The 57,671-nt window shown below is 31.2% G+C and carries 55 protein-coding genes, 1 tRNA gene and 2 pseudogenes; 21 read left to right on the top strand and 37 right to left on the bottom strand.

Annotated elements, in window-relative coordinates:
• The first annotated feature begins 22 nt into the window (after positions 1-22).
• Positions 23-634, top strand: coding sequence for a hypothetical protein (locus tag ACFQ1U_RS04680; protein WP_386105836.1), 612 nt, complete (start codon positions 23-25; stop codon positions 632-634).
• A 242-nt stretch (positions 635-876) separates the two neighbouring features.
• Here ACFQ1U_RS04680 and lepA read toward each other — a convergent pair whose 3' ends face one another.
• Positions 877-2,673 carry a translation elongation factor 4 gene (lepA, locus tag ACFQ1U_RS04675; protein WP_386105834.1) on the bottom strand — a complete coding sequence of 599 codons (1,797 nt, stop codon included), beginning with the start codon at positions 2,671-2,673 and terminating at the stop codon, positions 877-879.
• An 87-nt stretch (positions 2,674-2,760) separates the two neighbouring features.
• Here lepA and dusB point away from each other — a divergent pair, with 87 nt between their 5' ends.
• Entirely contained in the window at positions 2,761-3,762 is a 1,002-nt protein-coding gene (dusB, locus tag ACFQ1U_RS04670; protein WP_386105832.1) for a tRNA dihydrouridine synthase DusB, read from the top strand.
• A 263-nt stretch (positions 3,763-4,025) separates the two neighbouring features.
• Here the strand turns inward: dusB and ACFQ1U_RS04665 are convergent, their stop codons facing one another.
• The 6 genes from ACFQ1U_RS04665 to ACFQ1U_RS04640 form a co-directional block, all read right to left on the bottom strand.
• The gene (locus ACFQ1U_RS04665; RefSeq protein ID WP_386105830.1) at positions 4,026-5,234 is read right to left on the bottom strand and encodes an ABC transporter permease; all 1,209 of its coding nucleotides are present in this window, start codon (positions 5,232-5,234) and stop codon (positions 4,026-4,028) included.
• A gap of 13 nt (positions 5,235-5,247) precedes the next feature.
• Complete coding sequence (gene rbfA / locus ACFQ1U_RS04660; protein WP_386105828.1) at positions 5,248-5,643, bottom strand: 30S ribosome-binding factor RbfA; 396 nt, start codon at positions 5,641-5,643, stop codon at positions 5,248-5,250.
• A gap of 61 nt (positions 5,644-5,704) precedes the next feature.
• Positions 5,705-6,349 carry a response regulator transcription factor gene (locus tag ACFQ1U_RS04655; protein WP_386105826.1) on the bottom strand — a complete coding sequence of 215 codons (645 nt, stop codon included), beginning with the start codon at positions 6,347-6,349 and terminating at the stop codon, positions 5,705-5,707.
• A 29-nt stretch (positions 6,350-6,378) separates the two neighbouring features.
• Entirely contained in the window at positions 6,379-7,158 is a 780-nt protein-coding gene (locus ACFQ1U_RS04650) for a sensor histidine kinase (RefSeq protein ID WP_386105824.1), read from the bottom strand.
• Complete coding sequence (locus ACFQ1U_RS04645) at positions 7,128-7,739, bottom strand: hypothetical protein (RefSeq protein ID WP_386105822.1); 612 nt, start codon at positions 7,737-7,739, stop codon at positions 7,128-7,130. Before ACFQ1U_RS04645 ends, ACFQ1U_RS04650 begins: the two co-directional genes overlap by 31 nt.
• 18 nt (positions 7,740-7,757) lie before the next feature.
• Complete coding sequence (locus tag ACFQ1U_RS04640; RefSeq protein ID WP_386105820.1) at positions 7,758-8,321, bottom strand: hypothetical protein; 564 nt, start codon at positions 8,319-8,321, stop codon at positions 7,758-7,760.
• A 479-nt stretch (positions 8,322-8,800) separates the two neighbouring features.
• Here ACFQ1U_RS04640 and mce point away from each other — a divergent pair, with 479 nt between their 5' ends.
• From mce to truB, 5 genes are all read left to right on the top strand, one after another.
• Complete coding sequence (gene mce / locus ACFQ1U_RS04635; RefSeq protein WP_386105818.1) at positions 8,801-9,202, top strand: methylmalonyl-CoA epimerase; 402 nt, start codon at positions 8,801-8,803, stop codon at positions 9,200-9,202.
• Positions 9,203-9,263: 61 nt separating this feature from the next.
• The gene (locus ACFQ1U_RS04630; protein WP_386105816.1) at positions 9,264-10,142 is read left to right on the top strand and encodes a cell division protein FtsX; all 879 of its coding nucleotides are present in this window, start codon (positions 9,264-9,266) and stop codon (positions 10,140-10,142) included.
• Position 10,143: 1 nt separating this feature from the next.
• Positions 10,144-10,386, top strand: a complete 243-nt coding sequence (locus ACFQ1U_RS04625) for a DUF3098 domain-containing protein (RefSeq protein WP_386105814.1) — start codon at positions 10,144-10,146, stop codon at positions 10,384-10,386.
• Positions 10,387-10,391: 5 nt separating this feature from the next.
• On the top strand, positions 10,392-11,186 hold the full coding sequence (locus tag ACFQ1U_RS04620; RefSeq protein ID WP_386105812.1) for an undecaprenyl-diphosphate phosphatase: 795 nt from the start codon (positions 10,392-10,394) through the stop codon (positions 11,184-11,186).
• A 3-nt stretch (positions 11,187-11,189) separates the two neighbouring features.
• Positions 11,190-11,879 (top strand): tRNA pseudouridine(55) synthase TruB, encoded by a 690-nt coding sequence (gene truB, locus ACFQ1U_RS04615; protein ID WP_386105810.1) that lies wholly within the window; start codon positions 11,190-11,192, stop codon positions 11,877-11,879.
• A 4-nt stretch (positions 11,880-11,883) separates the two neighbouring features.
• Here the strand turns inward: truB and ACFQ1U_RS04610 are convergent, their stop codons facing one another.
• From ACFQ1U_RS04610 to ACFQ1U_RS04600, 3 genes are all read right to left on the bottom strand, one after another.
• Positions 11,884-12,363 (bottom strand): ABC transporter ATPase, encoded by a 480-nt coding sequence (locus tag ACFQ1U_RS04610; protein WP_386105808.1) that lies wholly within the window; start codon positions 12,361-12,363, stop codon positions 11,884-11,886.
• Positions 12,364-12,436: 73 nt separating this feature from the next.
• The gene (locus ACFQ1U_RS04605) at positions 12,437-13,024 is read right to left on the bottom strand and encodes a thioredoxin family protein (protein ID WP_386105806.1); all 588 of its coding nucleotides are present in this window, start codon (positions 13,022-13,024) and stop codon (positions 12,437-12,439) included.
• A gap of 47 nt (positions 13,025-13,071) precedes the next feature.
• Complete coding sequence (locus ACFQ1U_RS04600; RefSeq protein WP_386105804.1) at positions 13,072-14,040, bottom strand: NAD-dependent epimerase/dehydratase family protein; 969 nt, start codon at positions 14,038-14,040, stop codon at positions 13,072-13,074.
• A 181-nt stretch (positions 14,041-14,221) separates the two neighbouring features.
• Here ACFQ1U_RS04600 and ACFQ1U_RS04595 point away from each other — a divergent pair, with 181 nt between their 5' ends.
• Both ACFQ1U_RS04595 and ACFQ1U_RS04590 read left to right on the top strand, forming a co-directional pair.
• On the top strand, positions 14,222-14,890 hold the full coding sequence (locus tag ACFQ1U_RS04595; protein ID WP_386105802.1) for a hypothetical protein: 669 nt from the start codon (positions 14,222-14,224) through the stop codon (positions 14,888-14,890).
• Positions 14,880-15,413, top strand: a complete 534-nt coding sequence (locus ACFQ1U_RS04590; protein WP_386105800.1) for a nuclear transport factor 2 family protein — start codon at positions 14,880-14,882, stop codon at positions 15,411-15,413. Before ACFQ1U_RS04595 ends, ACFQ1U_RS04590 begins: the two co-directional genes overlap by 11 nt.
• A gap of 10 nt (positions 15,414-15,423) precedes the next feature.
• Here the strand turns inward: ACFQ1U_RS04590 and ACFQ1U_RS04585 are convergent, their stop codons facing one another.
• From ACFQ1U_RS04585 to ACFQ1U_RS04565, 5 genes are all read right to left on the bottom strand, one after another.
• Positions 15,424-15,894: a regulatory protein RecX gene (locus tag ACFQ1U_RS04585; protein WP_386105798.1), complete on the bottom strand. Its 471-nt coding sequence runs from the start codon at positions 15,892-15,894 to the stop codon at positions 15,424-15,426.
• Between the two features lie 83 nt (positions 15,895-15,977).
• Complete coding sequence (locus ACFQ1U_RS04580) at positions 15,978-19,442, bottom strand: efflux RND transporter permease subunit (RefSeq protein ID WP_386105796.1); 3,465 nt, start codon at positions 19,440-19,442, stop codon at positions 15,978-15,980.
• Between the two features lie 26 nt (positions 19,443-19,468).
• Positions 19,469-20,647, bottom strand: a complete 1,179-nt coding sequence (locus ACFQ1U_RS04575) for an efflux RND transporter periplasmic adaptor subunit (protein WP_386105794.1) — start codon at positions 20,645-20,647, stop codon at positions 19,469-19,471.
• Positions 20,648-20,655: 8 nt separating this feature from the next.
• Complete coding sequence (locus ACFQ1U_RS04570) at positions 20,656-21,996, bottom strand: TolC family protein (RefSeq protein WP_386105792.1); 1,341 nt, start codon at positions 21,994-21,996, stop codon at positions 20,656-20,658.
• Positions 21,997-22,599 carry a TetR/AcrR family transcriptional regulator gene (locus ACFQ1U_RS04565; protein ID WP_386105790.1) on the bottom strand — a complete coding sequence of 201 codons (603 nt, stop codon included), beginning with the start codon at positions 22,597-22,599 and terminating at the stop codon, positions 21,997-21,999. It abuts the gene before it with no gap.
• 128 nt (positions 22,600-22,727) lie between these two features.
• On the opposite strand from ACFQ1U_RS04565, the gene ACFQ1U_RS04560 reads away from it, so the two are divergent.
• Together ACFQ1U_RS04560 and ACFQ1U_RS04555 are read left to right on the top strand one after the other, a co-directional pair.
• A complete protein-coding gene (locus ACFQ1U_RS04560; RefSeq protein ID WP_386105788.1) occupies positions 22,728-23,699 on the top strand; it encodes a polyprenyl synthetase family protein in 972 nt (323 codons plus the stop codon).
• A gap of 52 nt (positions 23,700-23,751) precedes the next feature.
• Positions 23,752-23,825 (top strand) — tRNA-Ile (locus tag ACFQ1U_RS04555).
• A 116-nt stretch (positions 23,826-23,941) separates the two neighbouring features.
• On the opposite strand, the gene ACFQ1U_RS04550 is transcribed toward ACFQ1U_RS04555, so the two are convergent.
• The 9 genes and pseudogenes from ACFQ1U_RS04550 to ACFQ1U_RS04510 all read right to left on the bottom strand — a co-directional run bounded on the left by ACFQ1U_RS04550 (position 23,942) and on the right by ACFQ1U_RS04510 (position 36,001).
• Entirely contained in the window at positions 23,942-24,130 is a 189-nt protein-coding gene (locus ACFQ1U_RS04550) for a YgaP family membrane protein (RefSeq protein ID WP_386105786.1), read from the bottom strand.
• On the bottom strand, positions 24,120-27,338 hold the full coding sequence (locus ACFQ1U_RS04545) for an efflux RND transporter permease subunit (RefSeq protein ID WP_386105784.1): 3,219 nt from the start codon (positions 27,336-27,338) through the stop codon (positions 24,120-24,122). The genes ACFQ1U_RS04550 and ACFQ1U_RS04545 overlap by 11 nt, the downstream gene beginning before the upstream one ends.
• Before the next feature lie 84 nt (positions 27,339-27,422).
• On the bottom strand, positions 27,423-28,463 hold the full coding sequence (locus ACFQ1U_RS04540; RefSeq protein WP_386105782.1) for an efflux RND transporter periplasmic adaptor subunit: 1,041 nt from the start codon (positions 28,461-28,463) through the stop codon (positions 27,423-27,425).
• 34 nt (positions 28,464-28,497) lie between these two features.
• On the bottom strand, positions 28,498-29,802 hold the full coding sequence (locus ACFQ1U_RS04535; RefSeq protein ID WP_386105780.1) for a TolC family protein: 1,305 nt from the start codon (positions 29,800-29,802) through the stop codon (positions 28,498-28,500).
• A gap of 111 nt (positions 29,803-29,913) precedes the next feature.
• A pseudogene (locus tag ACFQ1U_RS04530) lies at positions 29,914-30,477 on the bottom strand (TolC family protein); the annotation flags it as partial.
• A gap of 15 nt (positions 30,478-30,492) precedes the next feature.
• Positions 30,493-31,233, bottom strand: coding sequence for a TolC family protein (locus ACFQ1U_RS04525; protein ID WP_386105778.1), 741 nt, complete (start codon positions 31,231-31,233; stop codon positions 30,493-30,495).
• Positions 31,220-34,413: pseudogene (locus ACFQ1U_RS04520) on the bottom strand (efflux RND transporter permease subunit). Before ACFQ1U_RS04520 ends, ACFQ1U_RS04525 begins: the two are co-directional and overlap by 14 nt.
• Positions 34,414-34,418: 5 nt before the next feature.
• Positions 34,419-35,531 carry an efflux RND transporter periplasmic adaptor subunit gene (locus ACFQ1U_RS04515; RefSeq protein WP_386105776.1) on the bottom strand — a complete coding sequence of 371 codons (1,113 nt, stop codon included), beginning with the start codon at positions 35,529-35,531 and terminating at the stop codon, positions 34,419-34,421.
• Positions 35,532-35,533: 2 nt separating this feature from the next.
• Entirely contained in the window at positions 35,534-36,001 is a 468-nt protein-coding gene (locus ACFQ1U_RS04510) for a MarR family transcriptional regulator (protein ID WP_386105774.1), read from the bottom strand.
• Positions 36,002-36,184: 183 nt separating this feature from the next.
• On the opposite strand from ACFQ1U_RS04510, the gene ACFQ1U_RS04505 reads away from it, so the two are divergent.
• Positions 36,185-36,802 (top strand): hypothetical protein, encoded by a 618-nt coding sequence (locus ACFQ1U_RS04505; protein ID WP_386105772.1) that lies wholly within the window; start codon positions 36,185-36,187, stop codon positions 36,800-36,802.
• Here ACFQ1U_RS04505 and ACFQ1U_RS04500 read toward each other — a convergent pair.
• The 5 genes from ACFQ1U_RS04500 to ACFQ1U_RS04480 form a co-directional block, all read right to left on the bottom strand.
• Entirely contained in the window at positions 36,799-37,380 is a 582-nt protein-coding gene (locus tag ACFQ1U_RS04500; protein WP_386105770.1) for a methyltransferase domain-containing protein, read from the bottom strand. The genes ACFQ1U_RS04505 and ACFQ1U_RS04500 overlap by 4 nt on opposite strands.
• 3 nt (positions 37,381-37,383) lie before the next feature.
• Complete coding sequence (gene trxA, locus ACFQ1U_RS04495; protein WP_386105768.1) at positions 37,384-37,683, bottom strand: thioredoxin; 300 nt, start codon at positions 37,681-37,683, stop codon at positions 37,384-37,386.
• 3 nt (positions 37,684-37,686) lie between these two features.
• Positions 37,687-38,028 (bottom strand): rhodanese-like domain-containing protein, encoded by a 342-nt coding sequence (locus ACFQ1U_RS04490; RefSeq protein WP_386105766.1) that lies wholly within the window; start codon positions 38,026-38,028, stop codon positions 37,687-37,689.
• A 72-nt stretch (positions 38,029-38,100) separates the two neighbouring features.
• A complete protein-coding gene (locus ACFQ1U_RS04485) occupies positions 38,101-38,733 on the bottom strand; it encodes a Crp/Fnr family transcriptional regulator (protein ID WP_386105932.1) in 633 nt (210 codons plus the stop codon).
• A gap of 8 nt (positions 38,734-38,741) precedes the next feature.
• The gene (locus ACFQ1U_RS04480) at positions 38,742-39,332 is read right to left on the bottom strand and encodes a riboflavin synthase (protein ID WP_386105764.1); all 591 of its coding nucleotides are present in this window, start codon (positions 39,330-39,332) and stop codon (positions 38,742-38,744) included.
• 59 nt (positions 39,333-39,391) lie between these two features.
• Here ACFQ1U_RS04480 and pdxA point away from each other — a divergent pair, with 59 nt between their 5' ends.
• From pdxA to ACFQ1U_RS04435, 9 genes are all read left to right on the top strand, one after another.
• Complete coding sequence (gene pdxA, locus ACFQ1U_RS04475) at positions 39,392-40,426, top strand: 4-hydroxythreonine-4-phosphate dehydrogenase PdxA (RefSeq protein ID WP_386105762.1); 1,035 nt, start codon at positions 39,392-39,394, stop codon at positions 40,424-40,426.
• Between the two features lie 73 nt (positions 40,427-40,499).
• A complete protein-coding gene (locus tag ACFQ1U_RS04470; protein ID WP_386105760.1) occupies positions 40,500-41,042 on the top strand; it encodes a YceD family protein in 543 nt (180 codons plus the stop codon).
• Between the two features lies 1 nt (position 41,043).
• A complete protein-coding gene (gene rpmF / locus ACFQ1U_RS04465) occupies positions 41,044-41,238 on the top strand; it encodes a 50S ribosomal protein L32 (protein WP_386105758.1) in 195 nt (64 codons plus the stop codon).
• A gap of 150 nt (positions 41,239-41,388) precedes the next feature.
• A complete protein-coding gene (locus tag ACFQ1U_RS04460) occupies positions 41,389-42,384 on the top strand; it encodes a beta-ketoacyl-ACP synthase III (protein WP_386105756.1) in 996 nt (331 codons plus the stop codon).
• A 32-nt stretch (positions 42,385-42,416) separates the two neighbouring features.
• Complete coding sequence (gene accB / locus ACFQ1U_RS04455; RefSeq protein WP_386105754.1) at positions 42,417-42,911, top strand: acetyl-CoA carboxylase biotin carboxyl carrier protein; 495 nt, start codon at positions 42,417-42,419, stop codon at positions 42,909-42,911.
• 81 nt (positions 42,912-42,992) lie between these two features.
• Complete coding sequence (gene accC / locus ACFQ1U_RS04450) at positions 42,993-44,330, top strand: acetyl-CoA carboxylase biotin carboxylase subunit (RefSeq protein WP_386105752.1); 1,338 nt, start codon at positions 42,993-42,995, stop codon at positions 44,328-44,330.
• Between the two features lie 68 nt (positions 44,331-44,398).
• Positions 44,399-45,637, top strand: coding sequence for a 3-deoxy-D-manno-octulosonic acid transferase (locus ACFQ1U_RS04445; RefSeq protein ID WP_386105750.1), 1,239 nt, complete (start codon positions 44,399-44,401; stop codon positions 45,635-45,637).
• A gap of 5 nt (positions 45,638-45,642) precedes the next feature.
• On the top strand, positions 45,643-46,200 hold the full coding sequence (locus ACFQ1U_RS04440; protein WP_386105748.1) for a YeeE/YedE family protein: 558 nt from the start codon (positions 45,643-45,645) through the stop codon (positions 46,198-46,200).
• A gap of 4 nt (positions 46,201-46,204) precedes the next feature.
• Positions 46,205-46,618, top strand: a complete 414-nt coding sequence (locus ACFQ1U_RS04435; protein ID WP_386105746.1) for a DUF6691 family protein — start codon at positions 46,205-46,207, stop codon at positions 46,616-46,618.
• Here ACFQ1U_RS04435 and ACFQ1U_RS04430 read toward each other — a convergent pair whose 3' ends face one another.
• The 8 genes from ACFQ1U_RS04430 to ACFQ1U_RS04395 all read right to left on the bottom strand — a co-directional run.
• The gene (locus tag ACFQ1U_RS04430) at positions 46,619-47,221 is read right to left on the bottom strand and encodes a DUF4230 domain-containing protein (protein ID WP_386105744.1); all 603 of its coding nucleotides are present in this window, start codon (positions 47,219-47,221) and stop codon (positions 46,619-46,621) included.
• Between the two features lie 42 nt (positions 47,222-47,263).
• Complete coding sequence (locus ACFQ1U_RS04425; RefSeq protein ID WP_386105742.1) at positions 47,264-47,866, bottom strand: lipoprotein signal peptidase; 603 nt, start codon at positions 47,864-47,866, stop codon at positions 47,264-47,266.
• A 42-nt stretch (positions 47,867-47,908) separates the two neighbouring features.
• On the bottom strand, positions 47,909-48,544 hold the full coding sequence (locus ACFQ1U_RS04420; protein WP_386105740.1) for a hypothetical protein: 636 nt from the start codon (positions 48,542-48,544) through the stop codon (positions 47,909-47,911).
• Between the two features lie 51 nt (positions 48,545-48,595).
• On the bottom strand, positions 48,596-48,976 hold the full coding sequence (locus ACFQ1U_RS04415) for a TraR/DksA family transcriptional regulator (protein WP_386105738.1): 381 nt from the start codon (positions 48,974-48,976) through the stop codon (positions 48,596-48,598).
• Between the two features lie 4 nt (positions 48,977-48,980).
• Complete coding sequence (gene ileS, locus ACFQ1U_RS04410) at positions 48,981-52,385, bottom strand: isoleucine--tRNA ligase (RefSeq protein ID WP_386105736.1); 3,405 nt, start codon at positions 52,383-52,385, stop codon at positions 48,981-48,983.
• Positions 52,386-52,502: 117 nt separating this feature from the next.
• On the bottom strand, positions 52,503-54,449 hold the full coding sequence (locus tag ACFQ1U_RS04405) for an OmpA family protein (protein WP_386105734.1): 1,947 nt from the start codon (positions 54,447-54,449) through the stop codon (positions 52,503-52,505).
• Positions 54,450-54,453: 4 nt separating this feature from the next.
• Positions 54,454-55,374, bottom strand: a complete 921-nt coding sequence (locus tag ACFQ1U_RS04400) for a PorP/SprF family type IX secretion system membrane protein (RefSeq protein ID WP_386105732.1) — start codon at positions 55,372-55,374, stop codon at positions 54,454-54,456.
• A gap of 30 nt (positions 55,375-55,404) precedes the next feature.
• The coding region (locus ACFQ1U_RS04395; RefSeq protein WP_386105730.1) for a T9SS type B sorting domain-containing protein at positions 55,405-57,671 on the bottom strand (2,267 nt) is incomplete at its 5' end.

Below are 57,671 nucleotides of genomic sequence, written 5' to 3'. Positions count from 1 at the left end.
GCTTACACCTAAAACTATCATCATGAAAATACAAGAAACTGGATTTGTAGAATTTGTAACCGACTTAATTAATAGCACTATAGATGGTGTAATTAGCTCTCAACTAGAACAAGAAAAAAAATATATCGAACTAAAAAAAGACCTATTTTTAAATAATAGTGACTTTATAACTAAATATAATTTATTAGAAAAAGCTAAAGCTGTATTGGGGGAAAAAGCAGATGAAAAAGATGTAGAAACATACGTTAACAATTACATTACAGAATATAAAGAAACCCTAAAAGAGTATTTAAACAAGAATGCATTAAAAGTTATTGTTGATAGGGGAAAAGTAAATGCTAAGTTGATATTTTCTTTTTCGGAAACTGAAGAAACTCCAACCACAAAAAAACAAGTTAAAACACTTAAAAAGACAAGACCGAGTACTATTCAAAAACTAAGTTTAGACAAATCTGTATTTAATAATAAAATTGACAAACTAATATTGGCAGATAAAAATTTAATAACTCGAGACCAGTTAAACTTAACACAAAAAGTTATTGTAAAACCCATTGATGTTAATAAAGACATGCTAGATCTTAAAACGGATATTGTTAGTAATGTAGAATTCTCTTTTAGAACAATAGTGCAATAATGGAACAGTTACTACAACAAGAAATACTCAAAATTATACCTGTTTTACAAAAAACTAAACGGCTAAAATCTATTGTTATAGATAACTTCATACTCACCTTAGAAAGCAGTAAAAAACTAGATTTAAAAAAACTAAAACTTATTAAAGGGGTTAGTTATAAAATACAACCCAAAAAAATAACCGTTACTATTGCTATTAATAAGCTTTAGTAACGGTTTAATAATTATCTTTATAACACTGTCCTAATCATTTAACTTTAAAACAGCCATAAATGCTTGTTGTGGTATTTCTACATTTCCAACTTGACGCATTCTCTTTTTTCCTTTTTTCTGCTTCTCTAATAACTTACGTTTACGAGAAATATCTCCACCATAACATTTAGCAGTAACGTCTTTACGTAATGCTTTAACTGTTTCACGAGCAATAATTTTGGCTCCAATAGCAGCCTGTATAGGAATATCAAATTGTTGACGTGGTATTAATTCTTTTAATTTCTCACAAATTCTTTTTCCTATAGAGTATGCGTTACTATCATGTAATAAGGCTGATAAAGCATCTACTGTTTGTCCATTTAAAAGCATATCTACACGCACTAGTTTTGACTTTTGCATTCCTATTGGATGATAATCAAAAGATGCATATCCTTTAGAAACAGTTTTTAATCTATCATAAAAATCAAAAACAATTTCTGCTAACGGCATATCAAAAATCAATTCAACACGCTGTGGAGTTAAATATGTTTGATTTACTATTTGTCCTCTTTTTTCAATACATAAACTCATTACTTGGCCAACAAAATCAGCTTTTGTAATTATTGAAGCCTTGATAAAGGGCTCTTCTACTCTATCTAATTTAGAAGGATCTGGTAAATCTGAAGGATTATTTACAATTACAATTTCATCAGGGTTTTTCTTAGTAAAAGCATGATAACTTACGTTTGGAACCGTAGTAATTACCGTCATATTAAACTCACGCTCTAAACGTTCTTGAATGATTTCCATGTGAAGCATTCCTAAGAAACCACAACGGAAACCAAAGCCTAATGCTGCAGAACTTTCAGGTTGAAAAACCAAAGAAGCATCATTAAGTTGTAACTTTTCCATAGAGGCTCTTAATTCTTCATAATCTTCAGTATCTACAGGATAAATCCCTGCAAATACCATTGGCTTTACATCTTCAAATCCTTCAATTCTATCTGTAGTTGGATTGGCAAAATCTGTAATTGTATCTCCAACTTTTACTTCTTTTGCGGTTTTAATTCCAGTAATTAAATACCCTACGTCTCCTGTTTTGATTTCTTTTTTTACAACTTGGCTTAACTTTAAAGTACCAACTTCATCGGCACCATATTGCTTACCTGTTGCCATAAATTTAATTTGTTGATTCTTTTTAATAGAACCATCAATTACTCTAAAATATGTTTCTATACCTCTGTAAGAATTAAAAACAGAGTCAAAAATTAGCGCTTTCAAGGGCGCGTCTGGATTTCCTTTAGGTGCAGGAATACGATTGATAATTGCTTCTAAAATTTTATCTACTCCAAAGCCTGTTTTCCCACTCGCAGGAATAACATCTTCTGGATCGCATCCTAATAAATCAACAATATCATCTGTAACCTCTTCAGGGTTCGCACTTGGTAAATCTACTTTATTTAAAACAGGAATAATTTCCAAGTCATTTTCTAAAGCTAAATACAAATTAGAAATTGTTTGCGCTTGAATACTTTGTGCTGCATCAACAATTAACAAAGCTCCTTCACAAGCTGCAATAGACCTTGAAACTTCATAAGAGAAATCAACGTGACCTGGAGTATCAATTAAATTTAAAATATAATCTTCCCCCTCGTGTTTGTAATCCATTTGAATTGCATGTGACTTAATGGTAATACCACGTTCACGTTCCAAATCCATGTTATCTAGTAACTGGTCTTGCTTTTCACGCTCCGTAACAGCACCTGTAAAATCTAACAATCTATCTGCCAAGGTACTCTTACCATGGTCTATATGCGCAATAATGCAAAAATTTCTAATATTCTTCATTTGTAAAGCTCAACTAATGACTGGCAAAGATACGTTATTTAAAAATTTTTATTATGAAAAAATGTACCTTTGCAAAAAAATTACATTTTGGTTAAAATAGACAATATTGAGTTACCTGATTTTCCGTTGTTATTAGCTCCAATGGAAGATGTTAGTGATCCACCATTTAGAGCCTTGTGTAAAGAAAATGGTGCAGATGTAGTATACACAGAATTTATTTCTTCAGAAGGTTTAATTCGTGATGCTGCAAAAAGCGTGATGAAGTTAGATATTTATGAAAAGGAACGCCCAGTAGGTATTCAAATATTTGGTGCTAATTTAGATGCTATGCTACGATCTGTAGAAATAGTAGAAAAAACCAATCCAGATATTATTGATATTAACTTTGGTTGTCCTGTTAAAAAAGTAGTTTCTAAAGGTGCTGGTGCTGGTATTTTAAAAGATATTGACTTAATGGTGAAGCTTACAGAAGCTATGGTAAAGCATACTAAATTACCTGTTACAGTAAAAACTCGTTTGGGCTGGGATCATGATTCTATAAGAATAGTTGAAGTTGCTGAACGCTTACAAGATGTTGGTTGTAAAGCTATTTCTATTCACGGTAGAACTAGAGCGCAAATGTATAAAGGTAATGCTGATTGGAAACCTATTGCCGATGTTAAAAACAACCCAAGAATGCACATTCCAGTATTTGGCAATGGTGATGTTGATTCTCCTGAAAAAGCAATGGAAATGCGTGATAAATACGGATTAGATGGCGCTATGATTGGTAGAGCATCTATTGGATATCCATGGTTTTTTAATGAAGTAAAACATTATTTTAAAACGGGTGAACATTTAGCTAAACCAACCATTGCCCAACGTGTACAAATGGCTAGAAGGCACTTAGAAATGTCTATAGACTGGAAAGGTGAACACTTAGGTGTTGTAGAAACAAGAAGACATTACACAAATTATTTTAAAGGAATTCCTCATTTTAAAGAATACCGATTAAAAATGGTTACTTCTGATGACCCAAAAGATGTTTTTGCCACTTTTGATGAAGTTGAAGCTACTTTTGGTGATAAAATGATTCCGAATATCGGTTAAAAACCAATCATCTTAACAAATTGATTTTTAATCGAATGTTTATTTTACTACATCTAAACATCATGATAAATGGTGTTTATTTGTTGTAATTTAGCAGTGATTAATTAATCGATCAGCCTTAAAAAGTTAAGATTAATAAAATCTTTAATACGGAGGTAAATGAAACATAAAGTAAATCTCGATATCAACCCCTTAAAAGAGATCACTAAAAAGAAACATTTATTTCATTGTATTAAAAAATTTAAAACCCTAGCTAGGTATTTTTAAGGTTTATCATTTACAAAACTTTGAGAAATTCTTGAGCTTGCTATTTTAGAAGCAATATAACCTAAAACTGTGATTGTTAAAATTACTGTTATTAAATTACTTAATTTAAGCTCTACAGGATAAGGAACAGTGGATGTTATCATAAAAAAGTTAAACTTTTGTTGAATTAATACTGCTACTAATCCAAGTGTTAACCCAATTATCATTCCTATAATAGATAACAAAGCACCCTGAAAAACAAATATTTTTTTGATATCCTGCAAACTTGCTCCTAAATTAAATAACGTTTTTAAATTCTGTTGTTTATCAATAATCATCATTATAATTGCTCCAATTACGTTAAACAACGCAATAACAATAATTAACGTGAATATTAAATAAGATATAAAGTTTTCTGTATTTACTACTTTATAATAAAGGGCATTTTGCTCAGCTCTAGTTTCAACCTTAAACCCATCACCTAAAACACTTTGTAATTCATTACTAACCTCAACAACATTATCATCATTATTAACTTTTACAGCTATTGATGATAATTCATCTGGTGATAACTTGAGTAATTTTTGTGCTAGACTTAATTCTGAAAATACGTATTTACTTTGATACTCTTCAGAGCCTTCGAATGCGCCAATTATTTGAACATTTTCAGAATTAAAAGCATTATTTACATTTAAATATCCTTTTCCTGGCTTTGGAACAAATATTTGTAATGGTTCTCCAAAATTGAAAACATTTAATGATAGTTTATACGATAAAGTATAACCAATTACTGCGGTGTTTTTAAATTGTGGGTCTATCCAACTACCCACAGTAATAGAGGAATCTATTGGAACTACATCGTTATAATTAACATCTACTCCCTTTATATACGCTATTTGATCCTTATTTTTATACTTTAAGAAAACACGTTCTTCTACAACTCTTGCATAAGATGCAATTTCTGAATTGATTTCTAAAGCATTTTTAATTTCAGGTGAAAAAAGAATCTTTTTCCCTTTTTTTGGCGATATTTTAATATCAGGATCTGACTCATTTAATAATGATAAACTAAATGTTTTTAAACCTGAAAAACCAGATAAAACGATAAATAATGCCATAGTACCAACTGTTATTCCAACCATTGCAATAATGGTTATGATATTAATAGCGTTGGTACTATTTTTAGCAAATAAATATCTTTTGGCTATGTAAAAAGGAAAATTCAATAGCTAAACCAAATTAACGTTTTTGACGACGTGGTAAGATATCTGGATTTTTAATTGGGTTATCGTCTTCTCCTTTTAAAGACTTATCTATATTTTCTATATAATCTAAACTATCATCTCCATAAAACAACAATTCAGGCATTCTTCTTAATTGGTTCTTGGTTCTTTGTGCTAGTTCGTGTCTAATTAAAGGGGTATTGGATTTAATTCCTTCTAAAATTTCATCTCTCTTTTCTGACGGAAAAACACTTAAAAATACCTTAGCTACACCCAAATCGGCTGTAACTGATACTTTTGATACAGATATAATTACACCTCTCATTCCATCTTGAGCTGCTCTTTGCAAAACATCAACTAAATCTTGTTGTAATACACCTGCTATTTTTCGCTGTCTGTTCGTTTCTTCCATAAGTGCAAATCTATTGATAATTTTACTGTAAATACTATAACATTTGTAAAGTTTTAAGGCTTTACGGGGTATAAATTTTATTTTTTATAGCATACATTACTAATCCTACTCTATTTCTTACATCTAACTTGGTAAACAAGCTATCTCTATAACCGTCAATTGTTTTAGGACTTAAAAACATTTTTTCGGCAATTTCTTTATACGTTAACTCAGAGCATGCTAAACGCATAAATTTCAATTCGTTTTCTTTAAATTCCACATTTGATCTTCTGGTTTTACCGGATACGGAGTCTATAAGTAAACTTGTAACATTTTTAGTGTGATAAAATCCGTTATCCATCATTTCTAACAAAGCGGTTTCTAACACATCTTTTTTGGTGTCTTTTAATAAATATCCTACTGCACCTGCTTTTAACATTTTTAAAATAGTACCATCTGCATCTTCAACCGATAGTGCCATTACATGCACTTGTGGGTGATTTTTAACGATCCACTTAGTAGTTTCAATACCATTCATTACAGGCATATTAACATCTACTAAAACTATATCTGGAACATTTTTTGGAGAAGCAGTAAATTTTTCTTCCACTTCTTTACCGTTTTTACACGTGTAAAGCACTTTAAACTTATCAAAGGTATTAACCATACCTTCTATTGCTTGAGACAACAATGTATGATCGTCTACCACAACAACTGAATACTTCATAATTGGTTAAGTTAGGTTAAGTTATCGTTTTACAAGTGAGGGACTAATTCCTTTTCAATATAATAATTAATTTTTAATTCGGTTCCTTTTCCTGGAATAGACACAATTTTTGTAGTTGCATTTATTAATGCTGCTCTAGTTTTTATATTTTGAATACCTATTCCATTAAATTTTAAACTATTAGCATCGAAACCTATACCATTATCTTTGGCAATAATACGAATTTCTTTATCGTTTATAAAATCCAAAACTACCTCTAAATGAGTAGCTTTTGCGTGTTTTATGGTATTTGAAAAAAACTCTTGTAACATTCTAAAAATAATAATGCCGTGTTTTTGATTAATCTCTTTTTTATTCCCAACAATTTTTAAAGAACTTTCAATGTAATTTAATCTATTAAAACGTTCTATCTCTAATGCTAATGCTTCTTGTAAGGTTATATTATTAATAAATTCCGGGTTAATTAATTTAGATAATGATCTTATTTCTACTAAACTTTTACTTATTGTTTCTGAAATATCGTTTAAACTATCATCGTTATACTGCTGTAACTGAATTTTAGCTAAAGTTAGGAGTTGACCAATATTATCATGCAACTCCCAACTTATATTTCTTAATGTTTCTTCTCTTATTTCTATTTGCGTTTCTGCAATCTCACGTTCAAAACGTTTTTTTTGTGCGTCTCTGTCTTGTAATAAGGTGTTTTTTCTTCTTTGAAAAACTGAAAAAAGCACAACAAGAAATACAATAACTACAACTATTACTAGTGTTGATATTATTAAGATATACTCTTCTCCTTGTTGCTCCATATTAAACCATACATAATTAATAAATTCATTAGAATTGTTAAAATGTTCAATATAAAAAATAAACCTCTATCTATCATAAAATTCCTAAGAACAAAAAAAGGTATTGATGGTAGATAAAACGCCAAAAAACCAATTGAAATCCAAAATGGAAGTAATTTTTTATAAATAATTATTTCATCGGATATTAACAATTGTCTTAAATATAAGAAAATATAGAAACTGGTATTTATAGCTCCTACAATAATTGAATTAAAGTAAGAAACACCTTTAAAATAGCCGTAAACAAAAACAGCATTAAATAAAATTACAGGAATATAAATTAATAGTTTATTCACTTGTAACAAATAACTGTACGCTAAAGCTATTAAGTTAAACACCACTAATGTGTAAAAAAAATATATATAATGCGATGATATTTTAAGCTGAATAAAGTAAAAACCTAACAATTCAACACAGGCAGATAATACAACGATAGCTGATACGCTGTAAAAAAATAATGATTGATATTTTTTAAAATAAAAAATCATTAAAATTGCTGTGAGTGCTTGAATTATTAAAACACTTGTAGGGAGTATGTTCATTCGGTTTTCTTTATTTTTTTAACCTAATTCATAAGGTGGTGCAGTGTTATTCCAGTTTCCTATAAGGTCGTCACCATCTTCTGGCATCCCTTTCAAGGTTTGTAATTCAGTTTTTTGCTCACTTGTTTTTTCAAGGGCACCATCTAAATCATACCCATACTGTTTTAGTTTTGATTTAAAACTACTAAGCTCACCTCTTTTAGACGCAGTTAAATCTACCATAACTTCTTTTCCATTATCTAATGCAGAAGGTAAATATACCAAACTCTCATAACCTACTTGTTTTGAATCATGAGCCGTATCTTTAGTATAAACACCTTTAACAAAACATATATTTTTTAACTCGATACCTTTATTCAATGCAACTTCCTCTGCATATTCTAAATAATTTTTTAATTGCTTAAAATCCAAAACATACGTTCTAGAATCTTTCATAAAACTTTTTTCTTGTCTTACCGACTCATCATAAGCTTTAAACATTGTAATAATGTTTTTATAACCTATTAACTTAGTTGGCTTTGTTGGTTCTGGCTTTGGTTCTATACCACATAGTTTACAAAGCTTTAGTAGTATTTTTTTCATGTAAAAATTTTTAATTAGTTGGATAAATATAACATCATTTTATTCTAACTAACAAACCCTACAAATACCAAAACCTCAACAAATCAATGTATTAAACTCATTTTCTTGATAAAATACAGGAAAAACACCCTTAAACCAATAGGTAAACACCTTACTAAATCTTAGGACAACTACTCTTGTAAACCTTAACAGCTAATTTAACTTTGTAATCAAATAAACCAATTATGTTTATTTCGGGGGAAAATTGCGAAACACCATTATCAATTACATAATATGATGGTGTTTTTTTTATTTTCTAAAAAACAGTTATTTACCTAGGCTCTTATGAGACTTTTTTACTGAAATTTGCATAAAACAAGAAATACTTCATTGAAGTATTGTTAATACTGGGTTAGTTTAAATTGTATTTTATAGTAATATTAACAATACTTCTACACCTCAATATTTTTGTATTGAGGTGTTTTTTTTATTTTTACTTTATGAATAAAATAGAACACATTGGTATTGCCGTAAAAAATCTAGAAGAATCTAATCAGTTATTCGCTTCATTATTTGGAAAACCTCATTATAAAATAGAAGAAGTTGCTAGTGAAGGTGTTAAAACCTCTTTTTTTAAATCTGGGCCAAATAAAATTGAATTATTAGAGGCTACTAAAGAAGATAGCCCTATTGCCAAATTTATTGCTAAGAAAGGAGAAGGAATTCATCATATAGCTTTTGCTGTTGATGATATTAAAAGTGAAATCGCAAGATTAAAACAGGAAGGATTTACGGTTTTAAATGAACAACCCAAAAAAGGAGCAGATAATAAATTGGTTGCTTTTTTACATCCAAAAACTACCAATGGTGTTTTGATAGAACTTTGTCAAGACATTAAGTAGTTTTTAACTTAATGCCACTGAAATATTTGTATCTTGCCAACTTTTAAATTGTAATTTAATCATGACCACTTCGTACGATTCTTTTCAAAAACGTCGTTTACGTTCATCTTACGTATCTGTTATTATTAGCATTGCAATTGTTTTATTTATGGTAGGTGTTTTAGGTATCATACTGTTAAAATCTACACAAGTTGCTAATCATTTTAAAGAGGAAGTAGTGATGTCTTTATTTTTAAAAGATGATGTTACTAAAGAAAAAATAGAAGGCTTTAGAAAAGCGTTACTAGAAAAAGAATATACAAAATCTATTTTTTACATTTCAAAAGAAGAGGCGGCACTAGCGTATAAAAAAGACCTAGGCGAAGATTTTTTAGAATTTTTAGGCGATAATCCGTTAAAAAATGGCGTTGATTTATACTTAAAAGCAGCATACGTTACGCCAGAAAAAATGGAAAACTTAGAAAAAGAATTTTTAAACAATGCTTTTATTGCTGATGTTTCCTATGATAAACCTTTGGTTAAACAATTAACAAAAAATATTCAACGTATTAGTTTTTGGTTGTTAATCATCAGTGGTTTCTTTGCTATTATTGCTATAATTCTAATTAACAGCTCCATAAGACTATCAATTTATGCAAAACGTTTTAACATTAAAACAATGCAAATGGTAGGCGCTACAAAAAGTTTTATTCGAAAACCTTTTATTTGGCAAAGTATAAAACTAGGATTTATAGCTGCCTTAATTGCTTTAGCTGGTATTGCAACTGTTGTTTATTACGTTAATAAATATGTACCAACCCTTCAATTAACTCAAGATTATATTACTTTGGGTTATGTTGTAGGAGGCGTAATTATAACTTCGTTTATTATTACATGGATAAGTACTTACTTTGCAACACAACGCTTTTTAAACCTTCAAACTAACGATTTATATTACTAAAATGAAACAAGATAAAAACAATACAAAACCAACATTTTTATTTGGTAAAAGGAATTACCTATTTATGTTAATTGGAATTGCTGTTATTACACTTGGTTTTATTTTAATGTCGGGTGGTGGTAGTGACAACCCTAATGTATTTAATCCAGCTATTTATAACTGGCAACGTATTAGGCTAGCCCCTACTTTAGTATTGATAGGTTTTGCTATTGAGGTGTATGCTATTTTAACCAAACCAAATTAATAAATATGGATATACTAGAAGCAATTATTCTTGGTATTATTCAAGGTCTTACGGAATTTTTACCTGTTTCATCAAGTGGACATTTAGAATTAGCTAAAGCTATTTTGGGCGACACATCTGTTCCTGAAGAAAGTTTAACTTTTACCGTTGTACTTCATTTTGCAACCGCTTTAAGTACATTAGTAATCTTTAGAAAAGAAGTTGCTGAGATTTTTAAAGGATTATTTCAATTCTCATGGAATGAACAATCTAAATTCTCCGTAAAAATTATTCTTTCTATGATTCCAGCTGTTGTGGTCGGGCTTTTATTTGAAGAACAATTAGAATCTTTTTTTGGAGGTAAAATATTTCTAGTTGGTTGTATGTTAATTCTTACAGCGTTACTTTTATTACTAGCTGATAAAGCTAAAAATACAAATAAAGAAGTTTCATTTACTAATGCAGTAATTATAGGTGTTTCTCAAGCTATTGCTATGCTCCCAGGAATCTCAAGATCTGGAGCTACAATATCAACTTCAGTTTTATTAGGAATAGACAGAACAAAATCTGCACGATTTTCATTTTTAATGGTTGTTCCTTTAATTTTTGGTAAAATTGCCAAAGATATCTTAGGTGGTGATCTTAATTTTCAATCATCAGAAATCATTCCAATTTCCGCTGGTTTTATAGCCGCATTTGTGTCTGGTTTATTGGCTTGTAATTGGATGATTGCACTTGTTAAAAAAAGTAAATTATCTTATTTTTCTATTTACTGTGCTGTTGTTGGTACAATTGCCATTGTTTTTACACTACTTAATTAATTTATGAACACTGTAGAAGATTTTAAAGAAGGAAAGGTTTTATTAATTGACAAACCTTTAGAGTGGACATCGTTTCAAGTGGTAAACAAGCTTCGTTGGCATATTAGAAAACGTTTTGACTTAAAAAAAATTAAAGTTGGACATGCTGGAACCTTAGATCCGTTAGCTACTGGTTTACTAATTATTTGCACTGGAAAGCAAACTAAAAGTATTGAACAATACCAAGGTCAAATAAAAGAATACACAGGAACTTTTGTAATAGGTGCAACCACGCCAAGTTACGATCTAGAAACAACTATTAATGAAACATTCCCTACAGATCATATTACTGATGATTTAATTCATCAAACCACTCAGCAATTTATTGGTAAAACTCAACAAAAACCACCTATTTTTTCAGCTATTAAAAAAGATGGAAAAAGGTTATATGAGCTTGCTAGACAAGGTAAAACTACTGAAATAAAATCAAGAGAAATTACTATTGAAGCTTTTGAAGTTACTAAAATAGATTTTCCAAACCTTGAGTTTAGAGTAGTTTGTAGCAAAGGAACTTACATCAGGTCTTTAGCTCATGATTATGGTAAAGCATTAAATTCTGGCGCACATTTATCTGTATTGAGAAGGACCAAAATTGGTGATTTTTCTGTAGATAAAGCACAAAGTATTGATGAATTTGTTGAAACTATTTCTTAATAACTTACAAAAATCTATTGTACCAACTTTCTGTAATCGGAACTTCCCAGAAGTTTTCTAATTCGTATTTAGTTTGTATTAGGTTATCAAACACTATAGTTTTATCATTTACAGACTTACTTTTCAATAGCTTTTTAAAGTCTTTTACTGTTTTATATTGAATAAACTCACCTTGTTTAAAACAAACATTCATTTTATCCAATAATTCAATTTCATAATCTTGTTGTAAAGCTAAAATACAGCCTACTTGTGCATCAATATCTGCATTAGATAATGTAACATTATCTTCGGCATAAAATATTACAAATCGGTTATACTTTATCTCAAAAGAAGCTTTAAAAGCATTTTTATTTACTTTCCATTCAGATATAAATTGATGTAATTTTTCTTTCAAACCATCAATTTCTTGTGGATAGAATTTTCTGCTAGATGGATATACCCAAACTTTAGCATTTTCAGATAAACTATTGTGCGCTACATACATTGCCGCAAATATAAAAAGAAAACCCATTTGACAACATCAAATGGGTTTTACTTGCATTAATAACGGTGTTATTTTACAATAACGAAACAATATCTTCTTGAATATTTTCTCCTTTATTTTTGTTATACCAAACTTGTAGTTCTTGTTTTATATGTGCATCAACTTTACCATGCTCTTCTTTATAATCTGCAATCATTTTTGTAGCTGTTGATGGTCTTGGTCCCCAAGTAAAAAGAACCTCTTTATTTTCACCTAAAGCAACTAATTTCGGAATAGACCTTCCTCCATTGGTTAAAAAAGCATCCATTAGTGGTAAATTTTCATCGCGCAACACTAATTTTAGATCTATTTTATCTGATGCTTCTGCTATTTTATGGAGTACTGGTAAATTTTGAGCCGCGTCACCACACCAACCCTCTGTTAAAACTAACCAAGTTTGTGGTGTAGATAGTTTTGTAACTTTATCTATAGTAGCATTTGTTAGTTTAGATGTTTTATCTAAACGCTTCATTCTTCTATCATTCAACAAACTATAATTGTACAAATCATCAGACTGATTTGGTCCTGTAGACTTTTTCTCTAGTAATAAATTACTAACTAAACCTCTGTATTCTGGATATGATATGGCCTTTGATAAACTTTCGTTAATTATGTCTTTCATGTAAAAAAAATAGATTTTCAAACTAAGTCGAAAATCTATTGTATTTCTTACAGTAAACCTAATAATTCGTTGTTTTTGTGTTTGATGTTTTGCAGCATTTCATTGGTCATACTTGCTAAATCATAATCATGGTTCCAGCCCCAATCTTTTCTCGCCTCTGAATCATCTATAACCTGAGGCCAACTGTTAGCAATAGCTTGCCTAAAATCTGGCTCATAAGATATTTCAAACTCAGGGATATGTTTTTTAATTTCTGAGGCAATTTGATTAGGTGTAAAACTCATAGCCGCTAAATTATAAGCCGTTCTAGTTTTAATATCTTTACTATCCGCCTGCATAATTTGAATTGTTGCATTTACAGCATCATCCATATACATCATTGGCAAACAAGTATCTTCACTTAAAAAACACTCATATTTTCCTTCTTCAATAGCTTTAAAATAAATATCTACAGCATAATCAGTAGTTCCTCCTCCGGGTTTAGTTTTCCAACTAATAATACCTGGGTAACGAATACTTCTAACATCTACACCATATTTTTGATGATAATAGTTACACCAATGTTCACCAGAAATTTTACTAATTCCGTAAACAGTTGTTGGCTCCATTATTGTTTGTTGAGGAGTATTTTGTTTAGGTGAAGTTGGTCCAAATGCAGCAATTGAACTTGGCCAATAAACCTGATTTATAATTTTATCTTTAGCTAAATCTAGTACAAGTAATAAAGACGACATATTTAAATCCCATGCTTTCTGAGGATGCTTTTCAGCTGTTGCAGACAACATGGCTGCCATTAAATATACCTGTGTTACTTTGTATTTGTTTACAACTTTTAAAATAGCTTCCCTATCAGTAGCATCTACAATTTCAAAAGGTCCAGACTCCATTAACTCTTCATTTCCTTCACGAATATCAGAAGCAATTACCGAATTATTTCCGTAAATAGTTCTTAATTTTTGTGTTAGTTCGGTACCTATTTGACCGCATGCTCCTATAATTAAAATGGTCTCACTCATTTTTAAAAGTTCATAATTTTAATAATGCAAAGATATTAAATTTACATATTCGTAATATTAATATCTCTTTTTTTAACTTATCGTAAAATTAATTAGCAAACTCTTGATTTTGAAGCTTTCATATAATATTAACTATTAAACCGAGTAAAAAATGTAATTTTACACTATTAAAACACCTTTTATGTTAAAACCTATTTTTTTTATTATTGGTCTTGTTTTTATTCTTGGAGCCTGTAAAAAAAGTATTCAAACAATTGATAAAACAGAGAAAAAACCAACCATGAGTATTAAAGTTAGTCATAAAACTCCAAGTGGTTTAACAGATGACGCTCAAAAGAAAATAGAAAACTGGAAAGAATATAATGACGTTGTTTTATATTTAGATAGATTTAAAAAAATAACACCTAATGAAGCTTTAAACTTTGCAATAGAGCTAAAAGATTTAACTAAAAAACTTAAGGATAGTATTAAAATAAAAGATTTTAAAACTGCATCCTTTAAAGCTAGAGTGAACGTTTTAGAAAATGAAGCACTTAGATTAGCTGATATGACGTTGATTCCGGCTATTACCGCTAAAGAAGTCAACACTCAAATAGATAAATACTTACTAGTTTTTAGTAGTTTAAACGACAAAATAAATACAATTTATCAAAAGAAAGAATTTGATAAAGAGGTTAATCTTGATAGTTTTTTTGTTTTAGACACTAGTGAAAAAACACTTCCAAAACCTAAAAATAAAAAAATGAAAATCTATGATGAAGCCGAACAAAGGGCAAACCCTATTGATTTAAACTCTAAAAAGGGAAAACTTCTTCAAAAAAAATCTTTACTTAAACCCAATGAAAAATAATTATTCTCTTTACCTAATTTTTCTTTTATTCATAACCATAGGTTGTACTAAGAAAAAAGAAACGCTAACTATTAACCAAAAAGAAATTAATAATAAGGTTTCATCAGCTTTAGATAATTGGCACAAAGCTGCTACCAACGCTAATTTTGATAATTATTTTAATACCATGGATAGTATATCTGTTTTTGTAGGTACTGATGCTGGTGAGGTTTGGACTAAAAAACAATTTAAGGCTTTTAGTAAACCATATTTTGACAAAGGAAAAGCATGGGATTTCACAGCAATAAATAGAAACATTTACATTGATGAAAGTGGAAAAATAGTTTGGTTTGATGAACTTTTAAATACTTGGATGGGCATTTGCAGAGGCTCTGGAGTTCTTAAAAAAATAAATAATCAATGGAAAATTAAACATTATGTGTTATCTGTAACTGTTCCAAATGATGATATAAATAAAGTTATTAAAGCAAAACAAAGGAATGATTCTTTATTCATTTCCAACAAAAAACCTCTAGTGAACTAGAGGTTTTTTGTTATCCTGTAATGTCATTTACAATTTGAAATATGAACGAGCTTTCATAACCCCTATAGTTTAAAAAATCTATTAACTTTTTCTTCTTTTTATATTTATCTTCTTCTTTTATGCTTTCAAACTTTTTATTAGCTATCTGATAGGCAGTAATTTTATAATCTTTCTCATCTATTTCTTGAAGGGCTTTTTTAATGATATAAGATGAAATATCTCTCATTTTTAATTCGCGAGTTATTCTTACTTTACCCCATTTTTTAATTCTAAACTTTCCCCTGGCAAAACTACAAGCAAATCGTTCTTCATTTAAAAAATTATGTTCTAATAAATGAAGCAAAATAGCATCTTTAGCCTCTTTAATTAAGTTATATTCGCTCAGTATCTTTTCAATTTCTTTATGACATCTATCTTGATATATACAATATTGTTCTAGTTTTCTTTTTACTGCTTCTACAGATATCACTGTTTTTTTCATGTTGCTAAAGTACAAATTCAAGAAAATAAAAAAAGACCAAAAGCTAATGCTTTCGGCCTTTCTTACAGTTAACATAATAATTATTAAAATATAGATCGAAGCCACATTTTAAATCTTGTTACCAAGTAAAATAAAATAGGCACTACTATTAAGGTTAAGAATGTTGCCACAATTAATCCGTAGATTACTGTTTTGGCTAATGGACCCCAGAAAATTACGTTATCTCCACCCATATAAAAATGAGCATCAAATTCGCTTACAAGGGTCATAAAATTGATATTTAAACCAGTAGCTAAAGGAATTAAACCTAAAATTGTGGTAATAGCTGTTAATAATACCGGACGTAAACGTGCTTTTCCTCCTTTTATAATTGCAGCATTTAATGTATCAAGATTTACAAAATCATCATCAGCAATATTATTTTCTGCTTTATTTCTATCAATTAATAATTGTGTATAATCTAACAATACAACACCATTATTAACTACAATACCGGCTAATGAAATAATACCCATCATTGTCATCATTATAACAAATGAAGCTCCAGATGCCACGATACCACCAAAAACCCCTATTAAACTTAAGAAAATAGCTATCATAATAATTGTTGGACGAGAAACCGAATTAAATTGGAATATTAGGATTAAAAAGATTAAACCTAAACCTGAGAAAAATGCTCCCATCAAGAAAGCCATTTGTTTATTTTGTTCTTCGATCTGACCTGTATAATCTACTTTAATATCACTAGGCAACTCTGTAAAAGCAACCATTTCTTGTTGAATTTTAGATACAATTGCTCCTGCATCTGTATAACCTGGTGCTAAAGCAGAATAAACAGTTACCACTCTTTTTGCATTTTTATGCTTTATTGCACTAAATCCAGACGTATTTTTTTGAGTTGCTACAGCAGAAACAGGTATTGCTTTAATCTGCCCAGTAGCCATATCTCTAAACGTAATGGTTTGATTAAAAATAGCACTTGTGTTATATCTATTCTCTTCGTTAAAACGAACATAAATATCATAATCTTCACCATCTTCTTTGTAAACACCCGCTTTACTTCCAAATATAGAGTTACGTAATTGCTGACCAACTTGTGCTGCACTAACTCCTAATTCACCAGCCTTTTTTCTATCAACATCAACCAACATAGAAGGCTTGTCTTTATTAACATCAATTTTAATCTCTTCAATACCTGGAATAGATTTTGAATTGATAAAATCACGCATTTTTTCAGCAGTATTAATTAACTGAACATAGTCTTTTCCTTCTAACTCAATATTAATTGGATATCCGGCTGGTGGTCCTACAGGATCTTTTTCTACCGAAATAGACAAACCTGGATATACCCCTTTTAAATCTTCTGTAATTTTAGTTTTTAACTCTTCACTATCAGCTCCTCGTCTATCTTTATACTCACGCATGGTAGCAACTATTTTACCTCTATGAGGCATTTCTGCAGTTGAACCACCATCTGTTTGAGGATTTCCAGAACCTGCACCTACTTGAGCAATAGAACTTTCAACCAAATAATTATAATCACCGTCTACATAAGCATCGTCGTTAATTACTTTAATTACGCGTTGCTCCAAATCTTTCATAATAAGATTTGTTTTTTCTATATCTGTACCTTCTGGATACTCTACGTATACAATAACCTGGTTAGGTGTGTTGTCTGGGAAAAACTCCACTTTAGTTCTTTGACTCGCTACCGAGCCTCCAAACATCATAAAAGCAACAATTAATAGAACAAAAGTTATAATGGTAATAATTCCTGGTCTCCAACCTTTTAAAGATGCTGTAAGCATTCGTTCATAAAAACGTTCCCATCGAGGTAATACAGAATTTTGAAACTTATTCGCTAACGGACGTAACCACAGCCTATACACCCACAACATTACTGCCGTAAATAACATAATAGTACCCAAAGCTCTGTATGAACCACCAACTAAAATAATTAACAAGCCTAAACCACCCATTATAGAGGTTAACATGATTATTTTATTTTTTGGCATGTCTTTATCTTCTAATGTCATGAATTGAGACACCATAACTGAATTGAAGAAAATAGCTACAAATAAAGATGAACCTAATACAACTGATAAGGTGATTGGGAAATACTTCATAAATTGTCCCATTACACCTGGCCACATACCTAAAGGAATAAATGCTGCAACCGTTGTTGCGGTAGATATAATAATAGGAAATGCAATTTCTCCAATACCTTTTTTTGCAGCTTCTATACGAGACATTCCTTCTTCTTCCATTAAACGATAAACGTTTTCTACAACCACAATACCGTTATCCACTAACATACCAAGCCCCATAATTAAACCAAATAAAATCATGGTATTCATTGTATAACCAAAGGCATTCAATATCATTAAAGACATGAACATAGACATTGGGATAGCAAAACCTACAAACAATGCATTCTTAAACCCTAAGAAAAACATTAATACAGTTACCACTAATATTACACCAAAAATGATATTGTTTACCAAATCATCAACCTGACCTATAGTTTTAGAAGATTGATCATTAGCAATTGTTACCTTTAAATTTGATGGTAAAACATCGGCTTTAGCCACCTTTACAATCTCTCTAATTTTGTCAGCTGCCTCTACCATATTTTTACCTGTACGCTTTTTTACATCAAGCATAACAACAGGCTCTCCAAACTCACGCGCGTAAGTAGTTTTATCTTTATCTTTAAATGATACCTGAGCAATATCTTTTAAATAAATTGAGTTTCCTCTTTCAGATTTCACTACAAAATCTTGTAACTCTTGTGGGTCTTCTACCTCTCCTAAAACACGAATAGTTCTTCGTTGGCCACTAGTAATAATATTTCCTGCAGAAACTGTCATATTTCCGTTTCCAATAGCTTGCAATACATCTTGGAAACTTACCTGAGCAGCCATCATTTTGTAAATATCTACAGCAACTTCTACTTCTTTTTCCTCTGCACCACGAATGTCAGCCTTTTTAATTTCGCTTAAATCTTCTATTTCATCTTGTAAATACTCTGCATATTCTTTTAATTGTTGCACAGTATAATCTCCTGAAATGTTAATATTTAAAATAGGAGTTTCTTCAGAAATATTTAATTCAAAAACATTAGGTTCTACCTTTGCTCCATTAAAGGTTGGCCAATCTTCACCGGCTACCTTTTCATCTACTTCGTCTTTTACCTTTTGCTTCGCTTCTTCAATAGTAATATTATCATCAAACTCTAAAATTACCATCGATACATTTTCTTGTGAAGTAGAGGTTAATTTAGTTACATTACTTACTGTTTTTAACTTCTCTTCTAACGGATCTGTAATTAACTTTTCTATATCTTCAGCAGTATTACCTGGATAAATAGAGTTTACATATATCTTAGTATCTTTAATTTCTGGAAAGTTTTCTCTTGGCATGCTTAAAAAAGCAGAAATTCCAGAAAATAAGATAATCACCATCATTACATAGATGGTTGTTTTATTGTTAATTGCCCAGGTTGATAACCCAAACTCTTTATCTACTTTCTTTTGTTGCTCTGTCATTATTATACATTTTAGGTTGGGTTGTATTATTTAGTAGCAACCGTTAAAATTTTAACTTCTTGACCATTTTTAACACTTCGAGCTCCTTCATCAACAATTTTATCTCCGCCTTTTATACCTTCTAAAACCTCAATAAAATCTCCTTGTGTTTTTCCTGTTTTAATTACAACTTGTTTTGCAATACCTACACTATCTTTAACACTTTCAACTACATATACATATTGCTCGCCTTCTGCATTTTCAGAAATAATACCTTGTGGAATTAATACAGCAGCTTTACTTGTATAATCATTAATTTTAAGTTTTGCAGTTAAATTTGGTTTTATAGCACGATCTTTATTAGGTACTCCTACTTCTACTTTAAAAGTTCTGTTAGCTGGATTGATAAAGTTACCAGCTTGTCTAACCTCAGATGCTATCGTTTTATTTAAAATAGGAAATTCAACAGCTACCTTTTTTCCTTTAGTTACAGAAGTAATATAACTTTCTGGCACATCTGTTTCGATATACATATCGGCTAAGTTTACAATTCTGAATACTTCTGCACCAGGACCTGGAGCTACTACAGTACCTTGCTCTTTAATTACATCGTCTATAATTCCAGTAAAAGGCGCTCTAATAGTAAATTTGGCAATGTTCTTTTTTAAATTGGTTACAGCATTTTTTTGTGCTTCAAAATTTGTTTTTGCTTGTAAAAACTGAATTTCTGAACCTATTTTTTGATCCCATAAACGCTTCTGACGTTCGTAAGTGGTTTTTGCTAAAGCAGCATTAGCCTCTAGTTGCGCTAATTGGTTGCTCATACCTACATCATCTATTTTTGCTAAAGCCTGGCCTTTAACTACATTCTGACCTTCTTTAACATAAATACTTACTAACTGACCAGCAACCTCTGGATAAACCAATACATTTTTTTTGGTTTGAACATTACCTTGTAACTCTAAATAATGATTAAACTCTTTGCTTTCTGCATTAATAACAGTAATTAATGGTACTTTTTTATTGGTATCTAATTCGGCAATTTTTTTACTTACTAATTTAATGTTCGTAAGTAATTCTTGCTGTTGTTTATCTAAAGATTCTTTTTTAGCACGTAACTCTTCTAAGTTATTTGAAGCTAATACAGCATCTATTGATTGTTCTTTTTTACCTCCACATGAAGCTAATAAAGCGGCACTTGCTATTAAAATTAAATATTTTCTCATTGGTTAGGTTATTTTACTGGTATGTTTAATGCGGTTTCTAATTGTGCTTTTTTAGCAATTACGTTTAACATAGATTGCACGTAAGTATTTTGCTGTGTATATAATTGATTTTGTGCTTGAAGCAAGTCAAAACTTGACGATAATCCTTCAAAAAACTTTACTTGCTGCTTTTTTTCAATACGTTCTGCTAAGTTTAAATTTTTCTTAGCTGTTTCATAGTTTTCTAAACTAAGCTGATATTCACTTTTTGCTTTTTGCGCTTGAAGATTTAATTTTTGTTTTGTTTCTTCTAATCTGATATCTGAATTTTCTAATTCAATAGCGGCTTGTTTAATTCTAGATCGTAGCCTGAAAGTTCCAAAAATTGGAATATTTAAACTTACTCCTAACAAAGAAGAATCAAACCATTTTTGATCAGAATCAAAAAAAGAAAACTCATCAGAAAAACTAGAATATTGATAATTTATAAAAGCTGATAGTGTTGGTAATTGTCTGTTTTTTTCCAACTTTAGTAACAAACGGTTAGCCTCTCTATCATTTTCAGCTATTTGATAATCAATATGATTATTAATATCAAATGTTTTACTTAGCAATGATAAGTCTGAGTATTGTAATGTTAATGTTTCTAGAGAGTCTGTTAACTCTAAGGTTTTATTAATTTTATTACCTAAAGCTATGTTTAACATTTGATAAGCAATATCTTTTAAACGCTCTGTATTTCTAATATTACTTTCTAAATTACCGAGGGTAATTTGCAACTGTTCTACGTTTTCTTCCTCTGTTAACCCATTTTCAAAAATCTTTTGAGTTTCATTAAGGTTTTTAGTTAATACTTGTTTATTGTTTTCTAAAATCTCTAAGCTTTTCTCTGCAACTAAAACATTACCATAGGCATTTATGATGGCTTCTCTGGTTGCTAACTCAGTTTTTTCTTTCGCTTGTTCAGAAATTTTCAAGTAGGTTTTAGCAGATTGTAACCCTACTAAATAAGTACCATCAAAAATTAACTGCGTTAACGTTACTCCGGCATTTACAGACTGTTTTGTTCCGAAAATAAGCTCATCATCTACACCATCTCCATTAATATCTGCTAATTGAACTTGTTGTTTTAACCAGTGCTGATAATCTACCGTACCACTAATTTGTGGTAAACCTGTAGTAGTTGTTTCCCATTTTTTTTCTTTGGCAGCTTCTATATTTTTAGCTGCAATTTTATTATCATAATTATTTTTTATCGCATAATCTATAGCTTCTTGTAACGACAGTTTTGTTGGAACTGAAGTTGCTTCTTGCGCAAATACTGAACTTACTCCTATACACAATAAGAGTAAGGTGATTAGGTTTTTCATTTATTTAATCTCTTTTAGTTGTTTTTCTATTTCCTCTATCCCTTTTGGAGTACAAATTCCTCGTAAATGATACTCCAAATACTTATCTAATAATTCATTTTTGGTAAACATTGTTACTGGAAATAACTCATGATCTTTAATTGCCACCATACCATAAAAGTATATTCTGGCAATAAACTCTTCATCAATTGTATTTCTAAATAATTGTTGTTCTAAACCTCGTTGCAAATTCTCTTTAATAGAATTTTGCATAAATTCAAATTGTTTGGTTTTAATTTCGTCGTAAATCTTCGGATAATATTTCTGAAGTTGATATTGTGGAGATGATTTTTCATCTTTTAACACACTCATTAAAAACTTCTTAATTTCAAACAACTCAACAATAGGGTTCTTTTCTTGCTCATGAATAAGATCTAATCCACAACACACAGAATCAAACATAAAGTTAGTTACCTCTTTAACTAAAGTGGTTTTGTTTTGAAAGTGTGCATAAATAGTTTTTTTAGAAACTCCCATTTCACTCGCAATATCATCCATTGTAACACTCTTAAATCCAAGACTTAAGAACATATCTGCAGCTTTTTCTAAAATTTTATCTCTCATAATCGGGCGCAAAGATACAACAGGAAACTAAAGAAACAAAAAAAGTTTCCAAAGTTTTAATGTTTTTTTAACATTGCACTTACATACTTTACTTTTATGATGTATTTTTACCTAAAATTTAAATCAATTTGGACTTAACAAAATACTACACAGCTTTTACCACATATTTACAAGCACAAGATTTTAAAAGAGAACCCAAAAACCTTTATGAACCTGTAGATTACATTTTACAATTAGGCGGAAAAAGAATTAGACCTTTATTAACGCTTATGGCTGCCGATGTATTTACAGGTAATTACAAAACTGCTTTACCAGCTGCCATGGCAGTTGAAACGTTTCATAATTTCACATTAGTTCATGATGATATTATGGATGAAGCACCATTACGAAGAGGAAAAGAAACTGTACATCAAAAATGGGATATAAATACCGGAATATTATCAGGAGATGCTATGCTTATTTTAGCATACCAATATTTTGAAAACTATGAACCCATAATTTTTAGAAAATTAGCCCAATTATTCAGTAAAACAGCTCTAGAAGTTTGTGATGGCCAACAATTAGATGTTGATTTTGAAACCAGAAATGATGTTACTATTGATGAGTATATCAATATGATTCGTTTAAAAACATCTGTTTTAGTTGCTGCTGCATTAAAAATGGGAGCCATTGTTGCCAATGTGGATGACACCCAAGCTGATTTATTATACAATTACGGATTACATTTAGGTATCGCTTTTCAATTACAAGATGATTTATTAGACGCCTTTGGAGATCCTAAAACCTTTGGGAAACAAGTTGGCGGTGATATCATTGAAAATAAAAAGACGTTTTTATACCTAAAATGTTTAGAAATTGCAGAAAAAGTAGATGCTGAAAAATTACAATTCTTTTTTAATCAAAAATTAGAAGATAATTCAATTAAAATTGAAGAGGTAAAACGCATTTTTGAACAGAATGATATTCCAAATATCACAACCGAACTAATTGAAAGCTACACCAATAAGGCTTTTGACTTTTTAACAGACCTTAATATAAGTGATGAAGCAAAGCAAGCCTTGGTAGATTTTGGAAATAATTTAATGAACAGAAAAATGTAAAAAATAGCTTTTATTTCAAAAAAGTTTTTATTTTTGCAGTCCAAATTTAACTGGTCCTATAGCTCAGTTGGTTAGAGCACCTGACTCATAATCAGGGGGTCCATGGTTCGAGCCCATGTGGGACCACCTTTAAAGCTTCACTTTTTGTGAAGCTTTTTTGTTTTTATTAACTCATTAACAATAAGTTAATTTTAAAAGAAAAAAACCGAGTAGATTACTCGGTTTCTTTCTTTTAATAATATCTAGTTTTTGATTTTAAATACTTTTTCTAAAATATCTTCTAACAAACACCATTTTGTAATTGACGATTGTAGTAAATTTGCTCCTACAAAGGCTGTAAACCACAACCACTTAATATCTACTTTTATAGCTAAAAGCAAGCTAAGCAACACAAAAGTACCTGCTACAGCTCTTACTATTCTATTTTTCATATTCTGATTTATAATTTTTACGTTCTATTAAATAATACACTAAAGGCACAACCAATAAGGTTAAAATTGTAGCTGTAATTGTTCCTCCCATTAAAGAAATTGCCAAACCTTGAAAGATAGGATCAAATAAAATTACAAAAGCACCAATAACAACTGTACCCGCTGTTAATAAAATTGGCATCGTTCTTACTGCACCAGCCTCAATAACCGCTTGTTTTAAAGGCACTCCTTCAGCCAATCGAAGGTTAACAAAATCTATCAGTAACACAGAGTTTCTTACCATAATTCCCGCTAACGCAATCATTCCTATAAATGAGGTAGCCGTAAAATAAGCATCCAACATCCAATGCCCAAGTACAATACCTACCATAGATAATGGTATGGCTACCATCATTACTACAGGCGCTTTAAAATTTTGAAACCAACCTACTATTAACATGTAAATTATTATAATAACTCCTAAAAAAGCTATTCCTAAATCTCTAAAAACCTCTAAGGTAATTTGCCATTCTCCATCCCATTTTACCGTATAATTATCATCATACAAGGGTTGTCCTAAATATTTTTCTTCTAATGAATATCCTTCAGGTAAAGAAATTTCTTTTAAACGGTCTTCCATTCCCAAAATAGCATACGCAGGACTCTCTAGCGCTCCAGCCATATCAGCCATTACATAAACCACTCTTTTTTGATTTTTACGATAAATACTAATAGGCTTAGTTGTTTTTTTAATACTTACTAAATCTGCTATTGTTACTTTATTTCCATTATTAGCAATCACATGCAATTGAGCAATTTGTTGTAAACTTGACTTTTGATGATCATCTAACGTAAGTACTAATCCTATTTGCTGATAAGCATTTTCATCATAAAAAGAAGTGATTGCTGAATTACTTAACGCTGCATGCATTGTGTGCACTATTTGTTGAGGAGTAACACCATACAACATCGCTTTCTCTTTATGAATTTCAAAATCATATGTTGTTTGTGAATCTTCAACCATCCAATCAATATCAACTACATCATTAGTAGTATGTAAAATATCTTTAACTGAGTTTGCAATAGCTACCTGTGTATTATAATCTGGACCATAAACCTCAGCTACAATAGTTGATAACACAGGTGGACCAGGAGGAACCTCAACCAACTTAACATTTGCATTAAATTGTTGGGCAATGGTTTGAATAGCTGAACGCATAGATTTAGCAATATCATGACTTTGTTCTGACCTTTGATGCTTGTCTACCAAATTCACTTGAATATCTGCCATATTACTACCACCTCTTAAATCATAATGACGTACTAAACCATTAAAAGTAATCGGAGCAGAGGTTCCTACATAACTCTGATAATTTACAACCTCCGGACGTGTACTTAAATATTGTGCAATTTCTTTGGTGACCATTGCTGTTCTTTCTAAAGTTGCGCCTTCAGGCAAATCTATCACTACTTGAAATTCATTTTTATTATCAAAAGGAAGCATTTTAACCGCTACCGACTTCGTAAAAAACAGACTTAAAGACCCTAGCAATAACAAAATAGTTACGCCTAAAAACATCCATCTTTTTGATCTATTTTCTAATAAAGGCTTTTCAAACTTCTCATACATTTTATAAATAAAAGTATGTTGCATTGCTGCTACTTCATCAGAATTTACTTTTCCATCCTCACTTTTATCTTTTTCTCTTAAAAAAAGATATCCTAAATACGGAGTAATAGTTAATGCAACAAATAATGATAATAACATGGCTATAGATGCTCCAATAGGCATTGGACTCATGTATGGTCCCATTAAACCAGACACAAACGCCATAGGTAATACAGAAGCAATTACTGTGAATGTTGCTAAAATAGTTGGGTTACCAACTTCATTTATAGCATAAAGTGCTGCTTCTTTAAAAGGGAGGCGTTTCATTTTAAAATGCCTATGCATATTTTCAGCTATAATTATAGAATCATCAACCACAATACCGGTTACAAAAACCAAGGCAAACAGTGTAATTCTATTAAGCGTATAATCTAACATATAATAACTAAGCAACGTAAGTGCAAATGTTATAGGCACTGATAAAAATACTACCAAACCACCACGCCAGCCCATAGCTAACATTACTACCAACGTAACCGCAATTATGGCCCCAATTAAATGCATTAATAGTTCTGATACCTTTTGTGACGCTGTTTCTCCGTAATTTCTAGTAATTTCTACCTGAACATCATCAGGAATTAACGAACGCTGTAAACGCGCTACTTTTGTAAGAATTACATCTGCTATTTGCATAGCATCTGCACCTTTTCTTTTTGCTACCGATATGGTAACTGCAGGATATTCTGAGGGGTAACCTTTCTGTTTTTTACTCGCTTTTCCAAATCCTAACGATACGTAATTAGCAGGGATTTCTGGCCCATCTATTATATTGGCTACTTGTTTTAAATAAATTGGTTGCTTTTGTTGGGTACCTACTATTAAATTTTCAACATCTTCAACCGATTGTAAAAACTTACCTGTTCTAACAACATATTCGGTATCATTATTAATAATAGCTCCCGCTGTCATCTCATGATTATTAGCTTTAATTAAGTTAGCAACTTGTAAAAAATCCAATCCGTATGCAGCAAGCTTATCTTTATCTAAAACAACACGTAACATTCTGTTTCTACCTCCAATAGTTTTAGTAACGGCAACATCTGTTACTTGTTCAATTTCATTGGTTAACTCTTGGGCAATTTGTTTTAACTGATAATCATCATAATTTTCACTCCATAATGTTAAACCTAACATGGGGACATCGTCTATAGCACGAGTTTTTACCAATGGCATGGTTACACCTTTTGGCATAGCATCCATATGCTTATAAATTTCATTGTACAACTTTACAAATGAACGCTCTATATCTTCTCCTACATAAAACTGAACAATCACCATTGCTTGCTCATTCATAGCAGTGGCGTAAACATATTCCACTCCTTTAATATTCGCTATCGCTTTTTCTAGAGGCTTTACAACCCTAGATTCTACTTCTTTCGGACTTGCTCCTGGATATCCTATAAAAATATCTGCCATCGGAACATCTATTTGCGGCTCTTCTTCTCTTGGAATTAAAAACGAACTATATACACCAATGACCATAAAAACAATCATCAATAAAACAGTAAGTTTAGATCGTATAAAACCTTTGGCAATTTTACCTGCTAAACCTTCTTTCATATTATATTCATTTTGGGCGTTACCACTTTGTGGTCGGGCTATTCGCGCTACAAGGTAGCTAGCTGTTATCCCTAACGCATTTTTTTACTGCACACTTACTGGTACTCCGTTATACAATTTACTTTCAGCGGTTAGTATATAAGTTTCATCAGCCTTTAATCCGGATAATACTTCAACATAAGCATCATTGGTTTTTCCCAAACGTAACCAGCGTAAAATTGCTGTTCCTTGCGAGCTAACTGTATACACGCCTTTTAGTTGACCTTTGGTAACTATTGCTTTGTGTGGTATCAAAATACTATTAGTAACTTCTTCTGTTTTATCACTACTAAAATTTACACTCGCAAACATTCCTGAATACAACTTTGCTTTATTTTCATCTAACAAAACCGTTACCATATATTGCCCACCTGTATATTGAGTAGAAGTACTTATTTCTGTAATAGTCCCGTTTAATTTTGCTCCAATTGCATTAATTTCAACAGTAGCTTTGTTTCCTTTAGTTAATTGACTAATAGCAGATTCTGACACTCTTGTTTTAACTTCATATGTTGCAGGATTTTCCATTGCTATTAATGGTACTCCCGGGTTTGCCATATCACCTTTTTTAATAAATATTTGGGTAATTACTCCTGAAAATGGTGCTTTTAAATTAGAATATAAAAACTGTGCGTTAACTTCTTTTTGCTGTTGTTTTACTGCATCTAAACGAGCTTTAGCCATGTTAAACATTGCTGATATATCATCCATTTCTTTTACAGAAACACTTTTTTCTGCAAATAATTTTCTGTATCGATCATAATCTCTTTTTGCATTGTTATAAGCTACTGTTGCTTCAGAAATACCAGCTTTCACTTGAGCGGCTTTAGCTTCAATATCTGCACTTTGTATACTTATTAACTGCTGACCTTTAACTACCTTATCTCCTACTTTTACAGGAACTTCTCTAACAAACCCCATCATACGCGTACTTAACGTTGCATTATTAACTGCATAAACTTTTCCGCTTGCTTGTATAAAACCTGATGAGTTATTTTGAGCTTTAGCTACGGTAACTTTTACTGGAGGAATGGTATTTTTAGAGTCCGAAGTGGTTTCTTTAGCGCATGAGGCTAGTAAAAACATAATTAATATATAAACCTTGTTCATGATACTTTTATTAATTGCTTAAATATTTTAAATAAAGTTGTGCGTAGTTATATTGGTAAATAGCCTGATAATAAGCTAACTCTTTACTTGCATACTGTGTTTCGGCTTGTAGTAGATCTGTTGTTTTCTCTAACCCTTCTTTAAACCTATTAGTACGTATACGTAACGATTCTTCTGATTGTTGCATAGCTAGCTTGGAAAGCTCTAAGTTATTGGCAGCGTCAATCAACATTCGTTTTGCTTTCTCTAGCTCTAACTTACTTTGAGAGGTGTATTGTTCAAATTCTAACGTAGCTTTTTTAAACGCTGCCTTGGTTTGCTGCTTCTTCCCGAGGCGTTTTGCACCTTCAAATAAATTCCAACGTAATTGAGCTCCAAATATGTATCCGCTTGCATCACCTGTAAAAATCTCATTATCATAAAGCTCATATGATCCAAAAGCATTTAGTTTAGGTAAAAAAGACATATTTACTGCTTTTACCATATGTGCATAGGCTTTAGTTGACAATTCCATCGCTTTTATATCTGCTCTTTCTTCAATACTTTTTTGATAGTTATTTACAGAATTAATTGGTTGTAAAACATCTGATGGTTTATAAACTACAAAAGCATCTTCATGCATTAAAAACGACAAATAATTTGAAGCATTTTCAACATTACTCAACGCTGTTTGTAATTGATTTTTTACCTCAAGTACTCTTACCTCAACGTTTAATACATCGGCTTTTTGAAGATATCCTTGGTTAAAATTTTTATTCGCTAAATCTAAATTTGCTTCTGCTGTTTGCAATACCTTTTGCATCACCGCTACACCTTTATATGCTAATTGTAACTGCATATAACTATTTTCCACTTCAAAAGCAATGTAGTCTTTTGTTCGTTGTAACTGCATTTGTTGAGCTTCCGCTTTAATTTTTGCAGCCTTTCTTTGAAAAACACCATCTAAATTGAAAATTGGTTGTTGAATTTCAAACTTCGTAGCGAAATTCTGAATCTGTTTAGGGTTGTTTAATGATGATGGATTAAAATCTGCAGCAGTAACTTTTTCTTGGTTTAATTTTATCCCAAAAGCCATTAACGGATTATTGGTTGTCATTACTGTATGAGAAGCAGTGATATTTGGTAAAAAAATTGCCCTCGTTTGATGATAATCTGCTTTCGCTACAGACAAATTTGAGGCTGCTATTTTTATAGCTGTGTTTTCTTTTTGTACCTTACTTAACACTTCGGCTTTAGATATTGACACCGATTGTTGCCCATACAAACAACTAACACCAATACATGCACTTGTAATTGTTAAAAGTAATTTGTTCATGTTAATTAATAATTTGACACAAAATTACTTTGGCTTTTTAGTTGTGACAGTAACATTTGTTACCAACAAAAAAGCCACCTTAACGGTGGCTTTTCATATGAAATACGTTCATTAAATAGATGTGTTTAATAACTCACCACTTAATTGTAGTAATTGTAATTCAATTAATTTTGCATCAAACTTAGCATTATTGAGTGCCGATTTTGCATTAATCAAATTAATTTGAGCTTGTCTAAACTCTATTGAAGTTACCTGACCTAGTTTAAATCGTTCTTGAGTTCTATTAAAATTATTTTCATTGGTTTGCACATTTTGCGCTTGCGCTTGCAAAACAAACAACCTATTTTTATAATTCTCCCAAGCATTTTTAAGATTATTTTCTAATGTTTGCTTTTGCTGTTCTAATAATATTTGTTGGTTCTCTACAGCAATTTTAGCGTTATCAATTCTCACTTTATTAGCTCCACCATCAAACAAATTCCAAGTTAAGTTTACACCTGCATTTAAACCATCTACTGTAGAACCTAGTAAAAAAGATGTAGATGGATTATCACTTTGACTCCATCCGTAAGAAGCAGACAAACCTAACCTTGGTAAATAGTTTGCTTTGTTAACTTTAATATTAAATTCGTTAATAGCAATATTCTTTTTACCTTGCTTAATAGCTACATTATTTGCGGAAGCTTTTTCTTACAACTCATTAAAATCCAACAAATTATTAAAAGTAACAGCTGTTTCTACTTCATAGGTTACCTCTTTATTTACTCCTAAAATTACATTCAAACTTCTTTTTGCATTAATAAAATCTTGTTTAGAATTAATATAAGAAATACTATCATTATTCACATCAACTTGAGCATTTAACATATCTAATTTAGTAGACTGCCCATACTCATATTGATATTTAGCACGCTCAAAACGTTGTTTAGATATTAATAAAGCTTCTTGTAAATTTTTGGTATTTTCTGACAATCTTGCTATTTGAAAATACGTAGTAAACAATTGTACATAAACGTTCTCTATAGTTTCTCTAGCCTGAAGTTCAGATAAATTATAACGTTCTTTTAATTGTTGATAGTTATATTTTCTTCCTAAACCATCAAAAATAGTATAATTTAAACCTAATGAGGCGTTATACGATTTTGTAACCGCATTGTTAATAGATGTTGATGTATTATCTTGACGCGTTATTGTTTGATTTTCATTTCTATAATTTGCTCCTGCAGTTGCTGTAACTGAGGGCAAATATCCACTATTTAAAATATCCGTATTATTTTCTGCTATAGCTGCATTATTAGTAGCTACCTTAATTCCATAATTATTCTCTAATGTTATGGCTAACGCTTCCTTTTTTGTTAAAATTGATTGCGCGCTTATGGTAAATGAACCAACCAACATCAACAGATTTACAATTATATTAATGCGTTTCATCTTCTTCTATTTTAGATTCTATAATTGCTCTTTCAACTTCTTCTTGAGTTATCTCTCCTCCTGTTTGTAACCATTTAATTCCTACTTTAACCGAATTTGAAACCGATAACAACATAGGTAACATTATTAAGGTTAATACCGTTGCAATGGCTATACCGTATGATATAGAAATGGCCATTGGAATTAAAAATTGAGCTTGCCTACTAGTTTCTAACATTAAGGGTGCTAAACCAGCTACTGTTGTTAATGAGGTTAAAAAAATGGCTCTAAAACGTGAGCGACCAGCTTCTATTAAAGCCTTGTTAAAAGGCATACCTTCTTTTAAATAACCATTAAACTTACCAATAAGTACCAATCCGTCATTTACCATAATACCAATTAAAGCAATGATACCTAACCATGATAAAATATTGATAGGAAATCCGTGTAAATAATGCCCCCATACAACACCAATCATGCTAAAAGGAATCATTAAAATTAATAAGATAGGCTGACTGTACGATCTAAATGTAAAGGCAATAGTAATGTAAATTAGAATTAAAATAATAGGTCCAATTACATTTACAGAATCTGTAGTTTTTTTAGCTTCTCTATTTTGACCTTCATACAATGGAGTTACCGATGGATATTTAGATACAATTTCTGGCATAATTCTCGCCTTTACATCATCTAAAATCTCCGTAGGACTATCTTGTATGTTCTTCATGTCTGCTGTTACTTGAATTTCACGTTTACCACTTAGATGGTTAATAGCTACTTCTCCTCTAGCAATTTCATATATAGCTATTTCAGAAAAAGGAACTCGTGCACCTTGTGGTGTTACTATTCGCATTTCGTCTAAGTCTTTAATTGAAGACCTATCTTTTTTGTCGTAACGAACCCAAACTTTTATTTCATCTTGACCACGTTGAAAACGTTGTGCTTGAAAACCAAAAAAACCATATCTAACTTGTGCCATTACCGATTGTAAGTTAAGCCCCAACAAATACGCATTGTCTTTTAATTGAATTTTAACCTCTTTAATACCCGCCGGGTCATTATCTGCTACATCTTTAAGTAACGGATTATTTTCTAACTCTGTTTTTAAAGCAACTTTAGCGGCTTTTAATTCTTGAATATTGTTTCCCAACAAAGAAACGGCAACTGGACTTCCTCCAAAATTACCTCCGGAACCAAAAATTAAACTCTCTACACCATAAACTTTACCAACTTTTTCTCGAATGGAATTGGTAATTTCTGGCGATGAGAAATCTCTTTCTTCACCAGGTAATAAATTTACAGTTAAGGTAGCGTTAGAAGTTCCAGGTCCTACACGCTTAATTACATTTTGCACCACCGGAATATTTCCAGATTGTTTTGCTGTATACTCATCATTAATTACCCAAACCTTTTCTTCTATAGATGAAATAATTGAATCTGTAATTCTTTCATTAGTTCCTTGTGGCATTGTTAGTGTAATCTGAACTCTATCACTAGCAATCGATGGAAAAAATGAAGTTCTCACTACACCTCCTCCAACAGCGGACATGCTTAAAATTAAGATTGCAATAGGTATTGCAAATGCTAATACTTTATAGCGTAAACTAAATGTTAAAAAAGGAATGTAATATCGATCTCTTATACTACTTAAAAATGCATCTGCTTTTTCATTTACCTTATTAAAAAAAGCATCTAACTTGTTAACTTTTACTTCTTCGTTTTCTTTTGCTCTAGACAAAGCCTTAGAATGCGCAATGTGTGCTGGCAACACTACTAAAGCTTCAAATAATGATACTAATAAGGTTAAAAGTACTATTGTAGAAACTTCACTAAAAAAACTACCAATTCTTCCATCAACAAAAAAGAATGTTGAAAAAGCGATAATAGTGGTTAAAATAGCTGAAATAATTGATGGAATAACCTCCATCGTTCCATCTATAGCAGCTTTAATTGGTGACTTTCCTTTGTCGTAATAATGATGATAAATATTTTCACCAATTACAATACCATCATCTACTAGAATACCAATAACGATAATCATACCGAATAACGACAGTACATTAATTGTTACTCCAAGTTGAGCTGCAAAAATAAACATTCCAAAAAAGGCTATTGGCAAGCCTGCAGCAACCCAAAAAGCTAATCGGACATTTAAAAATAACGCTAAAAATAACAGGACTAATAAAATACCTGCAACACCGTTTTCTATGAGTAACTGTGTTCTTCCTTTTAATGTAATTGAAGAATCACTAGATACATTTAATTGAACATTTTGATTTTGCTGATTAAACTTATTTATATATTCTTTAATCTTATCTGCAGATGAAATTAAATCTTCATTATTTGTATTGCTTACTGTAATATTAACTGCTAAATTACCGTTATAATACAACCTATCTGGTGTTTCTGACCAAACATCATTTACATTGGCAACATCTTTTAGCCTGATGATATTTCCAGATGTTTCTGTTCTTACAATAATGTTATGCAGTTCATTACCGTAGTAAGACCTATTACTCGCTCTAATTAAATAATCTTCTTCTGTAGTTTTAATATTACCTCCAGTTATTAAAATATTAGAGTTTCTTACTGCTTCTGCAACTTCTGTAAATGTTAAATTATAAGCTCGCAAATCATTTTCACGTACAGCTATTTCAATTTCTTCTTCAGGAAAACCCGTTAAAGATACTTGAGAAATACCTTCTAAACCACGTAAATCGTTTTCTACTTGCCTACCATATTGTTTTAATGAACGAAGAGGGATATTATCACCACTAACAGTAAAACTTATGGTAGAGCGGATACTTTCTACCTTAGCAATTACCGGAGGTTCCATACCAGAAGGAAATGACGGCACACGATCTACAGCATTTTTTACATCTGATAAAACAACATCGATATTTTTCCTTTCTCAACCTCAACATTAATGCTCGCTGAATTTTCTCTTGATACTGATGTTACTCTTTCTACTCCAACAATTCCTTTTAAATTGTCTTCAATTTTTAACACAACACCTTCTTCTATTTCCTCTGGCGAAGCTCCAGGATATATTAAGGATATTGAAATTAACTCAGAATCTACCAGCGGAAAAAACGATGATTTCATGCTGAGCGCACCCAATAAACCAAAGACAATAAAAGCCAATATGGTTACATTAACCGCTACTGGGTATTTTATAAAATAAGAAATTATTTTTTTCATACCAACTAGCTTTTGTTAGTTTTAACAATCATTCCATCAAAAGCACCTGGTAATGTTTGTGTTAAAACTTTGGTATTATTTTCCAAACCTTTAATAACTACTTTTTCCGCACCAAAATATACAGGGTTAATTGGTGTTAAGGTTAAAATACTATCGTTTTTAACAGTGTAAACAGCTTTATTATCTATCAGTAATTTTCTAGAAATCTCAATGGCATTCTCTTCTGCTTTGGCAACCAAATCTGCCTCTAAGTACATTCCTTCTTTTAAGTCTTTATTAGCTACTTGAATAAATGCTTTTATTGTTTGTGAGGCTTGGTCTACTTTTCCATTTACTCTAATAACTGTGCCTGTATAATCTTTAGTGTTTTCAAGATTATGTAGGTTTACTTTGTTTCCTATTTTAAGTAAATCTGCATAGGCTGCATTAATAGATACTTCCATTTCAAACACCGAATTATCGATAAACTCTCCTAATTTTTGACCTGGTCTAACTAATGTTCCTGTGGTTACCAAAGCCTCCGTTAAAATACCATTGAAGGGTGCTCTAATATTATATTTTGATAGTTTTACCTCCGCATTTTTAACATTGTAATAAGCACTCGTTATACCTCTTCCTGTAATAAAGTACTTCTCTTTATCTGAAGAAAAAACAGGTAAATTTGGTGTTGGTTTACTAATATCAAAGTTTTGTAAATATTGTTCCCATTTCGTAAAATTTTCGGGGTAATCTAATCGAAGATCTGGCATAATTGCCGTAATTAAATTGAATAAATTACTTTTTTGCGATTGAAGACTTGCATAAAACTCATCGCTATTAATTTTTAATAAGGTTTGTCCTTTTAAAAACTTAGTACCTTCTTTAAAAGGTTTTGCTAAAGGTTTTAATACACCTTGTACTTCAGAGTATAACTCAATTTTGTTTTTAGCAACTAAGTTTCCGCTTGCTTTTAAAACAATTGGAATTTGCTTATTTTCTACTTGCTTTACAAAAACTGTTTTTACAACTTTTGAAAAGCTTGGTTTAGACTTTTTATTACTGTCTATAATTTTTTTGCCTAAAAAAAGTGCTACTAATAAAAGTAAAACACCCAAACCAGAAAGAATAATTTTTCTCATGTTTAGTTAGTTTGCTTGTCCTGACTTGGACAAAAATTTGATTGAATTTTTTGTAATATTTGTATTATCTGTTGTTTTTCTTCAGAAGACACTGATTGTTCCATTTTTTGAATGGCTTTTTTAATAATTGGTTTAGATTGCTTGTACACTTGGCTACCTAAACTTGTTACATATACATTTTTAACTCGTTTGTCTTCTTTACTTTGAGTTCTAAAAATGTAATTTTTCTTTTCCATTTTAGTTAACAACCTTGTTAAAGAAGATTTGTCTTTGTACGTTAAATAAGCTAACTCATTTTGATTTAATCCATCTGTTATATGTAACTTTTTTAACACCACCATTTGCTCTTTGGTAAGATCTATGTTATGTAACTGAAACTGTTCTAACAAATAACAATCAATAATCTTAACTGTTTTACCTAACCAAGGAGCCATAGAGTTTTCTAAATCAATATTTTCTTCAGAATTCATGATGCGAAATTACATACAAATACATTTTAGTTGTGTATGCAACTATTTAATGTTTTGTTAAAAATTAACTTATTTTTTTAAAACATTTTATAAATGTTTCGTCTTAAGCAATAATCAAACTCTTAGTTTATGTAACTTTAGTTACTTCACTAACTATTTATTTTTAGTTAATTTGTAATCAATATGCAATACTTCATTCCTTTTACAGTTGGATTTCTAGCCGCATTTTTAGGCTTATTAGCTCCTGCCATGTTAAACATGACCGCTGCTAAAATTAGCATTGAAAAAAATAAAAAATCGGGTATTGAGTTCTCTTTAGGAGCTATTGTAGTTGTTTTTATTCAGGCATACATAGCTGTTGCATTTGCAAAACCATTAGTTAATAACCCTTCTATTATAGCAAAACTTAAAATAGCTGCTGTTTTTATTTTAAGTGGCTTAGCTTTTTTCTTCTTTATAAAAGCAAAACAGCAATTTAAAACTAGCTCTAAAAAACAACGTTTTGGAAGTTTTATATCTGGTATTAGCTTATCAGCTTTAAATATGTTGGCTGTACCTTTTTATTTAGCGATGGCTACACTCGCTGAAAGTAAACAATGGATTCAACTTAAAAGTCCTGACACAATTTTATATGTGAGTGGTGCTACTTTAGGGTCTTTTACCATTTTTGCTAGTTATGTTTTTCTAGCCAATCATATTGCAAAAAGAATACAATTTATTGCTACAAATATTAATTATGTATTAAGTGGTTTATTTTTAGTATTAGCCTTAATAACTTCTTACCAAGTAATTATTGTTTAAGCTTTTTCATAGATTGCAAACAGCTCCATTCCTTGTCTGCCAGGTGAAGAATTATAACAATCATTTAATGTTTTAATTGTAAAAGCCGGTTCAAACAATTGTTTATACTCATCAAAGCTTCCTCCAAATGGTGGATGATCATTGTTTAACTCGGCATCAAAATACAAACCAACCAATTTACCTCTTGGTTTAAGTAATTTATGCATTTGACGCACATAATCTTTTCGCAACTCTGGATCTAAAGCACAAAAAAAAGTTTGTTCTATAATAATATCAAACTGTCCTGTGATATTAAAAAAGTTGTTATGCAACAAATGAGTTTCTGGAAAACTAGGGATTCTATCTTTAATATTCATAATTGCCTCAATAGCAATATCAACTACAAAAACATTAGTAAAACCTTTCTCGTGCAAATATTCTGCTTCATATGAATTTCCTCCTCCCGGAATTAAAATTAATGCAGATTTATCTGTTAACTGATCGAAATACGCCTTTAACGGACTTGATATTTCACCCAAGTCCCATCCTGTCTTATTTTTCTTATACTTATTATTCCAAAACTCTTCTGAAAACTGCACGTATTACTTTTTATATTGATGAATTACATTAATTATATCTTGCTTTTGTAGCATCCCTGAGTGTCTCCACAATAAATTTCCTTTTTGAAAAAGCATAAAGGTAGGCACGCCTCTTATTTGGTACTTTGATGCTAATGCCTGATTTTTATCAATATTAATTTTAAGTACATTTGCACTATCACCTAAGGTTTCTTTAGCTTCTTTTAAAATTGGCCCCATCATTTGACAAGGTGCACACCAATCTGCATAAAAATCAATAAAAACTGGTTTTTCTGAAGCAATAATTTCTTTAAAGCTTGCCATTTTCTATTTCCAATTTAATATTCCCCCTTGTAAATCATAAATTTTAGTAAATCCTAACTTAGATAGTAGGTTAGCAGCTTTTCTGCTTCTGTTTCCTGATCTACAATAAATGTAGATAGGCTCTTCGGTATTAAAATTCGTAAAAGCTTCTTTAAAATTTCTACTTTGGAAGTAATCTATATTTACAGCACCTTTGATATGACCAGTTTTATATTCTGCAGGAGTTCTTACATCTACTAACTGGACCTTTTCTTTAGATAACTGGGCTTTATAATCTTCTCTTGACAATACTGTTACATGTGGATTTTTAGAGAAACCACCAAAAAGTAATTTGAATATAGACATAATTGTTTGTTTTGAGTAGAATTACAAAGATACAAAACATCTAAGCCTTACTTCGTAACTTTAGTTACACAACTATAAGTTTAATGTTTCAATAGAATTTCTGTGAAGCTTTATGCGACCTAATTTTTCTAGTTTTTTTAATAATCTTGAAATAACCACTCTTGAAGTATGCATTTCATATGCTATTTCTTGATGTGTATTATGTATGGTATTACTATTTGTTATTCTTGTTTTTTCTTTTAAATAACTCACCAAACGTTCATCCATTTTATCAAAAGCAATACTGTCAATAGTTTCAAAAAGTTCATTAATTCTATTGTTGTAACTTTCAAAAACAAAGTTTCTCCAAGTTTTATATTTGGCCGACCATTGCTCCATTTTTTCTACAGGAATCATTATCAACATTGTATCAATCTCAGCAATAGCTCTAATTTTACTTTGCTGATTCCCAAGGCAGCAAGTCATGGTCATGGAGCACGTATCTCCTTTTTCTAGATAGTATAACAATAATTCATCACCCTCATCATCTTCTCTTAAAATTTTAATAGCACCTGACAGCAACAAAGGTATAGAACGGATATAATTTCCGATTTCTATAAGTTTATCCCCTTTTTTTACATTTTTAAGCAATCCTACTTGAGCTATTTCATCTAATAAATTATCTTCAAAAATAGCTCCGTAGTTGTGTTTTAGATGGTTAATCAACTCCATATTTACTTTTGAAACTGTGTTAATCTGGCAACATATTTACCAATTACATCAAATTCTAAATTTACTTTTGTTCCCTTTTTAAAGTGTTTAAATACAGTATGCTCTAAAGTGTAAGGAATAATAGCTACGCTAAATTCATCTTTTTTAGAATTTACCACCGTTAAACTTACTCCGTTTACCGTAATTGAACCTTTTTCTATAGTGACGTTTTTATTCTCTGATGCATATTGAAACGTAAAAAATGTACTCCCATTATCATCTTTAATATTGGTACAGACTCCTGTTTCATCAACATGCCCCTGAACTATATGTCCATCTAATCGATCTCCTAATTTCATGGCTCTTTCAATATTAACTTCGTCGTTAACCTTTAAATCACCAATATTTGTTTTATCTAATGTCTCTTTAATAGCCGTTACGGTATATTCATCATCATTAATTGCAACTACCGTTAAGCACACACCATTATGAGCAACACTTTGATCTATTTTTAACTCAGATGTTATTGCACTTTGTATTGTTAAATGTAAATTATCTTTTTCTGTTTCTAAAGCAGTTACTTTTCCTAGAGTTTCAATAATCCCTGTAAACATTATCTAATAAATTTAATTACTTTTGTTAGCATCAAAAATACGACATTACCAAGGTAAATATGGACAAATCAAACAAAATAATTGTAGGAATATCTATTGGAGACATTAACGGAATTGGCTTAGAGGTAATTTTAAAAACTTTTGAAGACAAACGAATGTTAGAATTTTGCACACCCATTTTGTTTGGTTCTTCTAAAGTTATTTCTTTTCATAAAAAAGCTTTACAGCTTAATATAAACGTACATGGAATTCCTAGTGCTGATAAAGTTGTTCATGGAAAAATCAACTTAGTTAACACTTGGAAAGAAGATGTAAAAGTTACCATGGGAGAAGTTACTAAAGATGGCGGAAAGTACGCTATGAAATCTTTAGCAGCAACAGTAAGTGCTTTAAAAAATAAAGAGGTAGATTTTTTACTAACTGCTCCTATTAATAAAGAAAACATTCAATCTAAAGATTTTAATTTCCCTGGACATACAGAATATTTAGAAGCTAACTTTTCTGGAAAAAGTTTGATGATTTTAATGACAGATGAACTTCGAATAGGTTTAATAACAGGACACATACCTATAGCTAAAGTAACTGAAACAATTACTCCAGAGCTGATTGAAGAGAAAGTGAACACCATGTATCATTCACTTCAACAAGATTTTAATATCAGTAAACCTAAAATAGCTGTTTTAGGGTTAAACCCTCATTGTGGAGATAAAGGAGTAATGGGTAAAGAAGATGAAGAAATAATTAAGCCAACTATTAATAAAATAAAAGAAACTGGTAAACTTGTTTTTGGACCGTATGCGGCTGATGGCTTCTTCGGATCTAAAACCTATCAACAATTTGATGGAGTTTTAGCAACCTATCACGATCAAGGTTTAGCGCCGTTCAAAGCATTATCGTTTGGTAATGGAGTAAATTTCACCGCTGGACTAGATATTGTTAGAACCTCACCAGATCACGGAACTGGTTATGATATAGCAGGAAAAAACAAAGCAAACCCAGATTCTTTCAAGGAAGCATTGTTTACCGGATTAAAAATTTATAAAAACAGAAAAGAATATTCGGAGTTAAAAGCTAACGCACTAAAAACTAAATAGTTTATTTTTTTAATGCTTTAGTTTTAATTAAAAACATTTTTTATATATTTGCACGCTCAAATTGATGTTGTAGATGAAAGACTTAAAACAATTTAACATCCCATTCGTAGGTCTTAAAGAAGGAAGTCATGAATTTCAATATCAAATTGATAAAAAGTTCTTTGAAGCATTTCAGTTTGATGAATTTGAAGATGCCGCAATAAACGTTACTGTTACGCTTGTAAAAAAAAGCACCCTGTTAGAGTTGCAATTTGATGCTACAGGCACTGTAACTGTTCCTTGTGATATAACTTCAGAATTGTATGACCAACCTGTTAAAGGAAGCTTTCCTTTAATTGTAAAATTTGGACCTGAGTTTGATGATGAAAACGAAGAAATATTAGTTTTACCATACGAACACTACCAAGTAAACGTTGCTCAATATATATATGAGTTAATTGTACTATCTGTACCTTCAAAAAGAATTCACCCTAAAGTTCAAGACGGAACTATGGAATCTGAAACTTTAAAAAAACTTAAACAATTAGAAGTAAAAAAAGAGAGTACTGTTGATAAAAGCGCAACAGACCCCAGATGGGATAAATTAAAGGATTTACTAACAGGAAAAAACACATAAAATGGCACATCCAAAGAGAAAAATATCTAAAACTAGAAGAGATAAGAGAAGAACTCATTATAAAGCTTCTGTACCTCAAATAGCTACAGATCCTACAACTGGTGAAGCTCACTTATATCACAGAGCACACTGGCACGAAGGTAAATTATATTACCGTGGTCAAGTAGTTGTAGATGCTACTGTTGCTGAAGCTTAAAAAAAGCATTTATAAAGTATAAAAACTCTCATTTTATGAGGGTTTTTTCTATTTTAACGTCAAAAACTTTCGTTTTTGACGTTTTTTTCATCTAAAAGTGATAAAAAAATCACTACTTTTGGATTCTAGTTTTTACAAAAACAACTAAATATGTCTAAAATAACTGCAGCAATTACCGCAGTAGGAAAATATCTTCCAGAATATATTTTATCTAACAAAGAGTTAGAAACTATGGTTGATACCAACGATGAGTGGATCACCTCAAGAACTGGAATTAAAGAAAGAAGAATACTAAAAGAAGAAAACGCAGGCGCATCTTTTATGGCTATTGAAGCTGCAAAAGATTTGTTACAAAAATCAGGTGTAAACCCAGAAGAAATTGATGCTGTAATAGTATCAACTGCAACACCAGATATGCCTGTAGCTTCAACTGCAGTATATACCGCAACTAAAATTGGCGCTACCAATGCTTTCGCTTTTGATTTACAAGCAGCTTGTTCTAGTTTTTTATACGGTATGTCTGTAGCTTCAACTTATATAGAGTCTGGTCGTTACAAAAAAGTATTATTAATTGGTTCTGATAAAATGTCATCTATCATAGACTATACAGACAGAGCTACTTGTATTATTTTTGGTGATGGTGCTGGTGCCGTTTTGTTTGAACCTAACGAAGAAGGTTTAGGTTTACAAGATGAATACCTACGTAGTGACGGTATTGGTAGAGATTACTTAAAAATTGAAGCAGGAGGATCTATTCTACCTCCTAGCGAAGAAACTGTAAAAAACAAACAACATTTTGTGCATCAAGAAGGAAGAACAGTATTTAAATTTGCTGTTTCTAACATGGCGGATGTTTCAGAAAAAATACTAACTAGAAACAATTTAACTAAAGATGATGTAAGTTGGTTAGTATCTCATCAAGCAAATAAAAGAATTATAGAAGCAACTGCTGACAGAATTGGCTTAGATGAAAATAAAGTTATGATGAACATCCATAAATACGGAAACACAACATCAGCAACTTTACCATTGCTATTAAATGATTACGAAAAAGAACTTAAAAAAGGAGATAATTTAATATTTGCCGCGTTTGGTGGTGGCTTCACTTGGGGAGCTATTTACTTAAAATGGGCCTATAATTCATAGACAATCAACTAAAATTTAAACTAATAAACATTATGGACATTAAAGAAATCCAAAATCTTATTAAGTTCGTAGCTAAGTCTGGTGCGAGCGAGGTTAAATTAGAAATGGGTGACGTAAAAATCACTGTTAAAACTACAAGTTCTACACCAGAAACAACTATTATTCAAGCAGCTCCTGTAGCAGCAGCACCACAAGTAATGGCTGCAGCTCCTGCTCCTGCACAACCTGCAGCAGCTCAACCAGCTGCCCCTGCACAACCTGCAGCACCCGCAGAAGACGATTCTAAATACGTTACTATAAAATCACCAATTATTGGTACTTTTTATCGTAGACCTGCACCAGACAAACCAATTTTTGCTGAAGTAGGATCAGAAATCAAAGTTGGAGATACCGTTTGTATCATTGAAGCAATGAAACTTTTTAATGAAATTGAATCAGAAGTATCTGGTAAAATTGTAAAAGTTTTAGTGGATGATTCTACACCAGTAGAGTTTGATCAACCATTATTCTTAGTAGACCCATCTTAATTAACAGTTATTTATTAAGAGTTACAAACTCTAAATAACTAGTTAATTATCTAATTTCTTTTATTAACGAATTCAAATAATATGTTTAAAAAGATATTAATTGCAAACAGAGGGGAAATTGCTTTACGTGTAATTAGAACCTGTAAAGAGATGGGAATTAAAACTGTAGCTGTTTATTCTAAAGCTGATGCGGACAGTTTGCACGTTCGTTTTGCTGATGAAGCAGTATGTATTGGTCCTGCTCCAAGTAGTGAATCATATTTAAAAATGGATAGAATTATTGCTGCTGCAGAAATTACAAATGCCGATGCAATTCATCCTGGATACGGATTCTTATCTGAAAACGCTAAGTTTTCAAAATTATGTGAAGAACACGAAATAAAATTCATCGGTGCATCTGCAGAGATGATTTCTAAAATGGGAGATAAAGCTACAGCAAAAGCAACAATGATTGCTGCTGGTGTACCTTGTATTCCTGGCTCTGAAGGTATTTTAGATACTTATGAAGAAGCTGAAAAAATAGCTGTAGATATGGGCTTCCCTGTAATGCTTAAAGCAACTGCCGGTGGTGGTGGTAAAGGGATGCGTGCTGTTTGGAAAGTTGAAGATTTAAAACCAGCTTGGGATTCTGCAAGAATGGAAGCTAAAGCTGCTTTTGGTAATGACGGAATGTATATGGAAAAGCTTATAGAAGAGCCTCGCCATATTGAAATTCAAATTGTAGGAGATTCTTACGGTAAAGCTTGTCACTTATCTGAAAGAGATTGCTCTGTTCAACGTCGTCATCAAAAATTAACAGAAGAAACTCCTTCTCCATTCATGACTGATCAGTTACGTAATGACATGGGAGAAGCTGCTGTAAAAGCTGCAGAATATATTAAATATGAAGGTGCTGGTACTGTTGAGTTTTTAGTAGACAAACACCGTAATTTCTACTTTATGGAAATGAATACGCGTATTCAAGTAGAGCATCCAATTACAGAAGAGGTAGTTGATTACGATTTAATTCGTGAACAAATATTAGTAGCTGCTGGTGTGCCAATTTCGGGTAAAAACTACACACCTCAATTACACTCTATAGAATGTAGAATTAATGCAGAAGATCCTTACAAAGGATTTAGACCTGCGCCTGGAAAAATTACCTCATATCATGCACCAGGAGGTCATGGTGTTCGTGTAGATACGCATGCATATGCAGGATATATGATTCCACCAAACTATGATTCTATGATTGCTAAGTTAATTGTTACTGCACAAACACGTGAAGAAGCTATTAACAAAATGAAACGTGCTTTAGATGAGTACGTAATAGAGGGAATAAAAACAACTATTCCTTTCCATAGACAATTAATGGATCATCCAGATTATGTAGCTGGTAATTATACCACTAAGTTTATGGAAGACTTTGAAATGAAATAACATTTTAATTATAAAACTAAAAAATCAGTGAATAAATTCACTGATTTTTTTATTTATTACATTGCACAATGCTTTTTTTATACAATATTTTAATACATATAGCTTGGTTTATTCTAAGAATAATATCGTTATTCAATCCTAAAATAAAACTATTTATTAAGGGAAGAAATGAATCTTTTCATAAATTAAATACTATCCAAAAAAATGATAAAGTTATATGGTTTCACGCTGCATCATTAGGAGAATTTGAACAAGGAAGACCAATTATTGAAAAGATTGACAAATTATATCCTGCCTATAAAATTGTAGTAACTTTCTTCTCTCCATCTGGCTATGAAATCAGAAAAAACTATCCCAATGCAGATGTGATATGTTACTTACCATTTGATACAAAAGCAAATGTAAAACGTTTTGTAAGTGAGTTAAATCCTGAATTCGCCATAATTATAAAATATGAGTTTTGGCCAAACTTATTAAATGAACTACAAAAAAAAGCGATACCTACAATTTTAGTATCTGGAATTTTCAGAGAAGAACAATTATTTTTTAAATGGTATGGAATATGGATGCAAAAGTATTTAAAAACATTTCAGCATTTATTTGTGCAAAATACTAAATCGAAAGAATTATTAAATAAGATAAACCTAAACAATGTTACAGTTTCTGGTGACACTCGTTTTGATAGAGTTCATGAAATACTTCAACAACAAAATTCTGTTGATTTTATAAATGAATTTAAAAACAACACATATACCCTTGTTGCGGGAAGTACCTGGAAAGAAGATGAAGAACTATTAATTCATTATATCAACAATCATCTTTCAACTGATAAAAAAATTATTATTGCTCCTCATAACATCAAAACTGAAAGTATTAAAAGTTTACAACGTGCTATTAAAGCTAACTCCGTATTGTTTTCTGAAAAAGAGGATAAAAACCTAGCAGACTTTAATGTATTTATTGTAGATACTATTGGTTTATTGACGAAAATATATAGTTATGCTGATGTTGCCTATGTTGGAGGTGGATTAGGTACAGGACTCCATAATATTTTAGAACCAGCAACCTTTGGAATTCCTGTGGTTTTTGGTGGTCATAAATACGATAAATTTCAAGAAGCTAAAGATTTAATTGCATTGGGCGGTGCAACTGCTATTAAAACTGAAACAGAATTTTGTAGTATATTTGCATCCCTTAAAAATGACAACAATTTACGAAATAAGATGGGAGCTGTTAACCAAAAATATATTCAACAAAATGTTGGAGCTACAGAAACCATTATGTCGTATTTAAAAAATAATCTCTAAAATACGTGGATTACATATTACAACCTTGGCCTTGGTTTTTTTCTGGCCCCTTAATAGCATTCGTATTATTTTTATTCTTTTATTTCGGACAAAACTTTGGTGTTTCTAGTAATCTAGAAACTTTATGTACTATTAGTGGTGCCGATAAATTTTCAGACTATTTTAAAACTGATTGGCGACCTAAAGATTGGGCTATTGCTTTTTTAATAGGTTTAATTATTGGCGGCTTTATAGCTGCTAATTATTTATCAAATGAATCCACAATAAGCTTAAATCCAGAAACAATTCAAGAACTTGATAAGCTTGGTTTTAAAGATGCTGGTAAAAAACTAATGCCTGCTGAGCTATTTTCTTTTGAAAATGCTTTTAGTCTAAAAGGTTTTGTATTACTATTTGTTGCTGGTATTTTTATAGGCTTTGGTACAAGGTATGCCGATGGTTGTACATCTGGTCATGCTATTACCGGTTTAAGTAGTTTACAACTTCCATCATTAGTAGCTGTAATTGGATTTTTTATTGGAGGTTTAATAATGATTTGGATTCTTTTCCCAATACTTTTTTAACAAGATGAAATACCTAAGATTTTTATTAATAGGAATATTATTTGGTATTATACTTACCAAATCAGAAGCTGTTTCTTGGTACAGAATATATGAAATGTTTAAATTTCAATCATTTCATATGTATGGAATTATAGGAACGGCAGTTACTACATCTATGATACTAATGTATTTCTTTAAGCGTGGATTTATAAAAAATTATCTTGGTACTAAAATTACTATCAAAGAGAAGAAAAAAGAATACAAAAGTACGCTTTTTGGAGGTATCATATTTGGATTGGGTTGGGCATTAGCTGGTTCGTGCCCTGCTCCAATATTTACCTTAATTGGAAATGGGTTTTTAACTATTTTAATAGTACTAGCAGGAGCGTTATTTGGAACTTTTATTTATGGTTTATTAAGTAAAAAATTACCTAGATAATTAATGCTTAAAAAAATCATTTAACGTTAAAGACTGGGTATTATTAACTACTTCCCATCCATAAATTTTTGATAATTGGTATATTTTAGACAATTCTTCAAAAAGTCGTTGTTCCGCTTGCTTTTTTAATTTAGTAACCCCAATAGTTTCTTCTATTTTTGCAATTGCCTTTTGATTAATTTCGTTTAAATCAGTAGTAGAAAAATTATTAAATTGACTTTGCTCTAAATCAAAATATTTAACGTCTGGACTAATTACAATGTCTGGATTAGGTATTTTATTAATAATTATTTTTTTCTGAACACTATCTAGTTGGATATCTAGTTTTGATAAATCGTACCCAATCTCAACCTTTGCATTTACAGAAACAATCGCCTTCTTTTTAAACTGAAAATAATTATAGAAGTATTTTTTAGTATCAGAAAAACTGTAAATTTCAGAAAAGTTACCTTCTGTTACCACAAGTTTACTTAAATTATTAATGCTTTTTAGCATTACATTTATTTCTTCTTGTTTATATTTTTCTTGCGTTTTATGTTCATAAAATAACTTAGCTAATAAGAAGCCCAATACAAAAACAGCAATATATTTAATTAAGCGCATTCAGTTTTTTATGCAATTTACTAAATACGTTGCATATAAAAGTTATTCTTTAGGAAATGCTTGTTTATGAAAAAAGAATAATAAAATTACACCAATTGTAATCCAACTATCTGCTCCGTTAAATATAGCATTAAAAAACGTAAAAGGTTTTCCTCCCCAAACAGGAATCCATTCTGGCAAAATTCCTTGCCACATAGGAAAATATAGCATATCTACTACTTTTCCGTAAAACAAAGAACCATATGGTGTATCTGGAAACATGGTCGCTACATTATTTGCAGAACTATCAAAAATAACACCGTAAAAAACAGAATCAATAATATTACCAATTGCTCCAGCCAATATTAAAGATACCGATATAACAACAGCTGTATGAACTTTATTTCTGATTACTTGTTTTAACCAATAAATAATACCACCTACAGCCACAATTCTAAACAAGGTTAAAAAAAGTTTTCCGGCCTTACCACCAAACTCAAATCCCCAAGCCATTCCATTATTTTCAGTAAAGTGTATGATAAACCAATTTGGAAAAACTACCACTTCCTCACCTAAAACAAAGTGGGTTTTTACATAAATTTTACTTATTTGATCTATTAAAATAGCTAAAACAACTGTTAATATGGCAAGATTTTTTTTTGACATGCTTAAGATTTATTACGCGCAAAAATAATAAAAGAATTGAGTTTATTGAGTAGTTATGAAAACATTAGCATTAATGGAATTTAACTCAAAATTTTTAGTGGTATTTGTTTGCTTTTTTTGATAGGTTTTTAAAAAAGATTCATCATCAACCTTAATGGTACCTTTAGTAGTAATTATGGAAATATCTCCATCAGAAATTTTACCATAAACATTACCCTGAAATAGTTTTACAGTTGCCTTTTGTTGGATAGAATTTAGATCTACATGACCTTTATCTATAAAAACTTGTAAATTTCCGTTATAATTTTTCGAAATCACATCTATATTACTCCCAAAAACTGAAATATCTTTGTTTTTAGGCAGTTTTATAACAACACTTGCTCTATTTAACCTTTGAGTGATAAACTTTCTAAAAACACTGTTATTATCCTCAGTAAAGAATAATGAAAAACCAATAATTAATTCGTGTGCTGCTTCATCTGTATAAATTAGATGTTGTTTCGCATTTTCGTCCAATAATGTTATTTCAACTGTATTGTTGTTGGTATTTAAAATAGTAATTTCATCCAAACCTTCTGTATTAATAGAAATATATTGTTGTTTGGTTTGAAACTGTTTTATAATAGTTTGTTGTGCTTGTAAATGTGTACTTAAAAGAAATACTAGCGCACAAAACACATTACGAATCCTCATAAAAATAAAAAAGCTTCCTAAAAAGGAAGCTTTAGACTATTGTTTTCTTTTGGCCTCAATACTTAAAGTAGCATGAGGAACTAATTTTAATCTTTCTTTTTGTATAAGTTTACCTGTTACTCTACAAACTCCGTATGTTTTATTTTCAATACGAATTAATGCATTTTTAAGATCACGGATAAACTTTTCTTGACGGATAGCTAATTGCATATTTGCTTCTTTGGCCATAGTGTCTGTACCCTCTTCAAACGACTTGAAAGTCGGTGAAGTATCATCGGTTCCGTTATCGGCTCCGTTTTTGTAAGAAGATCTTAATAATTCTAAGTCTTCCTCTGCTCTTTGAATCTTTTTTAAGATTATTTCTTTAAATTCTTGTAAGTCACTATCTGAGTATCTTACTTTTACATCATCTGCCATAATGTTATACTTTTTCGATTAACATTTTACTTTTAATGGTATCAAATTCAATTACTATACCATTTTCAAGAGCATCAACAAAAACAATCTCTTTAGCAAGCGTTTCTGTTTTGATGTAGTTTTCATTAGATAATACTGATTGCTGTAAGGCTTCTAGGTTTTCAAATGATAATTTAATCTTGTCGGTTACTTCTAAACCAGAATCTTTACGCGCATTTTGTATTCTATTTACCAATTCTCTGGCAATTCCTTCTTTGCGTAAATCTTCAGTAATGGTAACATCTAACGCTACTGTTAAACCTTCTGCATTAGCTACTAACCAACCTTCTATATCTTTAGATGAAATCTCTACATCTGCGGTTTCCAAATTAATCATTTTTCCGTTAATGTCAACAGAAATTTGACCATCTTTTTCAATTTTTGCTATTTCATCTTGACCAAAACCTTGTATTGCATTGGCAATCAACTTCATATCTTTACCAAATTTTGGTCCTAAAGCTTTAAAGTTTGGCTTTATTTGTTTTACTAAAATATCAGATGCATCGTCTAACAATTCTACTTCTTTTACGTTTACTTCTGATTTTATTAAATCTGAAACTGCTAAAATTTCACTTTTTTGTGTAGAGTCCAATACAGGAATCATAATTCTTTGTAATGGTTGGCGTACTTTTATTTTTTCTTTAGCTCTTAATGAAAGTACTAAAGAAGAAATAGTTTGTGCATTTTCCATTTTACGCTCTAAAGACTTATCTATTAAAGTTTCATTACTTGTTGGAAAAGTTGCCAAATGTACACTTTCAAAGTCTTCAGATTTTGTAGCGTTGGTTAAATCTTTATATAATTTATCCATAAAGAAAGGTGCTACTGGTGCTCCTAACTTAGCTACTGTTTCCATACAAGTGTATAAGGTTTGATATGCAGAGATTTTATCTTGAGCATATTCTCCTTTCCAGAAACGTCTTCTACATAAACGAACATACCAGTTACTTAAGTGATCTTGTACAAAATCTGATATTGCTCTTGTTGCTCTTGTTGGCTCATACGTTGCGTAGAACTTATCAACTTTTTGAATTAAGGTATTTAATTCAGATAAAATCCAACGATCAATTTCTGGTCTTTCGTTTATAGGAATTTCTGGTTCTGCATACGTAAAACCATCAATATTTGCATATAAACTAAAGAAAGAATATGTATTGTATAGTGTACCAAAGAATTTACGTTTTACTTCTTCTATACCACTAATATCAAACTTTAAATTATCCCAAGGATTGGCATTGGAAATCATGTACCAACGTGTTGCATCCGGTCCATACTCTGCTAATGTTGTAAATGGATCTACTGCATTTCCTAAACGCTTAGACATTTTTTGTCCGTTTTTATCTAATACTAATCCGTTAGATACAACATTTTTATAGGCTACAGAATCAAAAACCATAGTTCCAATGGCATGTAAAGTATAAAACCAACCTCTAGTTTGATCTACTCCTTCTGCAATAAAGTTTGCTGGATAGTTTTCTTTATTATCTATTAGTTCTTTGTTTTCAAATGGATAATGCCATTGTGCATAAGGCATAGAACCAGAATCAAACCAAACATCTATTAAATCGCTTTCTCTATGCATTGGTTTCCCTGAAGCAGAAACTAGCACTATTTTATCTACAACATTTTTGTGTAAATCAATAGTATCATAATTTTCATCTGACATATTACCAACTTCAAAATCAGCAAAAATATCTTCGTTCATCACACCTGCTGAAACTGACTTTTGAATTTCTGATTTCAATTCTTCTACAGAACCTATACAAAGTTGCTCTGTACCATCTTCAGTTCTCCAAATTGGTAATGGAATTCCCCAAAAACGAGAACGTGATAAATTCCAATCATTTGCATTCTTTAACCAGTTTCCAAAACGACCTTCACCTGTAGATTTAGGCTTCCAGTTAATTGTTTCGTTTAACTCGAACATTTGCTCTTTTTTCTCGGTTACTTTTATAAACCAAGAGTCTAATGGGTAATATAAGATTGGCTTATCGGTTCTCCAACAATGCGGATAACTGTGCACATATTTCTCTACTTTAAACGCTCTGTTTTCTGTTTTTAACTTAATAGCTAATTCTACATCAACAGATTTTTCTGGCGCTTCACCTTCTGGATAGTATTCATTTTTCACATACATTCCTCCAAATTCTCCTACTTCTGGTCTAAAACGACCTTGTAAATCTACTAACGGAACAGTATTTCCATTTTCATCTAACACTAACATAGGTGGAATTTCAGGAACGGCTTGTTTAGATACTAATGCATCATCTGCTCCAAAAGTAGGTGCTGTGTGTACAATACCTGTACCATCTTCAGTAGTAACAAAATCTCCTGCAATTACTCTAAAAGCATTCTCTGCATTTTCATAAGGTAAAACGTAGTTTAATAACTGCTCATATTTTGTATTTACTAAATCTGCTCCCTTAAATTCTTTAACAACATAAAAAGGAATTTTTTTATCTCCTTCTTTGTAATTTAATAAGGCTGATTTTTCATCAACTTTATTATACTTACCACTAAATTGTTTTCCTACTAAATTTTTAGCTAGCACAACATTTATTGGCTCAAATGTATATTGATTGTAGGTTTCTACAAGTACATAATCTATTTTAGGACCTACGGTTAAAGCCGTGTTACTTGGTAATGTCCAAGGTGTAGTTGTCCATGCTAAAAAATAAATATCTCCTTCGTTTTGTAAAAAGTCTGGTAATGTTTCTTCTATAGCTTTAAACTGTGCTACTATTGTAGTGTCTGTTACATCTTTATAACAACCTGGTTGGTTCAGTTCATGTGAGCTTAAACCAGTACCTGCTTTTGGAGAATATGGCTGAATGGTATAACCTTTATACAACAAATCTTTATTATAAATTTGTTTTAACAACCACCATACAGACTCCATATATTTAGGTTTATAAGTAACATATGGATCTTCCATATCTACCCAATATCCCATTTTTTTGGTTAAGTCATTCCAAATATCAGTATAACGCATTACCGCTTTTTTACATGCCTCATTATACTCTTCAACGGTAATTTTTGTACCAATATCTTCTTTGGTAATACCTAGTTCTTTTTCAACTCCAAGCTCTACTGGTAATCCGTGTGTATCCCAACCTGCTTTTCTTTTAACTTGGTATCCTTTTTGAGTTTTATAACGACAAAAAATATCTTTAATAGCACGAGCCATTACGTGGTGAATTCCTGGTAAACCATTTGCAGATGGTGGTCCTTCAAAAAACACAAAAGGCTCATTGCCTTCTCTGGTGCTAATACTTTTTTCAAAGATGTTGTTTTCGTCCCAATAGTTTAAAATTTCTTCAGCTACTTTTGGTAAATCCAATCCTTTGTATTCAGTAAAATTCTTATTCATTTTGTCGTTCTATATATAGTAATGCGCGAAATTACATAATTTATTAAAAAGTTGGCTTTTATACATAAAAAAACACCTCTTGTAGGAGGTGTTTTTTTGATTTATTTAAAATATTGATTATTCATTGCTAGATTTAACATTTTTTCCGCCTTTTACTATGTAAAAATAAGAACGTCTGTTTTTTTGATGCTCTTCTTCAGAACATTTACTACTATCATCACAGTTATTTAAAAGCTGATCTTCTCCGTAACCAATAGCACTTTCTATTCTATTTGCTGCTATTCCTCTTGAAATAATATAATCTCTGGTAGATTTTGCTCTGTTATCTGATAATGTTCTGTTATAAGCTTTGGTTCCTCTACTATCTGTATGAGATTCTATCTTTATCACCATTTCTGGGTGGTTTTTCATTACTGATACAATATGTTCTAATTCATACTCTGCATCTTCACGAATATTATACAAATCAAAATCAAAGAAAATTGGGTTTATAACAATTTGATCTTCTATTATTAAAGATTCTAACTGTAAATCTGTTTGAATTACTTTTTTATCTACATCTTGCGTAGCTGTTTCTTCTTGTGATGATTTATAATCATCTTTAGATGCTACTACGGTATAGTTTTTCTCACAATCAATTCTTTTAAAGAAATAACTTCCGTCTTGTTTTGTTTTTTGTTCAGCTACTGGTTCTCCATCTTCATTAATTAAACGAACACTTACATTTGCTAATGGTTTATTTGTGTTTTTCTCAGTCACTACACCTTCAATATCTTCTTTACACTTGTAAATTAAAAAACTATAAATATCGTCATCTCCTTTTCCTCCTTTTCTATTTGATGAAAAGAAACCTCTTGTATTTTCCTCATTAATTACAAAGCCAAAATCATCTCTTGGTCCATTTACAGGTGTTCCTAAATTAACTGGTTTGGTATAAGATCCATTATTAATTTTTGATTCAAAAATATCTAATGCTCCTAGACCTAAATGTCCGTCAGAAGAGAAATACAGTGTATTATTACTATCTACAAACGGAAACATTTCTCTAGATTCTGTGTTGATTTCTTTACCCAAATTTTCAATTTCTCCAAACTTACCTTTACCTAAAATTGCAACTTTATATATGTCAGTTCCTCCATAACCACTTGGCATGTCAGATACAAAATACAACGTTTTATCATCGGCACTTAAAGCGGGGTGGCCCATTGAATACTCATTACTATTAAATGGCAATTCTTTAATATTTGTCCATTCACCATATAAAAACTGAGCGCTATATATTTTTAAGTGAATTTTACCGTCATCATCAGATTCTAGTTTTTTACCGTCATAATTATCTCGGGTAAAATACATTGTTAAACCATCTTTAGTAATTACAGCATTAGATTCATGATATTTTGTATTAATAACATCAAACTTTTCGGGTTTTTCTAACTCTAAAATTTTCTTTTCGTCTATAACCTTGTTTTTTGCTTTATAAACATCTAAAAATGGTTGATTGTTCCATTTATATAATTTTTCATTTTCAGGGCTCGGTTTTGTTGAAGCGAAATACAAATGATCTTCATAAATAAAGCCTCCAAAGTCTGAATATTCTGTATTTACTGATAAATTATGTATATTAATAAATGTTTTTTCTTTATTAGTATATTCTGAAAAATACTCTTTATTTTCTTCCAAATATTTCACCCTTGTATCATCAGCGTTTTTACTTTTTAATTTCAACAACCACTTATCTGAAGCTTCAATATCTCCATTGCTTTTTAAGGTTTGAGCATATCTAAAAATATGATTTGAAGTAGCATCATCTGGATATTTCTCCATTAATAATGCATACCATTTTTCTGCTTTTTGAAACTCAACATTATAGTAATAAGAATCTCCTAATCTACTTAATGTTAAGTACGTTTCGTCTCCCTTCTTGTATATAGCTTCGTATAATTCTGCAGATTTTTTATATGCAAACTCTTTAAAATACCTATCGGCAGCGTATTTTTTTTGTGCATAAGTCTGAACAGTACTACACAAAATAACTATTACAATTATTATTTTTCTTGTACTCATACTTTTAAAAGAATCTTGGTGATTTCATTGTTTCTTGTTTAAATATTTCATAGCGCAACATTATTTCATGACTTCCTGAATTATAATTACTATAATTAGATGTGGTTAAGTCATAGGCATAGCCTAATTGTAATGATCTTGATATTTGAAAACCTAACAATGCGCTTACAGAATCATCCCATCTCCATGCAATACCAGCTCTAAACTTCTCGTTAAAAAGAAAGTTTGCTGATATATCTAACGACAATGGTGCACCGTTTACTATTTTAGTTAATACTGCTGGCTTGAATTTAATCTCATCCGTTAAATCAAAAACATAACCGGCAATTAAGAAATAGTGCATTCTTTCTGTAGCAACACTTCCTCCATTATTTGTATCATCATAATGATCGGTTCTTAAAAAATTTGGTATTGCTAAACCTAAATACCATTTAGGTTTATAAAAAAACACACCTGCTCCAATTGTTGGTAAAAACCTATTAATGTTGTTTCTTAATTCTGAATCATCACTTGTTTCCGGATTAGTTTTACTCCAATCTACATTTAAATTTCTGCCTCCTAATTTTAAACCAAATGCTAAATTTCCTTCATTACTTGTTCTTATAGTGTAAGAAGCATTTATATCTAAAGATAATTCATTTGCAGGACCTATTTTATCATTAACTAAGTTAACTCCTAAACCAACTCCACTATAACCAAGTGGAGTATCATAACTTAAAGTTTGAGTTTGTGGAGCTCCGTTTACACCTACCCATTGTGCTCTAGCCAACAGATTAATGATTGTATGATCATTAGAACCTGCATAAGCTGGATTTACACTCATGGTATTAAACATGTATTGTGTATACTGCGGATCTTGCTGAGCCTTAACTGTAACAGTAACTATTACAAGTAGAAATAATATTATTGTTTTAATTAACTTCATACTGATTTTGTTTTTCTAATTCACTAATTATTAATCTTTGTTTAGATAAATCCAACCTACTTTAGGCTTAGAACCGTTACCTAAATCAAGTACATAATAATAAGTTCCTGTTGGTAATTTCTCATCTACCTGAATTGTTACTCTTCCGTTTGAGGTTCCGTCCCAACTATTATCATAACTTACTTTTTTATAAACAGTATTACCCCATCTGTTAAAAATCTCTAATGTGTTATTTGGGTAATTTTCTATTCCTTGAATGATTAATGTATCATTATCTCCATCTCCATTTGGTGTTAAAACATTGAATACATTTACTTCACCATCGTCAATAGGAGCATCTCCAAAACCATCTAAACCATCAACACTATCAGCAATACCATCTCCATCGGAATCTGTTCCACTATCACTTACTGTTCCATTCCCTCCACTATTAGGGTCTGTTGGATCAGAATCATTAGTTCCTGTATTTCCAGTATCTCCAAAACTTCCATTATCTTCATCAACACCATCAACAATACCATCTCCGTCAGAGTCTGGTCCATCTACTAATCCATCTCCATTAACATCTAATGAACCATTTCCTCCTTCTACAACATCATTAACTCCGTCATCATCACTATCTAAGTCTCGATAATCTGGAATACCATCTCCATCTGAATCTGTATTTGGTTCTTCACCATTCTCTCCTTCACCAAAAACAGTATCATTTGCATCTACACTGTCAACAATACCGTCTCCATCAGCATCATCGCCATCTGCAATACCGTCGTTATTATTATCAACATTATTATCTTCAATAACATCATTAATACCATCGTTATCACTATCTAAATCTTGATAATCTGGAACACCATCATTATCAGTGTCTGGCTCTTCATCTGTATCTACAGAATCATCTGCTTGACCATCTAAATCTTCATCAACAAAACCATTATCATTTTCATCAATAACTCCATCGTTATTTGTATCTAAATCTCCATTTCCTCCTTCATCTACATCAAGAATACCGTCATTATCACTGTCTAAATCTAAAGAATCCGGAATTCCATCACCATCTGTATCCACATTACCTTCCGCTACATCAGGTATCCCATCGTTATCATCATCTACATCTAAATAATCTGGAATTAAATCTCCATCAGTATCTAATAGGGTATATGTTTGAATTGCCGACGCAGAACCTTCGTTACCAGCTTGATCAAAAGTTGTTACACTACCATCTATTTGTAAATCAATATCATCTGCCAATTCTGAACCTGGAACATCAATACTATAATTTCCTAAAGCATCTACAGGCCCTGAATAATCTATTCCATTAATAGTTAACGTGACAATATCTCCTTCGTTAAATTCACCAGTTACAGTACCTGTGATAGTTACAGTATTAGAAATTTCATTAGAATCTAACGTATCATCTCCTGTTATACTATCTATAGTTAATGTAACTACTGGAGGATCAGCATCTACTACTACCGTAGCTGTCGCTATATCACAGTTTGCTGGATTCGCTCCATTCTCACATAACTCATATTCTACTAAATACGTACCTGATGGTGTACCAGCATCAATACTAATCACTCCTGTCAATGGATTTAAGGTCAATCCTGTTGGATTCGTACCGTTTGGATCTGGCGTGATGGTTACCTCACCTGGGTTGCTTCCCACAACCACTGGTGATCCGTCTAAAGTATCATTATCCGTTACATCGCCCGTACTATCTCCAATAGTTAGCGGACTGGCACTGTAATCATCATCTATCGCATCGATTGGATTTGAAACTACAACCGTAGCTGTCGCTATATCACAATTTGCTGGATTGGCTCCATTCTCACATATCTCATATTCTACTAAATACGTACCTGATGGTGTACCCGCATCAATACTAATCACTCCTGTCAACGGATCTAAGGTCAATCCTGTTGGATTCGTACCGTTTGGATCTGGCGTGATAGTTACCTCGCCTGGGTTGCTTCCAACAACTACTGGTGATCCATCTAAGGTATCATTATCCGTTACATCGCCCGTGCTATCTCCAATAGTTAGCGGACTGGCACTGTAATCATCGTCTATCGCATCGATTGGATTTGAAACTACAACCGTAGCTGTCGCTATATCACAGTTTACTGGATTCGCTCCATTCTCACATAACTCATATTCTACTAAATACGTACCTGATGGTGTACCCGCATCAATACTAATCGCTCCTGTCAATGGATCTAAAGTCAAACCTGTTGGATTCGTACCGTTTGGATCTGGCGTGATGGTTACCTCGCCTGGGTTGCTTCCTACAACCACTG

Source organism: Tenacibaculum geojense, assembly GCF_042676005.1.
GTDB classification, from domain to species: domain Bacteria; phylum Bacteroidota; class Bacteroidia; order Flavobacteriales; family Flavobacteriaceae; genus Polaribacter; species Polaribacter geojense.
This window is presented reverse-complemented; position numbering and strand designations above follow the sequence as displayed.

Coding starts and splice junctions, on each gene's coding strand:
- ACFQ1U_RS04680 (WP_386105836.1), top strand. CDS start 23: ATGAAAATACAAGAAACTGGATTTGTAGAATTTGTAACCGACTTAATT.
- lepA (WP_386105834.1), bottom strand. CDS start 2,673: ATGAAGAATATTAGAAATTTTTGCATTATTGCGCATATAGACCATGGT.
- rbfA (WP_386105828.1), bottom strand. CDS start 5,643: ATGGAAGAAACGAACAGACAGCGAAAAATAGCAGGTGTATTACAACAA.
- ACFQ1U_RS04655 (WP_386105826.1), bottom strand. CDS start 6,349: ATGAAGTATTCAGTTGTTGTGGTAGACGATCATACATTGTTGTCTCAA.
- ACFQ1U_RS04650 (WP_386105824.1), bottom strand. CDS start 7,158: ATGGAGCAACAAGGAGAAGAGTATATCTTAATAATATCAACACTAGTA.
- ACFQ1U_RS04645 (WP_386105822.1), bottom strand. CDS start 7,739: ATGAACATACTCCCTACAAGTGTTTTAATAATTCAAGCACTCACAGCA.
- ACFQ1U_RS04640 (WP_386105820.1), bottom strand. CDS start 8,321: ATGAAAAAAATACTACTAAAGCTTTGTAAACTATGTGGTATAGAACCA.
- mce (WP_386105818.1), top strand. CDS start 8,801: ATGAATAAAATAGAACACATTGGTATTGCCGTAAAAAATCTAGAAGAA.
- ACFQ1U_RS04630 (WP_386105816.1), top strand. CDS start 9,264: ATGACCACTTCGTACGATTCTTTTCAAAAACGTCGTTTACGTTCATCT.
- ACFQ1U_RS04625 (WP_386105814.1), top strand. CDS start 10,144: ATGAAACAAGATAAAAACAATACAAAACCAACATTTTTATTTGGTAAA.
- ACFQ1U_RS04620 (WP_386105812.1), top strand. CDS start 10,392: ATGGATATACTAGAAGCAATTATTCTTGGTATTATTCAAGGTCTTACG.
- truB (WP_386105810.1), top strand. CDS start 11,190: ATGAACACTGTAGAAGATTTTAAAGAAGGAAAGGTTTTATTAATTGAC.
- ACFQ1U_RS04610 (WP_386105808.1), bottom strand. CDS start 12,363: ATGTATGTAGCGCACAATAGTTTATCTGAAAATGCTAAAGTTTGGGTA.
- ACFQ1U_RS04605 (WP_386105806.1), bottom strand. CDS start 13,024: ATGAAAGACATAATTAACGAAAGTTTATCAAAGGCCATATCATATCCA.
- ACFQ1U_RS04600 (WP_386105804.1), bottom strand. CDS start 14,040: ATGAGTGAGACCATTTTAATTATAGGAGCATGCGGTCAAATAGGTACC.
- ACFQ1U_RS04595 (WP_386105802.1), top strand. CDS start 14,222: ATGTTAAAACCTATTTTTTTTATTATTGGTCTTGTTTTTATTCTTGGA.
- ACFQ1U_RS04590 (WP_386105800.1), top strand. CDS start 14,880: ATGAAAAATAATTATTCTCTTTACCTAATTTTTCTTTTATTCATAACC.
- ACFQ1U_RS04585 (WP_386105798.1), bottom strand. CDS start 15,894: ATGAAAAAAACAGTGATATCTGTAGAAGCAGTAAAAAGAAAACTAGAA.
- ACFQ1U_RS04580 (WP_386105796.1), bottom strand. CDS start 19,442: ATGACAGAGCAACAAAAGAAAGTAGATAAAGAGTTTGGGTTATCAACC.
- ACFQ1U_RS04575 (WP_386105794.1), bottom strand. CDS start 20,647: ATGAGAAAATATTTAATTTTAATAGCAAGTGCCGCTTTATTAGCTTCA.
- ACFQ1U_RS04570 (WP_386105792.1), bottom strand. CDS start 21,996: ATGAAAAACCTAATCACCTTACTCTTATTGTGTATAGGAGTAAGTTCA.
- ACFQ1U_RS04565 (WP_386105790.1), bottom strand. CDS start 22,599: ATGAGAGATAAAATTTTAGAAAAAGCTGCAGATATGTTCTTAAGTCTT.
- ACFQ1U_RS04550 (WP_386105786.1), bottom strand. CDS start 24,130: ATGAAAAATAGAATAGTAAGAGCTGTAGCAGGTACTTTTGTGTTGCTT.
- ACFQ1U_RS04545 (WP_386105784.1), bottom strand. CDS start 27,338: ATGAAAGAAGGTTTAGCAGGTAAAATTGCCAAAGGTTTTATACGATCT.
- ACFQ1U_RS04540 (WP_386105782.1), bottom strand. CDS start 28,463: ATGTTTTTACTAGCCTCATGCGCTAAAGAAACCACTTCGGACTCTAAA.
- ACFQ1U_RS04535 (WP_386105780.1), bottom strand. CDS start 29,802: ATGAACAAATTACTTTTAACAATTACAAGTGCATGTATTGGTGTTAGT.
- ACFQ1U_RS04525 (WP_386105778.1), bottom strand. CDS start 31,233: ATGAAACGCATTAATATAATTGTAAATCTGTTGATGTTGGTTGGTTCA.
- ACFQ1U_RS04515 (WP_386105776.1), bottom strand. CDS start 35,531: ATGAGAAAAATTATTCTTTCTGGTTTGGGTGTTTTACTTTTATTAGTA.
- ACFQ1U_RS04510 (WP_386105774.1), bottom strand. CDS start 36,001: ATGAATTCTGAAGAAAATATTGATTTAGAAAACTCTATGGCTCCTTGG.
- ACFQ1U_RS04505 (WP_386105772.1), top strand. CDS start 36,185: ATGCAATACTTCATTCCTTTTACAGTTGGATTTCTAGCCGCATTTTTA.
- trxA (WP_386105768.1), bottom strand. CDS start 37,683: ATGGCAAGCTTTAAAGAAATTATTGCTTCAGAAAAACCAGTTTTTATT.
- ACFQ1U_RS04490 (WP_386105766.1), bottom strand. CDS start 38,028: ATGTCTATATTCAAATTACTTTTTGGTGGTTTCTCTAAAAATCCACAT.
- ACFQ1U_RS04480 (WP_386105764.1), bottom strand. CDS start 39,332: ATGTTTACAGGGATTATTGAAACTCTAGGAAAAGTAACTGCTTTAGAA.
- pdxA (WP_386105762.1), top strand. CDS start 39,392: ATGGACAAATCAAACAAAATAATTGTAGGAATATCTATTGGAGACATT.
- ACFQ1U_RS04470 (WP_386105760.1), top strand. CDS start 40,500: ATGAAAGACTTAAAACAATTTAACATCCCATTCGTAGGTCTTAAAGAA.
- rpmF (WP_386105758.1), top strand. CDS start 41,044: ATGGCACATCCAAAGAGAAAAATATCTAAAACTAGAAGAGATAAGAGA.
- ACFQ1U_RS04460 (WP_386105756.1), top strand. CDS start 41,389: ATGTCTAAAATAACTGCAGCAATTACCGCAGTAGGAAAATATCTTCCA.
- accB (WP_386105754.1), top strand. CDS start 42,417: ATGGACATTAAAGAAATCCAAAATCTTATTAAGTTCGTAGCTAAGTCT.
- accC (WP_386105752.1), top strand. CDS start 42,993: ATGTTTAAAAAGATATTAATTGCAAACAGAGGGGAAATTGCTTTACGT.
- ACFQ1U_RS04445 (WP_386105750.1), top strand. CDS start 44,399: ATGCTTTTTTTATACAATATTTTAATACATATAGCTTGGTTTATTCTA.
- ACFQ1U_RS04435 (WP_386105746.1), top strand. CDS start 46,205: ATGAAATACCTAAGATTTTTATTAATAGGAATATTATTTGGTATTATA.
- ACFQ1U_RS04430 (WP_386105744.1), bottom strand. CDS start 47,221: ATGCGCTTAATTAAATATATTGCTGTTTTTGTATTGGGCTTCTTATTA.
- ACFQ1U_RS04425 (WP_386105742.1), bottom strand. CDS start 47,866: ATGTCAAAAAAAAATCTTGCCATATTAACAGTTGTTTTAGCTATTTTA.
- ACFQ1U_RS04415 (WP_386105738.1), bottom strand. CDS start 48,976: ATGGCAGATGATGTAAAAGTAAGATACTCAGATAGTGACTTACAAGAA.
- ileS (WP_386105736.1), bottom strand. CDS start 52,385: ATGAATAAGAATTTTACTGAATACAAAGGATTGGATTTACCAAAAGTA.
- ACFQ1U_RS04405 (WP_386105734.1), bottom strand. CDS start 54,449: ATGAGTACAAGAAAAATAATAATTGTAATAGTTATTTTGTGTAGTACT.
- ACFQ1U_RS04400 (WP_386105732.1), bottom strand. CDS start 55,374: ATGAAGTTAATTAAAACAATAATATTATTTCTACTTGTAATAGTTACT.